We start from the raw sequence: 57,671 nt of genomic DNA on the forward strand, positions 1-57,671 counted from the left end.
TCACGACGCATGCGCCTCTGAATCGCCGTTCCACAAAAATTTTTTCGCGCCACCGGTGTCCGGATCTCAGCCCCACGGCAGCAATACCCCAAGCTCCGTCCGGCAAAGGAGTTACTTTGCTTCCTGCGCAGTTTCCCTGACGCGTGCGCCCTCATTTTTCGGGCAGATTGCAAAGCCGGCCCGCGCAGATGATCGCATTCTGCAAGCCGCGACTCAATCCGGTGCCAGCCGCAGCAGAACCAGATTCAATCCGTCGCGGTCGAACGGGTCGTCATGAATACCACTCGCACCCTCCTTCCCGTGCTGGCCGCGGCCGGCCTCCTGCTCTCCACCGGTTGCGCGTCCTTTGAGTCACGCACCGAGGAAAAGGCTTACGTCTTCAACTCCCTTCCCGTCGAAACCAAACAGCGACTGGAAGAAGGTGAGATCCATATCGGAGACACCCCCGACATGGTCTACATCGATCTGGGCGAGCCGTCTGACAAACGCTCGACCGTCACCGCCGACGGCCAGACGTCCACCTGGATTTATGCGTCCTACTCCCGTGAATACGAGGGCGAGAACTTCGTCGGTTATCGCCGCGTGGTGACCCGCGATAGCCTCATCGGCGGTTACCGCGTGGCCTACGTGCCGGTCTCCGAATCGATCTATTCCGAGAACGTCGACGAACGATTCCGGGTCACCTTCCGCGACGGCAGCGTCACCGCCATCGAGACCAACGCCTGAGGCCCGCTCTTCGTATTCTTTATTAAACTACAACCCACCCACATCATGAACCTGTCCACCAAACTGCTCCGCGGCCTTGGCGCCGCGCTCCTCGTCGGCCTCCTCAGTCTGGAAGTGCGCGCCGCCGATATCGAAGATGAACGCAACGAGATCCGCGCCATGCGCGACGAGGTCCTCGCCGACCTCTACGAACTCGCCCCGCAAGCCGAAGGCCGCATCAAGAAGGCCGAAGGTTACGCCGTGTTCTCCAACGTCGGCATCAACGTCATCTTTGCCTCCTTCGCCGGTGGTCACGGCCTCGTGGTCGATGACAGCGGCGAGGAAACCTACATGAAGATGGGCTCCGCCGGTCTCGGCCTGGGCCTCGGCGTGAAGGATTTCCGCGGCGTGTTCGTCTTCTACGACGAGAAGGCACTCAACGACTTCATCGAATACGGCTGGGACTTCACTGCCCAAGCCGACGCCGCCGCCAAGTCGGAAGACAAGGGCGGCCAATTCGGCCTCGCCGGCAACCCCAAGGGCGCCGTGGAGGTGTTCCAGTTCACCAAGAACGGCCTCGCCCTCCAAGCCACCCTCCAAGGCACCAAATACTGGCGGGACGCCGCCCTGAACTGAGCCGCCGCGCCTAACCCTTTCCCCCCTTAGTCCCAGCCCCGTCGCGACCAAAGCGACGGGGCTTTTTTAGGCCCGGTTGGGCCTAATTGCATTTCGCACGACCACGATCCCCGCCCCCATGCAAACTGCACTTTTCGGCCCCCCCTCGAGATTCGAGCAGTTTTTTATTACCCTATATTTCAGTTACTTACAAAACACCATACGAAGCGGCACGGCCCCTGATGATAGAGACATAACTTCCATCCCTTTCTAACATCATGAACATCGCCACTTCCCCCTTCTCCCTCACCAACGCCAACGACGATCGCAGCCTGGTGGCTCGCTTCCAAGGCGGCGACGAATCCGCTTTCGCCCAGATCGTCCGGACTCACCGTGACCGCATCTACGGTTACGTGCGCAACATGCTCCGCGACGAGACCGATGCCGAAGAGGTCACGCAGGACACCTTCGTCCGCGCCTACCGCGCCCTCGGTCGTTTCCGCGGCGATGCCTCCCTCACCACCTGGCTGCACCGCATCGCCACCAACCTCGCCCGCAACCGCTACTGGTATTTCTTCCGCCGCCGTCGTCAGGACACCATCTCCCTCGATTGGACGGCCCCGGATTCCGACCAGAGCCCGATCGGCGAAAGTTTCGTCTGCGACGAGCCCGACCCCTGCCAACAGTCCACCAAGGAGGAATTCCTCGGCGCCGTCCGCGAGAGTCTCGCCGAGATCGATCCCATCCTCCGCGAGCCGCTCGAGATGCGCGCCGGCAAGGGCATGAGCTACGCCGAAATCGCCAAGCTCACCGGCGTGCCCACCGGCACCGTGAAGAGCCGCATCTCCCGCGCTCGCCGCGACCTCCGCACCCACCTCGCCGAGCGCATGCCCGATGTCGAGGACACCGACTCCTTCCGCGAGGTCTTCGTCGCCGATCGTCGCTGATTCGCCGGCCCCTCCGCCTCCCCTCCCTCCCCTCTTCCCACACCATGAACATCGGACTCTTCACCAACACCTTTTTGCCGCATGTCGGAGGCGTCGCTCGCTCGACGCAGACCTTGCTCGAGGATCTGCGCCGTCTCCGTCACCGCGTGCTGGTGGTGGCACCGGAGTTCGCCGAGGGCACTGCCCCGCGTCGCATCGAGCGTTCCGTCGAGCGCGTGCCGGCCGTCAGTAATTTCAACGGCAGTGATTTCTCCGTGCGCCTGCCCCTCGGAGCCGCGCTCAACAAACGCCTCAACCACTTCGAGCTGGATCTCATCCACGCGCACCACCCTTTCCTGCTCGGCGATACTGCCCTGCGCGTGGCCGCCGAACGGGGCGTGCCCGTCGTCTTCACTCACCACACGCTCTACGAGCAATACACCCACTACGTGCCCTTCGACTCACCCGCGCTGCGCGACTACGTGATCGAACTCTCCACCCGCTTCGCCAACTGCTGTGAAGGCGTGATCGCGCCCAGCGAAAGCGTCGCCGACCTCATTCGCTCCCGCGGTGTCACGACGCCCATTCGCGTCATCCCCACCGGCATCGACACCGCCAAACTTTCCTCCGGCCGCCGCGACCGCTGGCGCAAGAAACTCAAACTGCAGGACGACGATATCCTCTTCGGCCACGTCGGTCGCCTCGCCCCCGAAAAGAATCTCGAATTTATGGCCGAGGGCCTCGCCCGTTGCCTCAGCCGCAACGACAACGCCTACGCCATCATCGTCGGCGACGGCCCGTCCCGTCCTGACATGGAACGCATCTTCGGCGAACGCCGTGTGCTGCATCGCGTCCACTTCGCCGGCCAGCAAACCGGCCGCGCCCTCCACGACGCCTACGCCGCCATGGATGCGTTTGCCTTCGCCTCTCACAGCGAAACTCAGGGCATGGTCGTCGCCGAAGCCATGGCCGCCGCCAACCCCGTGATCGCGCTCGACGCCTCCGGCGTGCGTGAAGTCGTCACCAACAACCGCAACGGTCGCCTGCTCAAAGCCGATGCCTCCACCGAGGCCTACGCCCGCGCCCTCACCCAGCTCGTGCGCAACCACGAGGCCCGCCAGCGCTGGACCGCCGAAGCCACCGTCACCGCCGCCCGCTTCGACCGCCAGCATACCGCCGCCGAAGTCGTCGACTACTATCAACAGCTGATCGAGCAACGCCGCGGTTCGCCCTCCTCCGAGCACCCCGACATCTGGGACCGCCTCCTCGACCGTATCGCCGTCGAGACGCGGCTCCTCGGCGACAAGTTGGGCGCCGCCATCAACACCGTCACCTCTCGCCTGAGCCACCATCCGTCCGAGCCGATGGCCGAGGCCTCCTGATCCGAATCCATCGGTTCGTCCCGCCTGCCACCATGCTCGCCCGCCTCAACACCTACCTCCGCTACCTCCGCCGCAAGTTCAGTCGCGCCGACTGGTTTGCACGTCGCACCGGTCTCAAGTCCACCACCGGCAGCGATCAACCCGGTCTGTTGCTCATCCAGATCGACGGTCTCTCCCGCCACGAACTCGAACGCGGCCTCGCCCAGAAAAAACTCCCCGGCCTGGCCCGTTTGCTCAAACGCCGTGGCTACAAGCTGCACGACTTTTATCCAGGCCTCCCCTCCAGCACGCCCGCCGTGCAGGGTGAGTTGCACTACGGCCAACCCGCCGCCGTGCCGACCTTCAGCTTCCTCGACGACCGCGTCGATGCCATCGAGAAGATGATGCAACCCGGCCCGGCCAAACGCATCGAGGCCGACCTCGCCGCCCAGGCCGAGGGTCTGCTCAAAGGCGGCAGCTCTTGGTCCAACATCTACACCGGCGGCGCGAGCCAGGAAGAGAGCCACTTTTGTGGCGCCAGCATCGGACTCGGCGACCTCTGGCGCACCGGCAAGCTGCGCAACATTCTCCTCTTCGCCTTTCTTCACTTTGGCTCCTTTCTGCGCCTCGTCGCCCTGTTGCCGGTGGAGATCGTGCTCGCCGTCGTGGACGCGATCCGCGGCGTCATCGCCGGCCGCCAACCGCTCGCCCGCGAGCTCGTTTTTGTCTTCGCCCGCGTCCTCGTCTGCGTCGGCCTGCGCGAACTCATCACCCTCGGTGCCAAGGTCGATATCGCCCGCGGCCTGCCCATCATCCACGTCAATTTCCTCGGCTACGATGAGCAGTCCCATCGTCGCGGACCGTCCTCCGCTTTCGCGCACTGGACCCTCAAGGGCATCGACCGCGCCATCACCCAACTGCACCGCGCCGCCCGCCGCGCCGATCAACGCGACTACGAAGTCTGGATCTTTTCCGATCACGGCCAGACCCGCGCCACCCCCTTCCGCAAAAAGGTCGACGGCGGTCTCGATGCCCTCGTGCGCAAACACCTTCGCCGTCACGGCATCGAGCCCGACGCGGACGCCAACGCCTCCGTTCCCCGCGCCGACGCCAATCAGGGCCACACCAGTGCCGCCTTCCTCTTCCGCGGCCCTCGGGCCGAACGCCGCCTCGCTCGCGACACCGAACGATCCCGACTCTCGGTCTTCGAAAAGAAGGTCTTCGCCTTGGCCGCCATGGGACCGGTCGGCCACCTATACCTCGCGCAAACCCTGCCACCCGACCACCTGCGCCGCTTCGCCGCCGATCTCGTCGCCGATGGGCTGCCCGGCATTCTCGTGCCCCATGACGACGGCGAATCCGTCACCTGGCTCACGGCCCGGGGGGAATATCAGCTTCCGCGCGACGCCGATGTGCTGCCGCACGCCAAAGCCCTGCGTCCGGTCGTCGCCCGCGACCTTGCCGCGCTCGCCCACCATCGTTTCGGCGGCCAACTCGTCGCGCTCGGTTGGACACCCCACGGCGAGTCCTACACCTTTGCCGACGAAAACGGCTCCCATGCCGGCGCGTCGCTCGATGAAACCGGCGCCTTCCTCCTGCTGCCGCACCACGTGCGGCCGACGGTCAAAGATCGTCCCATGCGTCCGCGCGAATTGCGCGCCATGGCCCTCACGCACCTCGGTCGCCTCTCCCCCGACGACGGCGGATCCCGCCCACCGTTCGCGCGCCGGACGCACGACGCGGCCGAGCCTGCCGCGCCTGCCGAGCCAGTCGAGGAGAAACCCGCCCTGCGTATCGCCACCCTGAATACGCACTCCTGCATCGGCATGGACGGACGCTGTTCGCCCAACCGCATCGCCCGGCTGATCGAAACCCTCGATGCCGATGTGATTGCGCTGCAGGAACTCGACGTCGGCCAATCCCGCTCTCGCGGCGAGGACCAGTTGCGCGAACTGTCCATTCGCACCGGCCTGCAATCGGCCTGGTGTCGCTGCCTCGATCTGGGGGACGGCGCCGCCTATGGCCACGGGTTGCTGAGCCGCTATCCGATCCTTTCCGCCCACACCATTCGTCTGCCTCATCGAGGCAGCCTCGAGCAGCGGGCTGCGCTGCACTCCATCATCGATTTCCACGGCTCCCCGGTGCACGTGCTCAGCACCCATTTCGGCCTCACTCGCTGGGAACGCATCACCCAGGCGCATGCGCTGCTCGGCGACGAGGGACTCGGTCAGGTGCCCGCCACCGAACCCGTGGTGCTTTGTGGCGACCTCAATACCGCCGGCGGCTCCCCCTCCTACCGCGCCTTGGCTCGACGTCTACGCAACGTGCAGGCTCATTGCCCGCGCCACGTCGGTCGGCCGACCTTCCCGTCCGTGCTGCCGGTGCGCCAACTGGACCACATCTTTGTCTCACGCCATTTCGCCATCGCCAGCGTCTCCATCCCCCGCAACGAGCTCGCCGCCACCGCCACCGATCACCTGCCGCTCGTGGCCGAGCTGAAACTCAAAACGCCGCCACCTTCGTCGCCGGATTCGCCAACCGTCGCGGCATTCGCGACCGCCGCCGTTTGAAACCGTCCCTCCGTGCTCCTCTCGCCCCGCGGGTAATGCAAACGTCGGCCATCTAGCCAACTTCCCCCCATTTGGTTGGACCCGATCGTGTCTCGCTCTTTCCGTCTACCGCGCATGACAGCGTTACAGAAGCTCACCACCAATCTCGCGACATGGCACCGGGGCTTTCTCTACGCCGCCAGCGGGCTGCTCATCGTCGCCCTCACCGTCGGCCTCTACACCGGCTATTCCACCAAAATCCGCATGGCGGCGGTCGCGCATACCCACGACGTCATTTCGCACATCCATGAAACCGTCGCGTTGCTGCGCAACGCTGAGAGTGAACAACGCGGTTTCCTCATCACGGGCAGCACGGGCTACGAAGATGCGGCCGAAGAATACGCCAGCGAACTGACCGAAACGCTCGACGAATTGGAGGCGCTCATCGTCGACAATGAAAGCCAGCGCGAACGCGCCGCCGAACTGCGCGAAAACATCTACGCCCGCCTGACCGAGCTGCGTAATACCGCCATGGTAAACCGCAACGCCACCTTGGCACGGCTGCGCCAGGAAATCGGCGACGAATCCGAACTGCGCCTCATGGCCGAAGTCCGCCGCTTGCACGGGGAAATGATTGCCGAGGAAGAAACCCTGCTCGAACAGCGCGAGGCCGCCATGGACAGTGAAGTCCGCTTTGCCGCCTGGACCATCGCCATCTCCGGCGGTCTCGCCCTCCTGCTTGGGCTCCAGGCTTTCTTCATCATGGGCCGCGCTCTCACCTCCCTCAACCGCGAGGCCCACCTGCTGCGCGCCAAGGAAAAGGCCGAGAACGCCGACCGCGAAAAGAGCGAGTTCCTCGCCAACATGAGCCACGAGATCCGCACCCCGATGAACTCCGTGCTCGGCTTCGCCGAACTGCTCTCCGGCATCGCCTCCACCCCCAAGCAGCGCCAATACATTGACGCCATCAATTCCAGCGGGCGCGCCATGCTGTCGCTCATCAACGACATCCTCGACCTGTCCAAAATCGAGGCCGGCAAACTCGAGCTGCACTACCAGCCTGTATCCATTATCCGATTACTGCGCGAAATTCGCGAGGTCTTCGCCCCCCAGGCCGAGGCCCGCGGCCTGGAGCTCAAAATCGAAGCCGATCCCTCGCTCCCGCCCGCCCTCATTTTTGACCAGACGCGCCTGCGCCAGATCCTGTTCAACGTGGTGGGCAACGCCCTCAAGTTCACCCCCCAGGGTTCCATAACCCTCTCTGCCGGCACCCGCCTGAGCGGCACCGACGAGACCCGTGTCACCCTGCTCATCACCGTGACCGATACCGGCATCGGCATCGCCCCGGAACATCAGACCCGCGTTTTTGAACCCTTCCGCCAGGTGGAGGACGGCCCCGCCAAAGGCCACGGCGGCACCGGCCTGGGCCTCAGCATCACCAAACGCCTCACCGACCTGCTCAACGGCCAGGTGGAACTGGAAAGTGTGCCCGGCGAAGGCACCACTTTCCGCTTCGGCTTCCCCCACGTGGAAATCTCCTCCGCCACCGTCGACCCCAACCCGACGGAAGACGCGCAGACTAATTTTAACCACCTGCGCCCCAGCGTCATTCTGGTGGCCGACGATGTGCCGCTCAACCTCGAGCTGATCGAGGGCATCTTCGAAGACACCCACCACCGTCTGGTCTTTGCCCGCAACGGCCACGAAGTCCTCGCCCAGGCGCAAAAGCACCATCCCGACCTCATCCTCCTCGACATTCGTATGCCCGATATGGATGGCCGCGAAGCTTTCGAAAAACTCCGCGGCATGCCCGATTTCGCCGCCGTCCCGATCGTCAGCGTCACGGCTTCCTCCATGATGGCCGAGGAGCTCAAACTGCGGGAACAGTTCAACGGTTACATCCGCAAACCCTTCTCCCGCGCCACCCTGTTTCGCGAGGTTGCCCGTTTGCTGCCGCGCCACGAGCAGTCCGCCATCGACGAAGCGGCCGACGACGATGCCAGCGATGCCCCGCCCGCCCCGCCGCCGGAGATCGGCCCGGAATGGCCGGCTTTGCTCACCGAACTGCGCCGTCTTGAAGCCGAGGAATGGCCGGCGCTGAGCCAGACAGCGACCACTCGCGAGACCGCCGCCTTTGCGCAGGACCTGATCGAGCGTGGCGAAGCCGCCAAGTGTGCGACCGTGGTCGACTACGGCAAAAAACTCTCCGAACAGGTTGAACGCTTCCAGATCTCTGCGGTCGAAAACACCCTGCGTAGTTTTCCACAGCTCGTCAGTGGCGTCGCCAGTTTGATGGGCGAGTCCCACTGAGTTTCCGCTCCTCTCCTTTCCCCGCATATCCATTCGTATTCAGAATACCATGACTCGTGCTCCCTTCCTCAACGCCAGTGGCCGTGATGGCATCGTGTTGGTGGTCGACGACGTCGAACGCAACCTGCAGATCGTCGGCGAACTGCTCACCCAACAACGCTACGAGGTCATGTTCGCCACCTCCGGCGAAGCCGCCCTCGAACGCGTGCAGGCCCGCAAACCCGATCTCATCCTGCTGGATGTGATGATGCCCGGCATCGACGGCATCGAGGTGTGCCGGCGCCTGCAGGCCGACCCGGCCACCCAGGATATCCCCATCATTTTTGTCACCGCCGCCCACGACTCCGAGCTGGCCGTGAAGGGTCTCAACGAAGGTGGCGTCGACTACGTCACCAAACCCTTTCACGCCCCCGAGCTGCTCGCGCGCGTCGCCACCCACGTCGACCTCAAACAGGCCCGCGACCTCCGTCGCCAAATCATCGCGGAAAAGAACGACCTCATGGCCGCGGTCGCGCACGACTTGAAGAACCCCCTGTCCTCCGTGCGCATTGCTGGCCGCACCCTGCTGAAGGGTCTCGAGGGCGATCCGCGCAAGGAGTTGGCCGACATCATCGTGGAGTCCTGTGAGGAGTTACTCTCCCTCATCGAGGAGCGCCTCTCCCGCAACGCCCGCGAAGCGGCGATCTCGAAACTGAACCTCAGCCCTCTCGACCTGCGCGACACGATCAACACGGTGGTGAAGCAGAACCGCCCGAGTGCCCACGCCAAGGACATCGACCTCGACATGAACTGGCCCGGCGAAACGGAGGTCCGCGTCATGGCCGACTTCCATGCCCTGGCTCAGGTCCTCGACAACCTCGTTTCCAACGCGATCAAGTTTTCCCCCCCGGGTAAAAAGGTGCGCGTGGAACTCGGCGGCGCCACGCACCCCGGCATGGTGCGCGTCAAAGTGATCGACCAGGGCCCCGGCTGTTCGCAGGAGGACCGGGAGAATCTCTTCAAACCTTACCAGCGCCTCAGCGCCGTGCCCACGGCCGGCGAATCCAGCACCGGTCTCGGCCTCAGCATCGCCAAGGACATGGTCACCAAAATGGCCGGCCGCATCGACTGTGAAGACACCCCCAACGGCGGCGCCACCTTCTGGTTCGACCTCCCCCAAGCCTAAGGGGTCAATCTTATATTCTTGAATCGCGTCCCCTCGCACGCGATCCCGCCTCGTCGGCTCAGTCCTTCACCTTGGCATCGAGGCGTTGGTAGGTCGCCAGCGCCTCTTCGCGATCGCCCCGCAGCGCCTCCACCACGTAGCGACTTACGCCACTCTCGTGGCCCATGCCCAGCCGTCGCGCCAGCCATCCGTTGGGCGCCATCTTGCGTTGCTTGAGCAGGGCCGCGATGCCAACTTTCCAATCGGCGGCCTTGGGTGTGGTCGCGATCTGCGTCTCCTTCTTTCGCAACACGCGCATGCACTTCACCAGCGTGGCTTCCCACACCTCGGCCCGCGCTTCCTTGGCCTCCTGATAGCTGAGCTCGGCGATCGCTCGCCGGGACTCCGCCTGCCCCGCCACCTGCTGCCGAAACTCCGCCCCGCCGATTACCCAGCCTTTGCTCATCTTCTCAAAGAGCATGTCTTTGCGCGCCGGTTCGTCGGTCTGCAACCAACGCAGGTAGTCGAGATAGGAGCGACGGTCCGCCGGCCGATCCCGCAGGTTACCCGCCCCGCGCAACGCGACATCCACACGCAGCGCGGCAGGTCGATTGCGCGGCTGATCGAGATACCACAGACTGGACCACCGGTATTCCGCCAGCCGTGCCGCAGTGCACAATCCCGCCCGGAGCGGATTCAGATGAATGTAGTGACACAGCCAACTCAGGTGGTCCTCGTCTTCCACCGCCAAGCTCTTGAAGCGCCCCTGAAACAGGTGACCCGACTCTTTCCGAAAGCGGTTGAACCGAGCCGCAAACACACTCTGCAGCCACCGCATGCCTTCGCTCAGATTTCCATCCGGCGTTTCCAGCGCCAGGTGGTAGTGGTTGCTCATGATGCAGTAGGCGTGCAACACCCAGCCGGCTCGTTCGCAGGCCTCGAAGAGCGTGCGCTCGAAGGCTTCCTTGGCGCCTTCGGTCTCGAAGATCCATTCCTTGTAGTTGCCGCGGTTGAGGACGTGGTAAAGGCCGCCGGCCTGATCGATACGCAAGGGTCTGGGCATGGCGATGAGTGAGGCGAAAGCACGATCTGACCGCAAGGATATAGGATTGACCCCTTTGGCTTGGGGACGCTGCAGATCGCAAGATCGGGCGGTTTGGCTCCATTGCAGTGTGCATCATTGGCCTGGAGGAGAAAATTCTCATAATTCCGCTTGGCACTGATTTTAAGCATCTTACGAGACACACCGGAGGGGTTGGCATGGGCTAAGTTACTGGAGGTGGCATCACTTCAGTCACCAACCATCAAACGGAGTAAATTAACATGCTATCCTGGTCTCTTACCTTCCTCGTCATCGCCCTCATCGCCGGCTTGCTCGGCTTCACGGGTGTCGCCGGCGCCGCCGCCGGCATCGCGAAGATCCTCTTCTTCGTCTTCCTCGTCCTCCTCATCGTTTCCGCCATCGCCGGTGCGGTGCGAGGCAAGCCGCCGGTCTCGTAAACCCGATCACCGCTCTCTTCCCGGGGCTGGCTGACCAGCCCCACTCCCATTTCCCACCTTTTCCGTAAACTCATCCCCCTACATCACCATGAATAAAGCCAAACGCATCACCACTCTGCTCACCCTGAGTTCCGCCGCCCTGCTCTTCACCGCCTGCTCCGAAAAGCAGGAAGCCAACATGGAAGACGCCGTCGCAGACGCCAAGGCCGCCACCTCAGAAGCGTGGGAAGACACCAAGGACGTCTCCGCCGAAGCTTGGTCCGAAACCAAGGAAGCGTGGAATGACCTCGCCGACGCCACCTTCGACGAACGCAACGCCTTCGAGGAAGGCATGCACAACATGGCCGAGTCCATCGACGAGAAGACCGATGCTCTCGCCGCCAAGTCCGAGGACATCTCCGACGAGATGGCCGACGAATGGGACGACGGTATGGATAACCTCCGCGAGGCCCGTTCCGAACTCGCCGATTCGCTCGACGACTTGGGCGACGCCACCGCCGACACCTGGGACGAAGCCAAGGACCGCGTGGCTTCCGCGTGGGAGAACGTGTCCGAGGCCTATGAGGACCTCGTCGACGACCTCCAGAGCTAATCGATTTACGCCCGCTCCACCACGATCACAGAGCCCGTCCCCTAGCCGGTCGGGCTCTGTGCTCCTTTTTCCCGCAGCCGGGCGACTCCATCGAGTCGACCCGGCTCCGTTTTGCCCGCTTTCGCCCCCGCACCGCCCCGATCTTAAACACCACCGCACGGTGGGCTAACCGGCAGACCAATCCGTGCATTAGCCCGCAATCGACTCACTCAACCCACTTTTCGCTCACATGACTTCCTGGCTCCCTTGGCGCTTCCTGATCAGCCGCATTGCCCGCCGTCGCGGCTTCCTCGACCCGGTCACGGTGCTGGCCCGCCTGCGCCAGTTCTCCCAACCATCGGAGGTCCAGGAACCCATTGAGCTGATCCGCGCCGGCGTTGCCTTTCACGCCCGCGGCCTCGTCAACACCAAGGTCCTCCAAAACAACCTCGACTGGGTTTGGCCCTACTGGGCCAGCCGGCAGTTCGACCCCACCGACCCCGCTTTTCTGCCCCGGGCTTTTTCCTTCACCCACGTCAATCTGACTCACCGCAACTGGACCGCGCTCGGGCTCCCGGGCATGGACGCCTACCCGATCGTCGATCCCCGCGGCCTCGTCACCCCCTTGCTCGATGGCTGGTCCATTGACTGGTGGTTCCTCCCCCGCGCCCACGATGAAGACGTCCCCGCGCTCTTCCCCTCACGCTGTCGCGAAGCCGACCAACAGTTGCACCTTGAGCCGGAACTCGAGGTGCGCACCACCACCGCCGACGCCACCGGCACCCAACTCGTGACCCGCGCCCGCGTGCGCCCGTCCGCGCTCAATTCCCGCGTGCCCGAGCTCGTGCTCGACGCCGCCCTCACCGCCGCGCACGACGGTTACCTCGCTTGCGCCATTCGCCCGGCCAATCCGGAGGGCGTGAGCTTTATCGACGAACTTAAACTGGTTGAAGACACGCTGCACGTGAACGGCACCGAAGCCCTCCAATGGTCGCAACCGCCCCGTTGGGTCACCTCCAACTACGAACGCGGCGACATCGCCGGCATCGCCCATCACGAGGGCATCCCCGAGCGCACGCCCCCGACCGTCTCCTGCCCTGCCGGCCTCGCCACCGGGGCCGCCCTCTTCCCGGTGCAAGCCGGCACACCGATTTCCATCGAGGCGCGCATGCCGCTGCCGGAGACCGAACTCAAACGCCAGCCCACCACGCCCGAGCTGACCTGGAGCGAAGCCCTCGCCGCCGCCCCCCGTATCAAATCTCCCGATACGCACTGGAACTTTCTGCACGACGCCGCGCTGCACACCCTGCACCTGCTGTCGCCGCACGACATCTACCCGGGTCCCTACACCTATCGCCGATTCTGGTTCCGCGATGCCTGCCTCATCCTCAACGCCCTGCTCGCGGCCAACGAAATCGACCGCGCCCGTGCCTTGCTCGAAACCTTCCCCGAGCGCCAAAAGAGCGACGGCTACTTTCACTCCCAGGAAGGTGAATGGGACGCCAACGGTCAGGTGCTCTGGATTGCCGACCGCGTCGAACAAGCCGGCGGCCACCTGCTCCCGCAAAAACTCTGGCGCGACCTCGCCCGCGGCGCCGACTGGTTCCGCCTCAAGCGACTCCATGCCGACGGCAAACCCCACGACGGCCTGCTGCCGCCGGGCTTCAGTGCCGAGCACCTCGGCCCCAACGATTATTATTACTGGGACGACCTTTGGGCCCTTGCCGGCCTCCGCGCCGCTGCCCAGATGGCGACCCGCCGCGGCGAGACTCAAGCTGCCCAGACCTGGACCAACGAAGCTGACAATCTCGCTCACGCGCTCCAACGCAGCTTTGCCAAAATCCCCGCCGATGTTACCCGCCACGGTGTGCCCGCCTCCCCCTATCGCCGCATGGATTCCGGCGCCATCGGCACCATGGTGGGCGATTACCCGCTGCAGCTCGACGAGCTCGGGCCGGAACACTTTACCCGCACGGCCGATTGGCTCAGCGAGCATTGCCTTCACCGCGACGGCTTTTTTCAGGACATGATCCACTCCGGCGTGAACGCCTACCTCACGCTCGACCTTGCCCAGACCCTACTCCGGCACGATGACCCGCGTTACCTGCGCTTGGTGCAGGCCGTGGCCGACGCCGCCTCGCCCACCGGCCAATGGCCGGAAGCGATTCACCCGCACACCGGCGGGGGCTGCATGGGCGATGGACAACACGCCTGGGCCGCCGCGGAGTGGATGCTCATGATGCGCGCACTCTTCGTGCGCGAGGAACGCGACCACCTCGTCATCGGCGCCGGCCTGCCGGCAGCTTGGTTCGACCAACGCGAAACCAACGAACTGCACTACGGTCCGACCGCCACCAAATGGGGACCGGTCACGGTGAGTCTGCAGCGCAGCGAATCGGGCAGCACCTGGCGCGTGAAGGTGACCGGCGATTGGCACGGTGAAGCGCCGCGCATGGAGGTCACGATCCCCTGCTTCCAAACCTTCGCGCTCGCCAAGGAACAAAACCCCGTCGCGCTGGAGCGCGCCTGAACAAGTCTGGGCGCATTGCGCAACGCGCACGAGCTGACGCACGCCACCGCTCGGCAGCTGAAGCCGCCACTACAACCGAGAGGCGACCTCTCCCGCAAGTTGTAGCCACCGGCGTGTCGCCCGTGCCGCGCCTGCCCCCCTGCCTCACCGCGCCGTTTTCAGCGCATCACCGAGCGGAAGGCGCTGAAACCGACGCGCCACCAGCGCGGCAGGAACGGCCCCACCCAGTGGTCGATCTGATGCACCCAATGCAACAGGTTGGAGGAGCGGGTGCGACGCCGCGCCCGCATGCGCTTCACCTTCCAATGCATGCGATCGCAGGTGCATTCTAGCACGAGCCAACGCTTCTTTTCGGCTAAAGTCATCGGGGCGGATTCAGGGAGCGCTTTCATCGAGGTAGTCTTTCGTTTGGTAAAGTGAATGGCGTAGCGGGACGACGTCCGGCAGCGCTAGAGATCGGCGCTTTCCATCGAGGCCTGAGTCGCATCGGATGCAGGGGACGGCCCCGCGCTCCGCGAGCCACGAAACTGGCTCATCTCATCCTTCAACGCGTCCAGATCCTGCAGGATCTGCCGCCGCGTTTCGGCAAACGGTTCCCAATTCGCCAGAGTATTCCACACACGCCAGCCGAGTCCGATTGCGAAAAGGATGACCACCCCACCGGCAATGGCCGGCGCGATCACGCGCCATTCGGTGTCCCAAGTCGACGCCACCAGAACCAGGAGCAAGGCCCCCATCGCGGTTTGCACCATAGCGCCAAACAGCAGCGCCGCAAACACCGCCGTGCGGGCTTCTTGCCGGGCTTCGGTCGCTTCCACCGCCGCCAAATCCCAACGGTTGCGCAACGCCCGGCCCATCGTGCGTTCGTTTTCTTCCGGGATCGAGGTGTGGTTGGTTTCCATGACGTTTGTTGGCTGGGGTTTCCCTCACCCGCCTGACGCACGCGAAACCGCACCCGTGCGGGGTGCGGCTCGCGCAACATCAACTACTACTAACTAGTTCGTGAAGCTGGACGAAGTTCACGATCGTGAGCGCCGCGCTCAGGCGGCTTTGCGGGAAGAGCTGGCGAGCACACCGATCAGCGCGCCGATGCCGGCTGCGATACCGACGGCATGATAAGGATGGGTGCGCACGTAGTCGTCGCACTGCGTGAGCTGTTCCTGCGCGCTTTCCTTGGCCTTGAGCGTGGCCTCACGCGCCTTCTGGGTGACCTTCTCGGCGCGGTCGCGGCCGACGGAAATCAATTCGTTGAGACGGTCGGTGAGGTGGCTGGCCTTTTCGTCGGCCTCGCCGCCCTTTTCGGCGAGCAGCACTTCGGCTTCACGCATGAGGGAACGCAGTTCGTTGGTGGCGGATTCGATATCAGGTTTCTTAGCTTTCATGGTATTTGTGGTTTGGATACTTGGGTTGAGCTTAACCCCTGTCCCGTAGCGGGGAACGCCCGGGGCAAGGGCGGTAAAGCGGTGTCTGAATGGTCAGGCGTTGGTGCGACCGCCGGATCGCAGGAGGCCGATGCCTCCGCCCACCGCGGCGATGGCGCCAAGCGTGGTGAGGGCGATGCTCTTGTTGGAGGGCGCGTCATTGACGACCTCCGAGACCGCGGAGCCGATTGAGTCGGAGGCCTCCAAGCCGAAGTAGACCAGGATCAGGCCGACAATGAGAATGAGGAGCGGGAAGAGTTTGTTCATGACGAGATTTGGTTAACGCCCTTCCTAGTGCTTCGCCCATGCCAGCCTATACCCCCAATCCCGTTTCCCACTCGCTTCCTGTGCTTTATGTAATTTACAACTAATTCCCCAAAAACAGATTCGGGTATTTTGCATGACCCTCCAGCCGTGCGATCGTGCATTACGCACGCACCATTTCCGCCAGCAGCTCAGTCCTCGTCGTCGACAAGGCGCCGACGCGTGAGCGCGAAATCAAAACTGCGTTGCAGGAGCATGGTCACCGCCAACAGCAGCGCTCCCCAACGCATCTCGGTCTTCATCAGGTGATCGCCCTCCAGTGCGAAAACTGCGAGGGCCAAGCCAAACACTTCCAACATGCTCCAACGCCGGAGCCCGGCCGCCCACACGTTGAGCTCGTCGTTGTCGTCACCTCCGCGCAACCGCCACCACGACGCAAAACTCAACATCCAGGCCGCCACCGGAGTGCCGACCAAAAACAGTCCGGCGAGCACCGCCGCCAGCCAGGCCCCTTCGGTCCACAATACCGGCACAAGACCAACGATGCTGTAATCCCGATCCACCAGTCGCCAGTCCGCCACCCCCAGAAACGGCAGGCTCAGCGTGGCGCCCAAGGCGAAGCCGGAGCACAACAGCCACGACCCGCGCGGCGGAATCGGCGGACGATCATTCTCGCCTCGGCTGGGTCGCAACGCGGCCGACAAAACCTCCCCCGCCGCCATGCTCAAAAGTATCGCCGTAATGAAGAGCGGAATACCCATGAGCGGCGTCGCCCCCACAAACACTTGGTCGGAAGTCAGCACCAGAATCAGGCACACCAAAAATACATCCAGCATCGACCACTTGGCCAGACGCTCCGCCCAGTGCAGCCACTCCCGCAGACGCGCATCCGGCTTACCCGCCAGCGTTACCGCCGCCAGCACGGCCAGTTTGGCAAAGGGAAACACGACCGAGAACGCGACCACCAGAATCGCGAGCACGTAGAGCCCGCTGCTCCAAAACATCTGCACCGAACGGAAAAGCGAATACGGCTCCGTCATCACGCCCCGGCGCAGGTCCATGAACGGCACGAAGAGCACCGCCAGGTTGCACAGAAACGACACCAGCAACACCACCGCGACGCTCCAACGCAGACCGCGGTCGAGTTCCTCCCCCTTAGCCATCGCCGCCCTCCTCATTCTTGCGCGGCGCCTGCATGGCCGACTTCGCCTCCTCCGGTTCCGCCGCCTCGTCATCATCGCGGTCGCCATCGCCCTCCTTCGACGCCTGCGGGTCCACCGCCTGCCGCGAGCGGCGGGTCAGCTCGATCTGCAACGGCGCATCGGAGTCGAAATGCAGGTCACGCTGCGGGAAGGCGATCACGATGCCTTCCGCGGCAAACGCCTCGGCGATCGTGTGGCGCACTTCGTTGAGCGCCTTCAGTCGGTCGTCCAAGCGCGTGTGCAGGATCGCCAGAAAGTTGAGCGAGTTGTCGCCGAACGCATCAAACAGCACGATCGGCTCCGGGTCATCCAGCACCACATCGAGGTCGTCCAATACCTTGTGCAGGAGCTTCTCCACCTTGCGTGTGTCGGTCCCGTAGGCCACGCCCACCGCCACCTTCTGGCGCACCACATCATCGGACAGCGTCCAATTGGTGACCGACTGTTCAATCAATCGTGAGTTCGGCACCACGATGTGCGTGTTGTCGAAAGAGCGCACCACCGTGCTGCGCATGCCGATGCGCTCCACCCAATACTGCTCGTCGTCGAACTCGATCAACGCTCCCTCCGTGATCGGGCGTTCGACCAGCAGGATGATACCGCTGATGAAGTTATTGAGCAGGTTCTGGGAGCCAAAACCCAGCCCCACCGCCAGCGCACCGCTCACCACCGAAAACTGGGTGAGCGAAAGGTGAAAGAGGCTGAAAATGCTCAGCACGATGAAACACAGGAAACCGTAGTAGAGCAGCGTGCGCCACGCCGCCGCGCGCCCCCGACTCCACTTAAAACGACTCACCGCCACGTCACTGGCCAACGAACTGATCCGTCGCGCCGTCAGCGCGCCCAGCATGACGAGCAGGCCGACCGCCAGCAGGGTGCGCACGCGGAACGGCTGATCATCGACTGTGAACAGCTCCCACATCCAGATTGTGGATACAGTGCGTTTGATCGACGGCCAGGCATCCTCCCAGGTCGGCCACACCGTCACGCCCAGACGACCCAATTCCTCCTGCAGACGCTCGCGCACCGCGATGAGGTCCTGCAGCTCGGAGTGCTCGATCTCGCCTACTTCGACCCAAGCTTTCGCGGCCGCCAAGCTACGTTGACGCGCCTCACTCTCCGCCCCAGCTCCCCGCTCCACCACGCGGCGGGTGCGGATGAGTTCAAACAAATGCTGACGACGCGCGTTGCGCAGCCTCTCCAGCTCAGCGTCGTTTCGCTCCGCCAGCTGTTCCGCAGTGTCCTCGTCCATCTCGCCAAAAAGAACGTCGAGTCGCTGCGCTTCGACCGCCGCCATGGTTTCCAGTCGCGCCAACTGCCGACCGAGCAAAGCCAGGCGACCACTCTCCAAACGACGCGTTTGCCGCCACGCCTCCAACTCGCCATTCTCCTCCACCGCGGCATCACCGCTGTCCACCTCCGACTCCAGACGCGCCAAGGTGCTCGACGCTCGAGCAGCCGTCTCACGCGCATCCGTGTGGGCCTCGCGCAAGCGCTCTTCGCGCGCGGCCCGGTCGCGTTGACGCGCCGCCTGCCCGGCACTGTCTCGCACCAGGTGCGATACAACCCACTCGATTCGCGGTTGAACCAATTCGAGCCGCGGACCAATCAAATCCTCCTGCAACTGCAGCGTCGCCAATTCAAAATCGCGCAAGCGCAAGGTCTGCTCCGCGACCGTGCTTTGCAGACGAGCGAGATGCTGCCCGGCCAGATGCTCGCCCGGATTGTCCTCCGCCTCCTCCTCTTTAAGGCGGCGTTGTTTTTCCGCTTCATCAAACGCATCCTGCGCCGCCTCCCGGCCATCTTCGGCGTTTTCGAAATCACGTTCCAACCAGCGCCGCGTGCGCTCCAACTCGTCGCGTTGGTCATAGAGGGACTCGAGGGCTGCAAAGGTCGGACGCACCGCGATGCCGTCGCCCAATTCCCCCTCGTCTTCCCGCTGTCGCTGGAGCTCCGCTTGCTCCGCCTGCAGGTCTTCCCGCTCGCCCACTGCGCGCAATTGATCCCCGTAGATCCGCTCCAGCTCCTCCAGCAGGCGAATTTCCTCCGCCAGCGTCTTCGCCTCCCCACTGCCCGCCTCGATGTCAGCAGACTCGAGCGCATCTCGCCGCTCCTGCAGATTCGCCCGTGCCGCCGCCCGCTTCCGCTCAATGGTCTCCGCCTGCAGCGTGGGTTGCTCCTCTTCTCCGTCCGCATTTTTACCGTCGGCTTGGCCTGAGCCATCCGCGGACGATTCATCGGCCGCGGCGCTGGCCGCGGGCCCCATCACCTCTTCGACCAAGGCGTTGGACTGCGCCCACACGCCAACCACTCCCCACCCCAAGCAGAGGGGAAGCAGGGACCGGAAGATCAACCGAAGGCGTGAGCTGGAAGGCGGACAGGCCATCGCCGACACGGACCGTCAATCCGACGAACGGTTCTCGCCGGTCGCCCTCTGGCGAGTTGCAGGCACAAAAAAACCGCCCGGCGAAACGGGCGGTTTGGGCAAAGCGATTGGGTTCGTCGACCTTAGCGACTCCAGGGCGGCACCACCGCGTTGGAGCGCGCGTAGGCAATCATCTGACCCAAATGCTCGTGGCCATGGTCGGCGATGATCAGCGCCAGCTGCGCCCGCGGCGCTTTCATCCCGAAGAACTCGATCTCCTCGGCCATCGCCTCCGCCGAAGCCCCGGCGATGGCGTGTTTGGCAAATTCCACCGACGCTGCGTAAGCCGCAATGAGTTCGGCTTTGCTCGCGCCCTCGCCGATCTTACGCGGGTCGACGCCTTCCGGGATCTTCGCGCCGAGCATGCTGCCGATGAAGTAGTTGGCCCCGGAAACATGGGTGAGCACGCCGCGGACGGATGCCACGCCCTCCGCCGGCGACCAGTCGTATTTGTCCTCCGGGATGGCGTTGGCCAACTGGTTCATCTTATCGGCCGCGGCCGACAGGCTGCCGACGATAATCTGATTGGTAAGCGGCAAAGCGGGATTCGCGCTTTCATGGTGATCCGCGAAAGCGGCGAACGGCGCACTCAGAGCTACGGCGGCCGCGACGAGTTGTTTGGTAAAGGTTTTCACAGCAATCTTAGGTTGGGAGTGTAAGGGTAACCAGCGTTGGGGTGTGGGGAAGGAAACCTCCATGGCAGCAAGCGTCAACGCCCCCATCGCAAAACCATGGCGAGAACCGGTTTCACATCACCTCCACAACGGACACAAAAAAGCCACCGCGCGGGGCGGTGGCTCGACTCAAATGGTCGCGTCCGCGCCCGCGGCGTTTAGCGATTCGGGAGAGCGCGCATGGGCACTTGATCGGCGGCGGCAGCCTCGCCCCCCACGACCGACTTCACGGCGCGCAGGAAGGAATCGCTGAGCAGGTTCACCGTCATGTCCTGCGGCAGGTAACCATCGATGTTCTTGAACGCGTCACTCATCGACTTCGCCACCTCGATGCGCACGAAGGCTTCCGAACCCTCGGCCGAGTAAGCGCTCAGCTTCAGACGAGTAGCTTCGGCTTCGGCCTCACCGAGGGCCTTGATGGCCTGGGCGCGGAGTAGCGCGGCTTCCTGTTCACCTTGGGCAGCGAGCACGTTGCGGTTCTTGTCGGCCTCGGCGGCGAGTTCCACGCGCTTGGCGGCGGCTTCGGCGTCGAGCACCTGCTGCTCGGCCATCTTCTGCGCAGACAACACGCCAACTTCCTTGTCGCGGCGGGCATCCACCACCGCCCGTTCGTAAGCGGCCTGCGCTTCGGCCTTGGCCTGTTCGGCTTTGGCTTCGGCGGCCTTGGTCTCTTCGATGGCGCGCAGGCGGGACTGCACGGCGACCTGGCGGGCTTTGATCTGTTCAACGTAGGACGGATCGAGACCGATGTGCTCGATGACAAAGTTCTCCACGATCACACCGCGCTTGCGCAGCTCGGCGTCGGGCGCCATGAGCGCGGCGGAGATGTCGCTCTGCAGCGAGACGAGGCCCTCACCGGAATAGGCGTCGAGCGCCGACCGGGTGGTCGCCTGGTCCTTCACCACGCGCATGAGCTCGGGGCGCAGGATCTTCTCCTCCACGTTTTCACGCACGGTTTTGTGCAGCTCGACCACAAAGGACGGATCACGGCGCCAGCGGATGTTGAGCGAGATGCGCATGTCCTGACCTTCCGAGGACTGCACGAGGTAGCTATCGCGGCGACGGCCAGCACCGTAGGTGTCGTTGGACTGGTCGTTCATGACGAAGACCTGCGAGGACATGTCATATTTGAAGACCTTTTGGGTGAAGCCGGGGAACAGCACGTAGGTTTTCGGCTGTAGGGGATCGGGCAATACACCGCCCGACCATGTCTCTTTCACGCCAAGTTGATTACCCTCCACCGTCTCGATATCGACGATGAAGATGCTGGCGAGGATGAGGACCACGACGATGACGCCGGTGGCGATGAGTGACAGGGTTTGTTTCATAGCAGGAAGCGGGAGCTTAGCGTTTGCGGTTCTTCAGAAAGATGAGCGTGCAGACGCCGATATAGATTACGAAGAGGGTCGCGATGAGCGGCAGGAGCAGGCGCACCATGGCGCTTTTCATCAACACGGCGGCACCGAGCACGACCAACCAGCCAACCACAAACGCCATCACCACCCGCCAGGAGAACGGCGTGCGGGGTTCGAGTTCGATCACGGGTTCGGGTCGCGACATGGCACCGACCCTAAGCAGGCGGACCTACGCACGGCCAGAGGAATGCACCCGCATTCGAAACATCAACCGGATCTGTAACGCCCTACACCATGCTGGCTTGCCGGACTCGCTGCGGTCGCGGATCCGCCGCGCCCAGACTTAAATTCTCATCCAACCACTGATCGTGCCGCAGCACTGCCAAACGACGCCGCGCATCGCGCCGTCCTGCCCGCCATTGCGCGATGGCCAGGCTCCCCCGCAACAACCAGCCGGTCCCGCCATAAAGCGCGCCCCATCGCCGCCACCACCCCGGCATAAAGTGGCGCAGGATCTCATCCGCCCAACTCGCCAACGGCTCCACTTCCCCTGGCTGCCCTTGTCGCGCGCAACGGCCAAATAACTGCCGGTCGACTCGACTCGAGCCGTGTCGCTCCGTGGCGATCACGCGCAAGCCCCCCGCCTCCAGCACCTCGTCCCGCGGCACAATGTCCGTGCCCCGCCCCGCCATGTTAGTCGCGATGGTGATCTGTCCGCGTTGTCCCGCCGCCGCGATGATCTCCGCTTCATGCGCACTGCGCACCGCATTGAGCAGCGTGAAGGTCACGCCGGCCGACCGCAGCTCCGCTGCCAACGCCTCACTCGCCGCCACCGTGCGCGTGCCGATCAACACCGCCTGGCCCGTGGCCCGACAGGCCTGCACCCGCGCCAACACATGCGCCCACTTGCCCGCTTCGTCGCGAAAGCCGCGCAACCGCAACACGCGCCGTTGCACCGCCCGGTGCGGTGGAATCGCCACCACCGGCAGTCGGTAAAGATGCCAAAACTCCGCCGCCGCATCTGTCGCCGTGCCCGTCACTCCCGCCAAGCGCGGCACCTGCCGAAAGAAACGCTGAAAACTTAAACTCGCCATCGTTTCAGTCGGCGCACTCACCGGGACGCCCTCCTTGGCTTCCAAAAGCGCGTGCATGCCTTCACCCAAGCTGCGGTCCGGCATGGTGCGTCCGGTGGATTCGTCGACCAATACGATCTTGTTTTCCGCCACCACGTAATGCTTGCCGGCTTCGTAAGCGTGCAACGCGACCAGAGCCTTGCCCAGCCACTCCTCCCGCCAGCGCGGCACCCGCAACAGCGCGTGCGTGCCCCCGGCGGCCGCCGTCACCGTTACGCGGCGATCCACCTTGGCTTCGCGCCGCCCCACATCCACGACGAAGTCCCGCCCTGACTCCAGCCCCCGAGCTTCCCGCAGAGCTTCTGCACACAAGTCCGCCAAATAATCATTCTCGCGCTGCGCGCTGATGATAAGCGGTGTCACCGCCTCGTCCACCAGCACTTGGTCCGCTTCATCCACCAACACCGTCTGTATCCGCGGCAGCACGACAACAGGATTCGCCCCGCCCCGCCGCCGCACCCACGGTCGCCACGCTTCCGCCGTCACCCGCCGCCCCAGGCGCAAACGGTCACGCAGGAAATCGCCCACCAGTTCCCGGCTGGTCGTGTAAACCACCTGCGCGCGGTAGCGCTCCCGCCGGGTCGCCGGACGATCCTCCCCGGTCACTGCCGCCACCGTCACCCCGCAACGCGCATAAAACCGCGCCAGCGCCCGCGCATCCCGCGCCGCCAGATAATCATTGGCGGTGAGCACCTGCACGGCCTGCCCGGTCCACGCCGCCAACACCGCCGCCATGGCCAGTGTGAGCGTCTTGCCCTCGCCCGTGGCCATTTCGACCAGCCAACCGCGCTGCAGCCCCAGCACCCCCATCAGCTGTTCGCGATGCGGCACCAGTCCGAGCTCCCGCACCGCCACCGCGCCGATGGCCGCCAAGGCGTCTCCGCGCACCTTCGCCGTGCGTTGGCGGCGATGCGCCCAGTTTGCCCGAACCTGCCGCAGCCCGTTGTCGAGCGCGGCGTTGCGCTCGCCCTCCCATTGCAAAGTCGCCTCCCGCACCCGCGTCGCTTCCCCAGCCAGATCAACCCGCCGCGCGCGCCATCGTATCCATTTTCCGGCGACGTCCTCCAGGCCGGCCTCCAGTCCCCGCGGCACGGGCCGCGGGCGCCGCAGTCGCGGGAGTTCGATTTCAGCGGCCATAACGCTCCTGCACAAACTGGCGCAACCGTCGCCACCCTTGCACGCCCCAGGGTTGCCAATCCAGGCCCACGCGCACGACCCCGGTGCGCATGAAAAGCGCCGGCGCCGTGTCATCGGGCAACGCCACGCGCAGCCGGAAAAAGGGTTCGGCCGCCCGCAGGCCTTCCGCGTCTTCGGGGTCCGTTGGCACCACGCCACCGGCCCGCCAGCCCAGCGCCGCCGACGGCAGACGTCGACTCTCTGCCGGCCGCAGCGTTCCCGGTGCGGTGGGCAGCGCCTCCGCAGCGTTCCCCCAAAGCCGCACCTCAGTGGACTGGGTCGTGCTCCGGGTCAGGCGATCCACATCCCGCTGCGCCACCACCGCATCAAAAACCAATGTATCCGCCGACCGGATGCGCCCCAGCATCGTGCCCCGCGGCACCCGTGCTCCCACCCGCCACACCAGTTGCGGGGCCGACCACAGGCCGTCCTGCGGCGCCCGCACGGTCAAGGCCTCCAGTTGCGCGGCGATCTCCACCTCCTGTTTCCGAATCGCCTGCAGTCGCTCGTCGAGTGGCGCCAGCACCGCCGGAGCCTGCGACCACGCCAGCGCGCGCCGTGCCTCCACTTCCTGCCGCACCGCGGCGAGTTCGCGTTGCAGATCGAGCAGCTCTGGGTTCGCCAGTTGCAGCAATACCTGCCCCGTCATCACCCGTTCGCCGCTGGCCACGACCACAGATTTAATTTCTCCCTCCACCCCGGCAAACACGTCACTGACCTGCTCGGCGCTCACCACGCCGGGAGCCCGCACCGCGTGCGGCATCGGCACGGCCGCGAGGAACCCGACCACCACCACCGGCAGCGCAACCGCCCAACCGGTGGCTCGCTTGCGTTGCCGCTCCGTCGATGGGGAGGTAACGAGGTATTGGAAAAACTTCCACAGCGGGCCGCCCAACCAGACCACCAACCCGGCGATCGCGATGACAAAGCCCACTCCAAACAACTGCCCCGCGATGAAGCCACAGATCACCAGGAGCACAAACACACGGTAGCCCGCGCACGCGGCTCCGAACGTGCCCAAGGCCGCCGCTCCGCCGCGCGATCGCGCCACCGGGGCGGGTCCATCGAGGCCGAGCCCTTTGCGCTCAAACCACCGCCGCCACTGCAACAGCGCCTGCCGCTGCAGGTTCGGCACGCCGACCGCGTCGGCCAACATGTAATAACCGTCGAAGCGCAGCAGCGGATTGGCGTTGAAGAGGATCGTCGAGACCGACGCCAGGAAGACAATGTTGTAGGCCAAGTGGCCCAAGGTGCCTTCGCCGCCCGCCCGGGCCCAAACCAGCGCCGCGATGGCCGCAATGAAGAGCTCAAACAACATGCCGCCGCCGCCCACCAACAAGCGTTGCCACCGCTGCCGAAACGCCCACGCCGCACTCGTGTCGACAAAGGGCACCGGCGTGAAGACGAGCAACATGATGCCGCAGGAACGCACCTCGCCGCCGTAGCGTTTGGTCACCATGCCGTGGCCAAACTCGTGGATGATCTTCACCAGCGCCCACACCACGTAGAGCCAGGCGAGGTTACCCGGCGCCAACACGCCCTGCGTGTGCTCCCGAAACAGCGCCCAGTTGTCCACCACCGCCTTGGTGCCCAAGCCCACCACCACCAGCCACAGGATCGCGCCCACCGGACTGATCAGAACACGCCCCACCGACCGTAGCTTCTCCAACAACGCATCGGGATCGAAGAGCGGGATGCGCAGAAACAGAAAGTTCATCCACTGCTGCCGCGCCATGCGCCGCCGTTCGCGCTGCCGCCGTTCGACCATCGACCACGTCTCGGGTGCGACATCGGCGACCAACAGATTCGCGCCGTGCAACTGCGTGAGCACATCGATCACTTCGCGTTGCCCCGGCGCCGCCTCGGGATCGTGGGCCAGGACCTCCTGCCACACGGCATCGACCGACCGCGCCCGCTCCAACCGTGCGAGAAAGCGCCACGCCGCCGGGCGCACACGGTAGTGGCGATTGGAAAACGGATCCGACACCACCATCCAGGCCTGCCCGCGAAAGGTCTGCCGCCGCACCACACAGTCCGGCCGCAGCGCCACCCGCAACCCCGCCACGAGGTGCCACCGATCACTCAACAACCCAGCCGCGCTAGCCATTACAAGACCTCCTAGGCCAAGGATTCTGGGCCACAAAAAGGCACGAAAAAGCACAATAACCCAGATGCATTCTTTGTGATTTTTTGTGCCTTTTTGTGGCCATTACATTCTTGAGGATAACCTCACCACCAGAGTTGGAGGCGGAGCCAGTCGCGGAGGCGGCGGGTGAAGATGTCAGCCAGGCTGCGCTTTTCCGTAATGAGTTTTCCGATACCGGTCATGCCTGGGCGCCACCAATCGGGCAGTGCGCCATCCGGGGCGGCACGCACGATGAAGACCGCGCCTTCCGCCTGCACCACCGCCTCCGGTTCGATGCGCGTCACCGTCGCCGTGATGGTTTCATCGGGTCGACTGCGAAAGGCGATCTCGACCGGTGTGCCGTCCGCGATCAACGGCGCATCCGCCTCCGGCACCGCCAACTCAAAATAGAGCCCATCCAGCTGCGCAAAACGCAGCAGGGAATCGCCCTGCCGCACCGGCGCGCCCAAACGCTCGCGCAGGTTGCCATCGTCCAACACAAAACCGGCAAAGGGTGCCTGCGCCGCCGTCTGCGCGATGCGTCGCCGCAGTCGCGCCAAACGCGCCTGCACCTGATCCCGCTGCGCTTCGGCCACCCGCATGGCGGCCAGATCACGTTTGGCCTCCGCCTGCTCCCGCTCGCGCACATAGCGACTCAGGTCGGCCAACATCTCGGCCTCCTCCAGCCGCAGCGCCGTGCCGTCGAGCGCATAGAGCGGTTGCCCGGCCGCCACAAAGTCGCCCGGCTCCACCGCCACGCTCTCGACAAACCCATCGAACGGCGCGCTGAACACCATCTGGCGCTCCGGCCGCAGTGTGAACTCCGCCTCCACGCGCAGGGGCACGTGCACCAACAACAGGACCGCGAGAGTGATCGCCGCCGCCACCGCGCCGAGCTTGGGCCACGGGTGCTGCAGGTTCCAATGGCGACGCAGTGACTCCTCCGCCGCTCGTTTGAGCCGCCGCCCCCACCAGCCTTCGGCGCGCTCCTTTTCGACCAGTAACGGGGTCAGCCCATCGAGCACCAACGCAAATGCCGCCGCATCGTCGGCCGTGAACGCGCCCTCCTGCCGGTGCCAGGTGACGGCCCCCACCACCCGCTCGCCATCTCGCAGCGGCAGCGTGCAAAGGTGCGCAAATCCTTGGTCGCGCCCGAGCGCGGCGTGTTGTGCCACAATCTCCGTCGCCACCGACTCCCCTTCCGCGGCCGGCGGCACCGGCCAGAGCAATGCGGCGTCCTGTTCGATCGTCTCCTCCATGGCGGCCTCCACCGCCCCCACCGCCGCCATGCGGTCCTCCACCTGATTCATCTGGCTGACCGCCGCGACCTTCACGTAGGGCTCGTGCCACCAACCGAGCACCACCCGGTCGGCGGCGTGGCGGTCGGCGAGCTGATTGCAGACCTCCAAAGCGGCCGCCTTGAAGCCACGTTGCGCCCGCACCAACACCGCCAGCTCCAGCGCATGCGCCAGTTCATCGGCCCGACGGCGGGTTGTGCCCACTTCACGGATACGGCGACGCCGTCCCACCGCGGCGCCCCACAACAACACCCGGTCCTGCCAAGCCGCATCCGGGCCATCGGTGCCCCACGTGGCCGGTCGCACTTCGCCCACCGCCACCAGCGGATCGTCACTCAGCTCGTCCCAGGGCAAACGCAGCGCGAAGGTGCCGCCGCCCAGCTCAGCCGAGGCCAATTGCAGCGGTCCATGCGCCATAGCTTTGGCGATCAAGCGCGTGGGGATGTCGCGAGTCTGCTCGCCGGCCCGCAGCAAGGTTCGCGGGCCCTGGCCGTCGGCCTGCGCCGGGCGCAGCAGCATGACACAACTCGCGTCCAGCGCGGGGGCGGCCTGCCGCAGCCACTCACGCCAAAACTGCGGTTCGTCGCGCTGCGAGCTGGGTTGCAGCCAGTCGGAGACCTGCAGCGGTTTCAGGGCCACTGGGCGGGCTCCTCCTCGGCCAGACTCACCCACCCGCGCAGTCCGGGCTTAAAACGTCCGGCGGTATTGTCGACCCGGGCTCGTGCGCGCATGAGCCCGCTGGAGGGATCCACCAAGGGATCCACAAACACGATGCGACAGGGCAACACCACATCGACCAGCGGCACCCGCACCCAAACGGTGTCCCCCACCTGTAGGGTGAGACCCTCTTCCGGATGAACATAAAAACGAGCGTCGAGCTGCGACTGATCCACCAACGCCAGCAAAGGTTCACCGCGTTCGACGTATTCGCCGGCCTCGTGATGGCGCACCGTGACGACACCGTCATGCACCGCACGCACCAGCCGGCGACTGAGTTGATCGAGGGCTTCGGCGAGTTCGATCTCGGCCACGCGTTGTTCGATCTCCTTTTCCAGCTTCTCCGTCTCACTGGTCATGTCGTCGGCAAAGAGTTGGGCGGTGCCCTTGGCATCAAACTCACGCTTGCGCAGAACCTCCTGCGCACGTTCCACCCGCAAATCTTCCTGCGCATGGACAAAGGTCACCAAGAGCGCGTCGGCTTTCACCGTATCGCCCTCGTCGACCGCGATGGATTCGATCACGCCGTCGACCGGTGCGCTCACCACCATCGAACGCACGGGCTCGAGCACGATCTCGATCGGCGGCGCCGCGACGGCGCCAGCCGCGATTCCTATCCCGGCCAACAGGAGGGATTTTTTACAGAAGGAAACGAAGGTAAGGAAGGAAGACTCTGGTAGCCCTCTTTGCTTTCTTTGCGGCCTTGGTGTGAAGACCAGCGTCGGTGTGGCTCTACTGGCCTTCGTTTCCTTTGGTGAAAAAAAATCCATCGGTTGGCCTCTCACTGCATCAGGGCGTCGAAGGGCGCCATGATGTTGAGTCCGCGGTGGGTCGCGGCCGAGTCATCGCGGGTCACCTCGATGCCATGGTGGGCGAGCAGGCGGCCGCTCACGGAGTGCAGCTCGGTCACGGCCTTGGTGAGGTCGACGCGGGCGGCGAGTTCGCGGGTGCGGGAGTCGGCCAGGCGTCGTTGCAATTCGGATACCGCAAAACCGGAAGTCTGTCCGTTCTCAAGACGGGCGCGCTCGAGGTTGAGGCCCTCCTCGGCAAAACGCACCGACTCGCGGGCCGTGGCGAGGCGTTGCCCGAGGACTTCGAGACGACTCACCGCGTTTTCGATCTCGATCGAAATACGTTCTTCCAACTGATCCACGCGCAGCTCGGCCTGGCGCAGGCGCAGGGCGGCGGCTTGGGACTTGGCGCGGCCGTCGCGACGGCTGAGAGGAACCGTCACGCTGAGTCCGCCGCTCCACTGCGGTTCATCGGCCGAGTAGGCGCGGTCGATGGCATCACCGTAATCGCCCGCAAGACCGTAAAGGCCGTAGGAAAAATGTAGGTCGAGCTGCGGCAGCGCCTCGTTGCGGGCGGCCGCCTGGCGAATCGACTCCTGCCCTACCCGCTCGCGAGCGAGCTGAAAGTCCGGCCGCGCTTCGAGCGCAGCGGGGAAAAACTCGGCCTTGCTGAAGACCGGCGCGGATTCGAGCAGCACGGCGTCGACCGTGGGCAACGAGGTCACACCGCTGGCCGAGGTCGGCAACGCGAGCAGGCGCACCATCTCGAGCTGACGCTCGCGCAGGAAGTCGCGGGCTTGGATGAGTTCCTCGTTGGCCTCGGACACGCGCACGTTGGCTTCGGACACATCCACCGGACTCAACATGCCGAGTTCGCGACGACGGTTGGTTTCGTTGAGAAACTGATCGGCCACGCCAACGGCGCTTTGCTTCACCGCCACGTTGGCTTCGGCGTAGGCGAGATCGTAGAAGGCATTAAGGACCTCGACACACTTGTTGTTCACCATGATCTCGCGAGTGCGTTCGGTGATGAGCAACTGGGCGCGTGCGACGCGCAGGTTGGCGAGGTTGGCGGCTTTGCCGAATCCGCGCAGCAGAGGCTGGCGCAGGGTGATCCCGCCGAAGGCATCAAACTCCGGCGAGAAGAGTGCATTGGGCAGGCCGGAGCGGTTCACGGAGTTGTCCAGTTCGCGCATCTGCAGCGACACCTCGTAGGTCGTGCCCCACGGGAGTTTGCCGCCCACGCCTCCCCGCATCACCACGTTCTCTTCTTCAAACAGGCGCTGCTGGAGCGCGGCAAAATCGATCGAGTTCTGGGACTTGCGGTTGTCCTCGTAGTTGGCCTCGGCGAAGGCGGACGGCAGGAACGCGGCTTCTTCCACGAGGATCTCCTGCGCCGCGATCTGCGGCGTGAGGGCTTCGACCTGGAGGTCAAAATTGGCGGAGAGCGCGCGCTCCAAAGCGGAGCGTTCGGTCAGGGGAACCTGCGCCAGGACGGAGGCGGTGAGAGCAGTCGCCAATCCGCTGGCGACAGCGTGTTTAAGTGTCATGGGGGAGCTGGGTTAGATACTGGAAGCAGCGTTGCCCGGTATAAGGACAAGCCTCGACCTTAGCAGCCCGAATGCGATCGCACGACCCCCTCCATGGGGGGGCCTTAGGAAGATCACCTACGTCGCGCGACGCAGCGGATTAGAGACCGCGCAGGGCGCGGGGCTGCTCGAGGGCCTTGAGGCCGGTCGCGGCGGCCAAATCGGTCGCAGCGGCGGCGTGCACCACCCCGGTGGCGGCGCCGTGACCCGTGGTGAGCAAGATCGGTTCGCTCCCGGCCGTCGCATCGATCAGTGCGCTCCACCATGCACCGTCTTCCGCCTCCCCGGCCTCGGCCGCGATCACGAAGTCGTAGGCGGCGGCGAAGTCGAAGGTGAGGCTCATGCGGCGTTGCAGGTCGAGCAGCTCCACCGGGTTGCGGTTGTTGAGGTCGATCGCGAAGGAGCCGCTCGCCCACGCCCCGGTGAGGCCGAAGTTGAGTTCGCTCACGCGCACGTCGCCGAGACCGCTGGTGGCGAGATCGAAGGAAAGCGTTTTGCTGGTTTCGCCAGCCGCAAAGGTGAGTCGTCCACCGAGCGGGTTGGCCGCACTCGATTCGTTGGCTGTGAGGCGGTAGTTGAGCGCGAGCGACTGGGTGGCGGGATTGGAGAGGGTCACATCAATCTCGATACGCCCGTCCGTCGTGTAGCGCACTTCATCGGCCACCGTGATGGTCGGGTAGGACACCACCGAGAAGCGGGTGGTCGCGCTGCCGTGAGCGTCGCTGCCGACCAAATCAAAGACGGCGAGACCACTCAAATCGGTGCGGGCGGTCAGCACGAGTTGGCCATCGCGGATGACCGCATCGACGGTGGGATTGGCGCCCAGCGCGGTGATCGCGTAAGCGGCGTCGCCGTTGGGATCGTCGAAGATCTCGGCCAGGTCGAAGGAGACCGACTGCCCGGCGGTGAGCACCTGGTTGGGCACGGGTTGGGCGACTTGGACAACCGGATTGATGCCATCGAGGGACAGCACGAAAGCCTGTGTCGTGGACGCTTCGCCGTCGCTCACCGTCACGGTGAGGGTGGTCTCTCCGTTGTCAGCGAGTCCGGTGGGAACGACCAGCGTCCACTCGCCGTTGTTATGCTCAAAGCTCACGGCGTCGGCAGCGACGATGCTCTCATCGCTGGAGGTGACGGTGAAGCTGAGATCGGACGCGCGGCTATCCTCGTCGGTGAGGGTCAGCGCGATGTGCGCCTCGTGGGCGCCAAGGGTGATCTGATCGGCGATGGCGGCCAACTCCGGCCCCACGGACGGGGTGAGCTGCACTTGGCTGCGCAGGTCGTCGAGCGCGTCGTCGCTGAATTGGTCGGTCACATCGTCGGCGGTGCTGCTGCCATTGCCGAGGGATTCGAGCGAGGTGTTCACGGCATCGAGGAAGACGGCCTTGTTGGCGGCGAGGGCACGATCGACATCACCGCCGGCGGCGACCGTCTCGGAGATGTCCTGCGCGACGTTGCTCAAGACCGTGGCAGCGGCGGTGGCGACGGTTTCATCGAGGTCGCGGCCGGTGCGATTGCTCGCGCCGACGAGCACGGTGGCGACGGTCTGCGCGTCGGTGAGGTCGAGGTCGACGATTCCGTCGCCGTCGTTGGCATCGGCGATGAGCACCGAGGCGAGATGATCGATCACGGCGTCCTGCAGCCCGGCGTCGCCGTTGTTGCCGAGCAAGCCCGCACCACCGGTGACGAGACTGGAAAGCATGGCGCCGGCGCCCAGAGTGGCGCTTTCGGTGGCGGCCCCCGCTCCGGTGTCGGCGAGCGGGTTGAAGCTGTCGACATCCACATCGTCGGGCAGGTTGAAGGCATCGGCGATGAGGCCGGAGGCGTCGTCTTCGGACAGGCCTTGATCGACCAGCGAAACCTGCAGGGAAGTGAGCGGATTGATATTACCCTCGATGCCGCTGCCGTAATTGGTGGCGAGGCCGGCGGCGGCGACCGGGTTGGTGAGACCGTTGTCGTTATCGGTGCCACCGGTGATGACAAAGACGCCCTCGGACGGGTCGATGCGGCCATTGCCGTTGGTGTCAAACGGCGCGAGTCGGCCGAGGCGGGCGGCGGCATCGATGTCGAGTGGATCGGCAAAGGTGAAGATGCCCATGTCGTCCGGCGTCACCCGCACCTCGCCGGCATCGTAAACGCCGTTGCCGTTGGCGTCGGCAAAGACGAACTCCGCATCCACCACCGGCAGGCTGCCCTCCACGGCGGTATCGATGCGGGTGAGCGGCGCGCGGGCCCCGTAGAGTGCAAGTTCGAGTCCGAGAGCCTCAACACCGTCGAGCAAGCCATCGCCGTCGTCGTCGAAGACCGCGAAGGCCGTGCCCTCCACCAGCGGGTTATCGGTATCAAACGACGTTACTTCGTCAAAGCTCGCCACGACGTTGAGCTCACCGTCATCGAAGACGCCGTTCCCGTTGGCATCACGGTAGAGCAAGCGATCGTCGGCGGTTTGGTCGACCACCATGCCATTGACCGCGTAGAGGCTGATTTCATCGGCGCTGAGCACGCCATCGCCATTCGTATCAAACGGCGTCAGCTGACCCAGCGGACGATAGGCCACCGTGACCTCCCCCTCGAGGACTTCATTGCCCTCGGCGTCAGGATCAAACGCGGTGGCAAAATCGAAGTTGCCCTCCTCGTCGGCCAGCGTGAACGGCTCACCCTCGTCGAGCACGCCGTTGCGATTCACGTCGAGGAAGACGGTCGAGCCGCCCACATCGGACAGCCAGACACGGAAGCCGCCCTTGAGGCGCACATGCACCGTGAAGTTAAACTTCCAGATGCGGATGCTCACATCCATGCGGCCGCTGTTCAGATCAATGGAAGCGCGGTAACTGGTCGAGGCGCTGTAGGTTTTCTTCCACCACAACACTTTGAAGGTCTTGCGCGCCCAGGCGCTGCCGCTGGCCGTCGCCCGCGCCCGGTCGTGCCCCACGTCGAAGTAAATGTCGCCCCGCGCGCCGATATCGCCGCCGAAGTAGAAACCGATGTGGCCATCAACGCGCCAATGGCCGTTGCTGCTGTTGAAGTAACCGCTCACCGAACCGTTCAGCCCCCACATGCTGACCTTCGACTGCGGCACCGAGATGTAGATGCCGCCATCGATGGAGCGGATGTTCAGCGCACCATCGATAAGCAGCGTGCCGCCCAGCACCACGAAGCGCACGCGATCGATGCTCAGCGACCACCCGTCGGCATTGGCGGAGAAGTGACCGCTGATGCCGGCGTAGTCACCCGGAACATACACCGTGCCACGCAGCGAGCCGCGAATGCCTTCGTGGTCGACGGTGATGGAAATATTGCCGACCGCGCCGATCGTGCGATTGCCCACATCCATCCGCGCGGTGCCGGTGAGGCTGAAGGTGCCGTCGGAGTGGATGTAACCGTCGAGGGTGAAGTTGGAATTGAGCCCCGGAATGCGGCTCTCGGCCGACATGCGATTGATCGCGATCTCCAAGACCCCGTTGCGTTGGCGCACGTTGAGGTCGCCGTCGAGCAGCATCAGACCGCCGAGCAGGACGAAGCGCGACGAGCCTTCCAAATCGAAGCCCGAAGAGTCGGCCGTGAGCGAACCGGTGAAGCTCGCATAATCTCCCGGCACGTAGAGCTGGCCGCTGAACGATCCGGCAAAACCGTCCTGCGTGATGTGCACCGTGATGTCGATTTCCGCACCGACGGTGCGGTTGCCCACCGTCAACGAGGTCGTGCCGGTGAGGGAGAACTGCCCGTTGGAGCGGATGTAGCCACTCACGGCGATGTGCGAGCCCAGTCCAGGCACACGAGACTCCAGGTCGATGTCATCGAAGGTGAAGCTCAGCGTGTTGTTGCGGTAGGAAATGCCCAGGTCGCCATCGAGCACCACCAGCGCGCCCAGCAGGGCAAAGCGGGAGCTCACCGCCAGATCGAAGCCATCGCAGTCGGCGGCGAAGGTGCCGGAGAAGCTGGCGTAGTCGCCCGGCACGGTGAGACGACCGCTGACATCGGCGGAAACACCCTCGTCACGAATCACCAGATCGAGCGTGGCCGTGGCGCCCAAGGTATCGTTGCCCACGGCGAGCGAACTCTGGCCGGTCAGATAAAAGTCACCGTCAGCGTGAATGTAACCATCGATGCGGAAGGTGGTGTCCCAGCCCGGGATGCGCGACGTCACGTGAATGTTGTCGAGTGCGACCGAGAGTTCGCTGTTGCGCAGCGTCATGGCGAAGCCGCCGTCGAGGATGAACGCTCCGCCGAGCAAACCGAAGCGCGCTTGAATATCCAAGTCGAAGCCGGCGCTGTTGGCCGAGAAGCTGCCGCTGAAATCGTTGTAGTCGCCCGGCACATACAGGGTGCCGTCGATCGCGCCGGAAATGCCGGAGTCCCGCACGCGCAGGTCGACGGTGCCACTGACGCCCAACGTGGAGTTGCCGACACCGACATCGGCGCTGCCGCTGAGATCGAAGGTCCCGTCGGAGTTCACGTAGCCATCGAGCGTGAAGCTGGAGTCCCAACCCGGGATCCGGCTCTCCGCGCTCATGCGATTGATCGCAATCTCCAGCACGCCGTTGTGCTGGCGCACGTTGATGCCGCCATCGAGCAGGACCAGACCACCGAGCAGCACGAAGCGCGCATTGCCTTCGAGATCGAAGCCGCTGGTGTCGGCGGAAAGACTGCCCGTAAAGCTGCCGTAGTCGCCCGGCACATACACGCTGCCGCTGAAGTCACCGGCAAAACCGTCCGGCGTGAGGCTCACATCGATATCGACTTCGGCGCCGACCGTGTTGGTCCCGACGTCAAACGAGGTGGTGCCGAGGATCTCGAAGTCCCCGCTGCCGTCGATGTAACCGCTCACGGTGAACGAGCCATCCAGCCCCGGCACCCGCGACTGCGCGGTCATTTCCGCGATGGTGAAGCGACTGCGCTCGGTGGTCTGCACCAGCGTGAACGAACCGTCCAGGAGCACGATGCCGCCGAGCAGCACAAAGCGGGTGGAGGCCGAGATCTGGTAACCCGTAGCATCGGCCGCGAAGGTGCCGCTGTAGCTGCCATAGTCGCCCGGCACGTAGAGTGAACCGGAGACCGCGCCGGCGATGCCGTCGTTGTTCACGCGCAACTCCACGGTGCCGTCGGCCCCCAGCGTCGTGTCGCCGACGTCGAGCGTCATGGAGCCCTGCAGATCGAAGACGCCGATCGAATTGATGTGACCGCTTACGGTGGCGGTCTGCTCAATACCCGGGACGCGCAAGGTCAGCTGCACCTCGTCCAGCGCGAGACTGAAGATGCCCTCGGACAAGGTGGCTTCGAACCCACCGTCGATGCGCACGATGCCACCGAGCAGCACGAAGGCGGTTTCATCGACGGTCAGACGCGCCTCATCGGCGGTCATGGCAAAGGTGCCACTGAGGTGACCGTAGTCACCGCCCGGCACGTAAAGATCGCCGCTGACGGTTCCGGTGAGGCCAGTCTCGTTGTTCAGGTTCGCCTGCAAGGTGCCGAAGGCCCCGGCGAGGTCGCGGTCGCCCATGGCGAGGGTGAAGCTGCCGTTCAGGTCGAAGTCGCCGGTGGAGCTGATGAAGCCGTCGAAGTGACCGTCCATGCCCGGCAAGAGCGTCGCATCCATGTCGGCCCAGAGTTGCGCTTCGCCGTCGGTCCATTGGAAGGCCGCCTCGCCCGTGAGCTCAGTGAAGCCGAGGCGCAGGGTGGCGTCGACGAGGCCAACTTCGTAAGTGGACGGCGCCACCTCTTCCCAAACGCCGTCCCACGTGTTGATGCGGAGGTAGGCCGAGCCCTCGAGCGTCATGAAGGCGTTGTCGATGCCACCCCACTCGAGCGCGAGATTGGCCACAAACCCACGGTCCGGGTGAATGAACATGCGCCCATCCAGGCTCGCGGTGGCGCCAAAGAAATCGACCGTGCCCTGGGCGCTCATCGCAAACTCCACACTGTTGGCGGAGAGATCAAATTCGCCCTGCACGCTGAGGCCGCCGCTCACGTTGATCGCGCCGCTCATGTGCGTGCGCAGCATATTACCGGCTTCGATGGTGATCTCCGGCACGTCGATGCCCGAGGCACTGAAGGCCGCCACCGTCACCGCGTCGCTCATCGTGCTGGCCCGCAACGTCCACGTGCCGTCGAAGTCGATCCCCGGCACGCCGTCGCCGCCCGTGAGCGAGAGGTCGAGGTTGGTCACCACCCCGTCTTCGCCGATGAGAATGAAGCCCGACGCGTCATAGGCGAAGGGGCGCCAGTCGCCGATCCCGATCGAGGCACTGCCATCGAAGGCGATCGCGCCGTAACCCTGCTCCCAGTCAACCGTGAGAATCGATTGGCCGGAAAGCTGGGCACCGAGCACATCGAAGCTCATCACCCCGGCGATACGCAGCGAATTGGCCGCAATGGTCAGACCACCCGCCTCCTGTTCGGTGTCGGTCGTATTGAGCGTCATGGTGACGCCTGCATCGTAATCCGGCGTCAGCTTCATGCCCGCGACGGAGAGCGAATCGGTGGAGCGCGTCAGGCTGTAGGCCCCCCAGACGCCGTCGCCGGTGATGATCATGTCCGCGACGACGTTGGCCTCAAAGAGCGTGAGTCCGTCAAAGTCGCCACTCGCCGGCAGGCCGACCGAGACGGTGCCGCTGTTTTCAAACGCCACGCCGCCGTCGCCCGCGTAGAAACGCTGGTTGCCCGTCAGCGAAGCGACCCCCACGCCGATCGCACCGGAGCGAAGAATCTCGATGTAGGACCCGGCGGCTAGCGCAACGTCGCCCGCCTGCTGGGCCGCGCCGGTGGTGTTGAGCAGGAGTTGAATCGATTCCTCGGCGCCGATCGTGCCGAAGTCGATGCCGAGCGCCGCGGCGGCATCGGTGCCGACCTGGCGATCCATGTCGATGGCCGCCCAGACGCCGTCGCCACCGACATGCAACGCACCGACCATGGTCGCGTTGTAGAGCGCCAGCTCGGTGCCCGGGATGCCGACCCACACCTCTTGGTCGAAGGTGATGTCGAGGTTTTGATCTTCCACGATCAGCGACATCGGACCACCGGAGCGCGCGATGCCGAAGTCGATCTCACCCACCGTATCGATGGCAAAGTAGTTGCCCGCCTCCAGCGCCACGCCAGCGATCTCACGCGCTTCGCCCGTGGTGTTGAGACGGAGCAAGAAGGATTGTTCGGCCTTAAACGGCAGCGTTACACCACCGAGTTCGATGCGATCCGAGGCCAAACTCTGCTCCAGATCGATCGCGGCGATCGCGCCAGTTGAGTCGAAGCGGAAGCCGCCCGATTGGGCGAAACGCGCCAACTCGCCGAGCCCCGGAATCGTGAGCTCCAACTCGGCCACACTCTGCATCTCAAACACACCGGCCGTATCGGCCTCGAAGCGGAACAGGCCCGTCATCGTAGCAATGCCGTAAGACATGCTGCCGCTCACTTCGAAGCGCGCGTAAACTCCGGCCTCCAGCTCGACATCGCCGAAGGTGTAGCTGTTACCGGTGGTATTAACCGCCAGGCGATACGACGCATCGGGTCCGACCTCCATGCCGAAGGCGTCGAGCTGGGCAAAGGTCGGCACCACCTCCAGCGCCGTCGCGATGCCGTCACGGTTGATGACCAAACCGCCGTCCACCGCGAAGTTGAAGAGCTGCAGGTCATCGCCGCCCGCGAAGCCCGGAATGCTGATGTCGACCTCGCTCTCCATCTCCAACAACAACCCCGTGCCATCGACGCGGAAGATGTAATCACCACTCGAGGTGAAGCCGCCGAGATCGATGTCACCGTGCGCCTCCACTTGATAGAGCGGACCCGCCGGCAACGTGAGATCGAAGAGCTGGTATTCGCTGCCCGTGGTGTTGATCACGAGCTGGTAGGTGAGGTCGGTGCCGAGATACTCGCGGATGGCCGCGTCGCCGGCAGCGAGCTCCAGATCGAATATACCCGCCACGCCGTCGAGACCGAGGTTAAACGCCCCCGTCGCACTGAAGCTCAGCAGCGGGTCGCCTTCCGGACCGAGGTCGTAAGTGAACGATGTGAGCATGCGCGTGCGGTTGAGCGATCCCTCAATCGCGAAGCGTCCCGACAGGTCGATCGCGCCCACCGTCGCGGTGCCTTCCACCGCCAACTGCAGGATCGGCCCGGCCGGAATATCGCCCTGCTCCACCCCGGTGGTGTTGATCACGATCGAAGCCGAACCGGCAAAATCGAGCCCCGGAATATCCAGTCCCAGATCCTCCGCCGCGACATCGAGAGCGATGTCTTCCACGATGCCCGGGATGTCGAGGTTGATGCTGAAGTCGATCGGCACCTCCAACAACACGGTGTCTTCGGCCCGCAAGACCAACGCCGCCGAAGCGGCAAACCCGATGCCGGTGGTCGAGGCGGTGAGGTCGTAAACGCCGCTCATCGACACATCGCCGATCTCCAGGTTGCCCTCCACCCGCACACGAGCGCCCAGGCCCGGCGGCACGCCATCCCGTTCGGTATGGGTGGTGTTGATACCGAGCGTGTAGGTGGCGTCGGCACTGAAACCGAAACCGTATTGGTCGCGATTGTTGGAGCCCTCGGTCAGCGAGAGACTCGCGTAAAGGCCGGAGCCATCGAGGGCGAAGCTGCCATCGTAATCGAAGCTGTAGAACGTGATACCCGCGACCCCCAGCGAGACACTGCCGGTCGAGTCGATGAGGATGCTCCCCACGCCGACCGAGAAGCCGTAGGTGCCGCTCAGGCGCAGCGCGCCGATCACCATGTCGCCCGAAGCCTCGACCCGGGCATACGGACCGGCCGGCAGGTCCAGTTCCCCCACCGTCTGCGCCGCGCCCGTTGTATTGATTTCCAAGCGGTAGCTGGCCTCCAACGAGAACCCGAGCGCGCCCGTATCCAGCCCCGCGGTCGGCAGGTTGATGGCGAAGCCGCCCCAGATGCCGTTCACGCTCGCGCTCAGCCCACCCACCACGTCGAAGGTCAGCAAGTTCAGGTCACCCACCGCGAGGTGGAGCGAAGCATCAAACGCGATGGTGAGACTCGTATCGAACAGACCCGCCCCATCGGACACCTCCAGGAAATAGCTGCCGTCAAACTCCAGTCCGCCAACCTCGATCTGACCGTTCATCGCCACGCGGAAGGAGCCGCCCTCATCCAGCGTGAGCCCGGGCACCTCGATGCCCCCCACGGTGTAGCTCGCAATGGTCGTCGCTTCGGTAAAGGTGCTGACCCGTAGGTGGTAGTCGCCGTTCAGCGTGAGCCCGGGGATGCCGGCGCCGCCGACTAATTCGAGATCGAGATCAAACCCGACGCCCGCATCGGCGATGAACACAAAGCCGGTCGCTTCGTAACTGAACGGCGTCCAGTCTCCGAGCGTCATGTCGTAGGTGCCACGCACGAGGCCACCGATCACGCGGTTGGTGCTGTCGATGGTGAAGAGCACGTTGCTCTCGATCGTCTGCCCCAGGACCCCAAACGAAAGCAGCGCGCCCATACTGAAGGAGCCCGCGCGCAGCGTCTCCTCTCCCACCATCTGGTCGTCGCTGGTGGTGTTGATGGTGAGCGTCCAACGGTTCTCGTAGTCGGGCGTGAGATCGACTCCAGCGACGGTGATCGGATTCACCACATCGGCCAGCGTGCCCAGCCCATAGACCCCACCCGGGGTGAGGTTGAGTTCGATCGAGGCTTCGCCGTTGTAGAGGGCGATCTCATCACTCACGCCGGCAATCGCCGGCAGGCCGAAGAAGATGTCCAGGTCGCCGCCGAGCAACAGTCCGTGCTCATCGACACGGAAGATCATCGCGCCGGTCACACTCGCCACCCCGATCGAGAGCGAATCTTCGCTATAAACCTCGAGGTAGTGACCCGCCTCCAAGACCACCTCGCCGAGCACCACTTCCTCACCGGTGGTGTTGATGCGCAGCATGCGCACCTGGTCGAGGCCGATCGTGTCGACTTGCAGACCCAGCGTATCCAAACCGCTGAGACCGACCGGTGCGTTGAGAATGACCGCGCCCGCGATACCGTTGGCCTTGATGGAGAGGCCACCCTGCGTCTGGTAGCGTAGCAGGCTGATATCCGTGCCCGGCAACCCGAGGACGAAATCTGCACTGGTCACCAACTCGATACCGGTCTCGCCCACCTCGAGCACGTAGTATCCTTCGAACCAACCCGGACCGAGATAGATCGCGCCCTCGGTGGCGATGCGCAGGTAGCGACCGGCGTCCAAGGTGACACCGTTGATGGTCTGCTCAGCGCCCGTGGTATTGAAGAGAATCGTCGCGGCTTGTTCGGCCCCCATCGGCAACTCGATTTCGAACAGCGAAAGGGATTCCTGTGCCCCCATATCCACGTCGATGGCGGCTACCACCCCGTCCGGTCCGATCCGCATCCCGCCGGTCGCTCCCACCCGGAAGAGCTCCACCGGATCGCCACCGATCACCGCGGGGAATTCCGCGATCATATCCGTGGCAAGGAGCAGTTCGGCGGTTTCGTTTTCCACCGACAGGCTGAAGTCACCTTCGAAGCGCGTGACGCCGTAAGTCAGGCTCGAGCTGAACAGCACGCGGGCGTAGTGCCCGGCCTCGAGATCGATGCCCTCGATGGTTTGCGCCGCGCCCGTGGTGTTGATGCGCAACGCAAAGTTGGTCTCGGTGTCGAGGTTCAGACCGACCGATTCGAAGTTAATGTCGTTGGGCACCACATCGAGCGCGGCCACCAGACCATCGAGCCCAAGGTGCATGCCGCCGACGGCCGTGAGGTTCATCAGCGTCAGCTCGCCGACCGCAATCTCGGCCGAAGCGTCCATAGTCAGCGCCACGCCTTCGCCACTGGCCACAAGGGTGAAGGTGCCCACCAGCGAAAGCCCGGCGGCGTGGAACGTGCCAATCGCGCCAATTCCCACGGTCGGCCCCGCCGGCAACTCGCGATCGCCGAGCGTGTAGGGCACGGGGCGCGTGTTGACTTCGACGAAGAAGTAGAAGTCGGCCGAGAAGTAGTCTTGGAAAACCGGAACGCCTCCGGTCAGGGCGAGGTTCAGGTAACCCGCCGCGCCGAGCAGCGTGAGTTCGATTTCGCCCGTTCCAGTAAAACTCAACACCGGCTCGTTCGCTGGCCCCAGATTGACCGCAAAGTCACTGATCATCGTCACACTGCCCAAGGTGCTCTCGAAGCCGAAGGTGCCATCGAGCGCGAGCCCACCGATCACCGCCTGGCCTTCGATGTTGAAGCGCAGGATCGGGCCGGGCGGGATCTCACCCTGTTGCTCGGCCGTGGTGTTGATCATGATCTGCGCCGCACCACTCAGCTCGAGTCCGGGCACATTGATACCGAGGTCAGCCAGGGAGAGTTCGAGGTCGATCTGCTCGATGATGCCCGGGATATCCAACTCGATCTCAAACTCGAGTGGCACCCGGAAGAGTTCGTCGCCCCCCGCGCGGAAAATCAGCGCGGCCGAAGCAGCGAAACCGATGCCCGTCGTGGAGGCATTGAGCGTATACACGCCGTCGATCTCCCAGTTACCGATGACCAGCGCACCCGTCGCGATGATGCGCGCCCCCAGACCCGCCGCCACCCCGTTGATCTCCTCTTGAGTGGTGTTGAGCGATAGCTCGTAACTGGTCGCCGCACTGAAGCCAAAACCGTAAACCGTCGGCGCGCTGCGCGACTGCGCCAACGCCAGCTGGGCAAAGATCCCGTCGTCGCGAATGAGCAAGGTGCCGGCGAAGTCAAAGGAAGCGAACTCGATGTCGCCGATGCCGAGACTCACGGAACCCGTGGCCACGGCCGACACGCCGTCGACGGCGGCGGACAAGTCGTAGGTGCCCACGAAGCGCCATGCGCCCACGATGAGCGCCCCTGCTGCCCGCACATGGGCATATCGACCGGCGTCGAGCGTCACGTCGCCCAGCGTTTGGTCGGCGTTGGTGGTGTTGACCTGGAGTTGGTTGGTGGCGTCGAAGGAGAAGCCCAGCCCGAGCGAGGGCAGGCCCACACTGGTGTCGATCACCAGGTCGGCCCAACCGTAGAGTCCACTGGCATCGATGCGGAAGATGCCCTGCGCGTCGTATTGATAGAAAGTGATGTCGGCCACCGCGAGGCGCACCTTGGCTTCGTAGTCGAGCTGCACCTGACCATCGGCCACCTGGAAGTCGAACACGCCTTCGAGGTCGACGAGATCCAGCAACTTGAGTGTGCCCTCGGCGCGCACGATGAGATACGGCCCGGCCGCACCGATGGATTCACCATCCGCCGACGGAGGACCGCGCGGCAGGTGGATGCGTGTAACCGTGGAACTGGCGGCCAACTGCGACGGCAGGGAGAAGTCCACGTCCTCGCCGGTCGTATTCATGATAAACTCGTAGTGGCCGTCCAACTCCACCCCGATGGCCGCCAACACGTCGTCGTCCGGATCGAGATCGAGGGTAAATTGAGCCGCCATGCCCGGCGCGATGCCGTTCAGCTCCAGATGGAGATAACCTTGCGAATTGAAGCGTAACAACGGCGTGGATACCGGCCCCGCCAGCAGCGTGCCGCTGGTGAGCACATCGAAGCCGTTGGCCGACCACGTCATGCTGGCCAGCCCCTGCAAGCGGAAGAGCTCGGTGCCACCCGGCGCAAACGAAAGCAGGCCCTCGACCAAAATGCTGGCTTCGCCCGGACCGACCGTGAAGGTGCGCGGTTCCTCCTGGCCCGCCAGGGTGAGCGAGTAGTCGATCGCCTCGCTGGTGGTATTGAAGCGCAGCAGCGCGAACGCCTCGATATCGAGGCCGATGCTCTCGAGTTGGGTGAAGTCGGCCGGCGCCAGCGCGAGCATGCCAGCCAGTTCGATGGTTTCGTCTTCGCCGAAGAAGACGCTGAAGTCGCCCGCCATACCCACCACGTCGCCGAGATACGGCACGGCCGCGCGACCATCGACCGTGATGTGCAGACTCGGGGCGTTAAGCGCGACCTCGAAGGACACGCCGCCTCCCAGCACGAAGCCCGGAATGCCCGCGATCTCCAGCTGCGCCCCACCCTCCAAACGAATGATGAACTGCTCGAACGGAGCCGCCGGCGGATTGTCCGGATCGACCGTCTCGCCGAAGTCGAAGGACAGCAGGCCGTAAATCGTCGCCACCGGCACCTCGCTCGGCAGCTCGGCAAGGAAGATCACCGTGCCGTCGCCTTCAGTGATGAAGGCGCTCATGTCGATGTAGAGATTGGCCGTGAAGCTGAAGGAGCCGCCGAGCTGGAACGCACCGCGCGCCAGGAACCGCCCGCGCGAATCCATCTTGAAGTCGGCCTGAATGTTGAAGGTCGCCGTGCTCGCGTAGATCGAGAAGATGGTGACGCCGCCCTCGATGGTGAAGGGACTGAGCAGCAGGCCGAAGTTGCCCGATTCCGCGTGCGCCGCGATTTGCGTGGCGAGCGAACCTTCGAGGATCTCACGCCATTCGTTGAAGCCCAGGTCGCCGGACGGAGTGAACTCCGGATGGTCCCGCAAGGCCAGCGGATCGTCGACCGAGGGCAGTTCGGAATTGAAAGTGATGCCGCCGCGGAAATCCGTGAACGCGATGCCGACGTAGGGAATCGTGAGCGGCACGGTCGCCTTGATGTAACCCTGCAGCGGACCAAATTGCGAGAGACCGAGGTAGACCTCCAACCCGCCATAACCGGCGACATTGATCGAGCCACGCACCGCCCCCCACAACACGCCGTCGGCCACCGTCGTGGTGGTGTCGTCATCGGCGATCTGGTTGCCGGCCGCATCGAGGCGCACCATGCCGAGCACGAGACCCGCCGACACTTCAGCGGAAGCGATTTTGCCGCCCACCGACAACGCGACTTCCCCCAGACCGATGATCGGGAAGGCACCCGATTTGAGCGCGCCCACATCGATGACCAACCCTTCGATGCTGCCGTAGAGCGTCAGCTGACTGCCCGCGAGATTGTCGATGCCTACCGAGGCGCTCAGCCGCAGCGTAAAGTCGAGTGGATCCGCCGCGAGGTCCGGCCAGGCGAGTTCAAAGACCGACACCTCGATCGGCATCCACTCCGGCCACTTGATCAACCCGCTGGCGCTCGCCCCAAACTCGAAGGACACCGCAAAATCTTCGGCCGGAATCAGGGCACCGTTAGCCGCGACCGCGAAGTTGCGCGCGCTACCACTCAGTCCGACGCCGGGAATGCTCGCCGTAAGCGAACCGACCGACAACAGGACCTCATCTCCCGTGGCGTCGAAATCAAAGGTCGCCGCCGTCGCCTCCAGCTCAAGCAAACTGCCGAGCGTGACCGACAGGCTGTCCACCGATGCCGACCGCAGGTCCAAAACCGGATCGGCAAACGTGATGCCGCCCGTGTCCTGATCAACCGTCGTGATGGTGAGACTGAGACCGACCGCGGCGTTGGTCACCTGCACATAGTTGCCCAGCGTGAAACTCACCGCGAAGTCCGCATCCACCGCGAGCACGCCCGTCGTCACATCCAGCGATCCCGCGATGGTAGCCGAAACCGCGCCCGACACGTTGCCCGTGCTCGATCCCGCCGCGAGCGACAACGAACCACCGAAGTCCGGCACCCACGCACCCTCGGCGTAACCACCCAGCATGATGCTGCCCGAGAAACTGAAGGACTCGCCCACGTTCAAATCGCTGACGCCGATCTCGATCGGTCCCAAATCCCACGGGGTAATCACGCCGTCGACCACCCGCACGGTGAAGGATACCGTATCCGTGCCATCGTCCGCCGTCGTATCGCCGATGCGCAGGATCGGCGTGAACGGCAGCGCACTCAGTTTCGAGAAGTCGAAAACGCCGTCCACCGACAGATCAAAGGCATCGAGGCGGAACACTTCGCCCTCATCGCGTTGGCCGTTGCCGTTCGTATCGCCGAGGAAGCGCGCGCCCACGCCATTGAGGTTGAAGGGCAACACACCGGCCAACGCCAGGCTGTCCGCGAGGCCCGAGGTATCGAGGCTCATCGCCACCGCACTGGGCGCGCCACCCGACGTGAGTTCGAAGCCTGTCACCGTGCCGCCCACGCCAAGTCCCGGCAACTCCACCGCGATTTCTCCGAGCGAGAGCACCACGTCACTCGCCGGGCGGATGCTGACCGCCGTCGCGTTAAAGCTCACCAAGCCCGGCACGACAAACGCCACACTCGCCGCCTCCAAAATGAAGGGATCCGATTCCGCCGTAAAATCGTAGCTGCCGTTAAAGCCGGTCACACTCGCCGTGAAACCGGTGCTGTCCGGGAACAACGCCGCGGCGCCCGCAGACAGGTTGACCGAATCGAGCGAGATCCCCGCACCGGTGATGCTGAAACCACTGAAGCCCACCGCGACCTCCGACGCACTCAGGATCGAGCCGACCGTCATCTCTCCCGCCGTAGCCTGCACCGACAGATCCAGCAACTCCAGCGCCCCCGACTCCCAAGTGCGCACCGTAAAGTCCACCGCGATGCCCGCGTCGACAAAGTCGATGCTGTTGCCCAAGCCAAAGGTGATCGCCGTCGACAGGCTGAGCTGCAGCGTGCCCGCCGCCACGTCGTGGGCGCCACTCACGTCGACGGTGGTCGAGGTCGGTGCGCTGGCGGCGTTGTTTGCCGGGGGCCGCAATGAGGTCAACGTGAGCGCTCCGCCCAAGGTGCCCGACCAAACGCCCGCCGAATAGCCGCCCAGAGTGACACTGCCGTCGATCTGCAGCAGACTGCCAATCCGCAGCTCCTCGATGCCCAAGGTGATCGTGGGCGACTCGATGATATGCAGGACGCCCTCTTCCACCTGCACCGTGAAGGCAAACTCGACCGGCGTCGCATCATCGCTGCGCGAGGTCTGATCCCCGATGACGATGTAGGGGGTGAACGGCAGGGCCGAGAACAGCCCGAAGTTCAGGGTGCCCGCCACCGAGAGGTTGAAGTCCTCGAAGGTGATCCGCTCCCCTTCCCCGAGCCCGGCCAATGCGACGCGCGTGATGTTCAGCGGCAACAGTCCGGCCAGCTGGAGGTCTTCCGCGAAACCCGAGGTGTCTAGCGTGATGCTGGTCGCACTCGGCGTGCCGTTGGCGGCGAGTTCAAACCCCGTGACCGAACCATTCACGCCGAGGCTAGGCAGATTGGCTTCAACCGAAGCCAGCGACATGATCACCGCATCGTTGGGCGTGAGACTCACGCCGGTCGCGCTGAAGGTAACCTTACCCGCGAGCGCGAAGTCCACCGTTGCGGCGGTCAGCTCAAAGGTGTCCGGATCGGTGCTGAAGTCGTAGCTGCCCGAGAAGCCCGTGGTCGTCGCGGTGATGCCCAGGCTGTTGCCCGGCAGCAGCGTCGCGCTACCCGCGCTCAGGCTGATCGAACCCAGCCCCACCCGACTGCCGCTCACGGTCAGGCCGGTAAGTCCCGCAGTCACGTTGCTCGCACTGAAGAGCGACCCTACCGTCAACGTGCCGATGGCGAGGTTGGCTTCGGCGATTCTGAACACCACGCCGTCGGTCTCATCGTCGCGGATCGTGAAGTTCGTCGTGGCGACCGCCCCACCCAGCGTGATCGTAGTGCCGATGCCGAGGTCGAGCGTCGCGGCGGTGTTCACCGTGATGGTGCCCGTGCTCACGTCGACCGAGCCGGTCACTGCAGCCGAGGCGCTACCGGTCACCGTGCCGTTCAACGACGTTACCGTGAGCGCACCCGCGAAGGTTCCGCCCCACACGCCGTCGGTGTAACCGCCCAACGTCACGCTGCCGTCGATCTCCAGCAGGCTGCCGATCTGCAGTCCCTCGATGCCCAGGCTGATGGTGGGCGTATCCCAAATCTGGATATCGCCGCTATCAAGTCGCACCGTGAAGCTGAACTCCGCCGCCGTCTCGTCATCGCTACGCGAGGTCTGCCCATCAATCGTGATACTCGGCGTGAACGGCAGGCCGCCCAAGCCACTGAAGTCGATCGTGCCGGTGACCGTGAGGTCAAAGTTGTCGAAGCCGACTCGTTCGCCCTCCGCCGGCGGCGTCAGCGCGATGGTCGCGATGTTAAACGGCAACACGCCACCCAACCCCAGGTTGTCCGCCAGGCCGGACGTATTCAATGTGATGCTGGTCGCCGTCGGCGTGCCGTCGGCAGCAAGTTCAAAACCGGTGATCGATCCACTCACCCCAAGACCCGGTAGGCTCGCTTCAACCGAAGCCACCGCCATGATCACCGCATCGTTGGGCGTAAGGCTCACGCCGGTCGCGCTGAAGGTCACTTTACCCGCGAGCGCAAAGTCCACCGTAGCCGCAGTCAGCTCAAAGGTGTCCGGTTCGGTGCTGAAGTCGTAGCTGCCCGAGAAGCCCGTGGTCGTCGCGGTGATGCCCAGGCTGTTACCCGGCAGCAGCGTCGCCGCACCCGCACTCAGGCTGATCGAGCCCAGCCCCACCCCACTGCCGCTCACCGTCAGGCCGGTCAGCCCCGCCGACACGTTGCTGGCACTGAAGAGTGACCCGACCGTCAGCGTGCCGATGGCGAGGTTGGCTTCGACGATGCTGAACACCACGCCGTCGGTCTCGTCGTCGCGGATCGTGAAGTTCGTCGTGGCGACCGCCCCACCAAGCGTGATCGTGGTGCCGATGCCGAGGTCGAGCGTCGCGGCGGTGTTCACCGTGATGGTGCCCGTGCTCACCTCGACCGATCCGGTCACTGCGGCCGAGGCGCTGCCGGTCACCGTGCCGTTCAGCGACGTGACCGTGAGCGCACCAGCGAAGGTTCCGCCCCACACACCGTCGGTGTAACCGCCCAACGTCACACTGCCATCGATCTCCAACAGGCTGCCAATCTGCAGGCCCTCGATACCCAGGCTGATGGTGGGTGTATCCCAAATCTGGATATCGCCACTATCGAGCCGCACCGTGAAGCTAAACTCCGCCGCCGTCTCGTCATCACTGCGCGAGGTCTGCCCATCAATCGTGATGCTCGGCGTGAACGGCAGGCCGCTCAATCCACTGAAGTCGATCGTGCCCGTGACCGTGAGGTCAAAGTTGTCGAAGCCGACCCGTTCCCCTTCCGCCGGCGGCGTCAGCGCGATGGTCGCGATGTTGAACGGCAACACGCCGCCCAGCCCGAGGCTGTCCGCCAAACCAGACGTATCCAATGTGATGCTGGTCGCCGTCGGTGTGCCGTCGGCCGCGAGCTCAAAGCCGGTGATCGATCCACTCACGCCGAGACCCGGCAGGCTCGCGTCAACCGACGCGACCGCCATGATCACTGCATCGTTGGGCGTGAGGCTCACACCCGTCGCACTGAAGGTAACTTTGCCCGCGAGCGCGAAGTCCACCGTCGCCGCAGTCAGCTCAAAGGTATCCGGATCGGTGCTGAAGTCATAGCTGCCCGAGAAGCCGGTGGTTGTCGCGGTGATGCCCAGACTGTTGCCCGGCAGCAGCGTCGCCGCACCCGCGCTCAGGCTGATCGAACCGAGCCCCACCCCACTGCCGCTCACCGTCAGGCCGGTGAGTCCCGCGGTCACGTTGCTGGCAGTGAAGAGTGACCCTACCGTCAGCGTGCCAATCGAGGCCGTGGTGGTGCTAAAGCTGAGGGCGATGCCATCGCTCTCCGTCGGGGCGATGGTGAAGTTGGCAGTGAGCGCGGTGTCGGTGAACGCGATGGTCGAGCCGATGCCGAGGTCAAGCGTCGCGCCGGTGTTGACCGTGAGGGTGCCCGTCTCGGCATCAAGCGATCCGGTGACCGTCGCGCTCGCCGAGCCAGTGACGGTCTCATTGAGGGACGCCACCGTGAGCGTGCCGCCGAAGTCACCGACCCAAACGCCGTCGGTGTAACCGCCCAGCGTGATCTGGCCATCGATGGAAACCAGGTCGCCGATCTGCAGATCGCCCACGCCGAGCGTGATGCTCTCCGTTTGCCAAATTTGGAATGAGCCCTCAACGACCCGCAGGGTGACGGCAAAGGCGTCGGTGCCGTCATCGAAGGTCTCCGCCCCCACCTCCACGATCGGAGTGAAGGGCAGCGCACTCAGCACGCTGAAGTCGAAGGTTCCGGTGACGGTGAGGTCGAAGGAGTCGAGCCGGAAGGTCTCGCCCACGTCGCGCACGCCATTGCCATTGGTGTCGCCGAGGAAGTCGACCGCGATGCCCGTGATGCCGAGCGGCAACAGTCCGCCCAGCTCGAGTCGCTCGGTGAGGCCGACGGTGTCCAACGTGAAGCCCACCGCCGAAGGCGTGCCATCGCTGGCGATCTCGAGCCCGGTGATTTCGCCGGTGATGCCAAAGGCCGGCAGGTTGGCGGTCAGGTTGGCCGCAGCAAAAACGGTATCACCCTCGGGACGGATCGAGATGCCGGAGGCTTGGAAATCAACCAAACCGTCGATCGCGAAAGCGAAGGTGTCGGCGGTCAGCGCCAAGCGATCATTCGCCACGCTGAAGTCGTAGGTGCCACTCAGGTTGGTGGCCGAGGCGGTGAAGATCTCGCCGTCCGGGAAAAGCACGGCAGCGTCGGCCGCGAGCGTTACGCTATCGGCGGAGACCGCACCATCGAGGAAGGAGAAGCTGTTGAAGCTCAGCGACACTCCACTGAGGGAGAGGGTCGAGCCGATGGAAACACTGTCCAGGTTCAGGCTGCCGGATCCGATCGTCAGGCCATTGGTGCGCAGCGACAGGTTGGCAGCCGTCAGACTCGGAGGGCCGGTGCTCGGGGCGCTGGTCAGGAAAAGAAGTTCCACCGTAACGTTCTCGATCGAGACGAGCTCCTGCTCGTCGGTCACGTTGCGTTCGTGCCGCAACACGACACCGGCGGCGGCCACCCGCACGATATTCTCCGCGACGACCTCAAACTGGTCGGCGGTGGTGGAGAATTCCTGAGTGGCAAAATTGAAGCTGCCGGCGACCGCGATCGAGTCGGCATCGTCACCATCGGTGATGCTGGCGGTGAAGGGCGCCCCGTCCGGACCAAAGGTGCTGTCGCCGCCGCTGAAGGTCAGCGCGCCCGACCACGTGCCGGCGTTGAGGTCGCTGATCGCCGAAATGCTGGCGCTGAAATCGGCGATGCTCAGATAGGTGCCTCCGGCGGGATTGGTGATCGCGACGAGGTCGTTGGAATACGTGCCGGTGAAGGCGAGTTGGTCCTGATCGAAGGTCGCGCCCAGACTCACCGTCGGCGCGATCCCGACATGACTGAGCACGTCGAGTGCGGTGTCGAAACTGCCGCTGCCGTTAAACGTGGCGGAACTCAGATCGACCGCGAAGCTCCAACTCGCGACATCGAAGCCGAGCCAGGAGGTCGCACTGCCGCTGCCGGCCAAGGTCCAACTCAGACCGTCGCCCGCCCGCGTGCCGGTGAGGTTGAGGTCGCCCCCGGCCACCTCCGGCAAACTCAGTTGCGCGCTCAAACCGGGCGTGCCGCCCACGATCGTGACCAGCGTGCCCGAATCGCGCGAGAGCGCATAGGCGTTGGTATAGGCCAGCTGCAGCGGACCGGAGGTCACCGCGAACTGCGTGTCGACCGTGCCTGCAGCGGTCGCCGTCGTGCCGCCGCTATCGTAATGCAAGCGCACCTCCGTGCCCACCGTGGTCGTGCCGGTGACATTCACGGTGCGTCCGCCTTGGCGCAAAGAACCCGACAGCGTCGCGCCGCCGGCCAAGGCCAACGCCAGGTAGGTATCGGACAACAGATTGAAGGCACCGTCGCGCAGCTCGAAGACGACGTGCTGCACCAGGGTGGCCACCAGATCGAGCACCGCGGTCAAACTCGCCTCGTCGGCAAAGCCCGCGAAGAGATCACTCGGCTCCACCCAGGCGTTGGCAAATCCCGCCGCGAGCGACCGATCCGTCGCCACGGTGCGGTCAAGGGTGGCGACGAAGTCCACGCCCGGCGCGCTGGTATCGACCGAATAGCCGGCGTTTTCCAAGGCCGTGATCGTCGAAGCCAGGTCGGTGGCTCCGCTGATAGTCGGCAGCGCCAGCGATCCCGCGAGCGCGCTAAGATCAAAGAGGTCGTCCAGCTCCGCCGGCAGCGTGGGCACGGTGAAGGTGGCCCCGGTGAGATCGAAGTCGTTCAACATCGTCTGCAGCGTGGTGCTCGCCGCCCCCAGACCGTCGCCGACCACGGTCGCGGTAGTGTCGGCCGGCTGTCCACCCACCGTGACTACGTTGAAGGTCGTCCCCTGCCACGCCGCCTCGACGCTGAATTCGGCACCTACGATCACCTGAATATCTGCCGGATCGCCGATGAGGGATCCATTGATGACCACCATGCCGACAATCGCAGTGCCTTCGCTCGTGTCGCTGAAGTCGGCATCATTGGCGTTCAGCGTGATGCCGCCGGAACTACCGAACGTGACTGCCCCGGTGAGCGACAGGGCGTCAAAGGTGTCGACCGCCAGCACGTCGAGCTCGATGCCCCATGTGCCGGTGAAGGTGATCGCCTGACCGCCATCGATGGTCAGGGCCCCGGTCGGCGCGATGAGGCCGCCGATCCCAATGCCGCCGTTGGCCGTGAGTCGGCCTTGGCCCGTGAGCGTGCCGGCACTAAAGTCGATCGCCGCGGCCGCACGCAGGTGTGAGGCCGTATCGCGCAGATTCAAGACGCCACCGCTGATCATCAGGGCCGCCGTGCCAAAGAGCTCGGCACTGGCAGTGCCCGCCAAACGGAATTCACCGCCGCTCAGCGTCCAAATCGCCGCATCCTCGATCCGCAGCACCGAGGCGTCGTTGGCCGCGAAGAGCCCGTCAATTTGCTCGAAGCTGGCATCGTTGGTGAGCTGCATGAACGCCTCGTCGTTGAAACGCCACGTCCCCTCCGTCTGATACAACCGGGCCGAATCCCGCACCAAAATCTGCGAGTGCGTCGCGGCGGTGAAATCACCCGCGATGGCAGCCACGGCATTCTCACTCAGGTTAAGGAAAGACCCAGTGAGGCTCAGCCCCTGAAGCGAGAGCATGCCACCGGCGCCCATATTCAAGGTCGCACCGTTGACCAAGGCCAGGGTGCCCGCATCAAGCGCCAGCGCGGTCAAATCCAAGGTAAGGTTATCGACCGTGATGACCGCATCGGCGGCGAGACCGGTGATTATGACCTCATCACCCGCCGTCGGCAGATGACCATTGGCCCAGTTGGCCAGGTCACTCCAATCGCCGCCGGCAGGACTGATCCACGTCGCGGTGAGCGGCAGGTAAGTCAGCACGGTCAGCGCACCGGACTCCCAGGTCGCCGTCACCGTTTGGTTGGTCCCAGGCAGGATAGCGAACGACGGTGCGCCGACGGGGAGCTCTCCGGTGATGGTGAGCAGATTGCCCAAGAACGTCTCGTGCAGCGTGTCCCCAAAGTCGGCCGCGGACGCGTCGAGCGTAACCACACCACCGGCGTCGGTCTCAACATTCACCGTGCCCGCGATGGAGACCTGGTCAAAATCACCGGTGCCAAACACCTCGAGTTCGATGCTCCAGGCACCGATGAGATCCAGCACTCCGGGCACTTCGTCTTCACCGTAAACGATGTCGATTGTGCCCGCCGTATCCACTCCACCGGGACGCAGGATGGAGTCGGCGAACTCGAGCCGTTGGTTGAGTCGGTAGGTGCCCTCGCCCCGCAGAACACTGTTGTTGAAGGTGACGACGGACTCGTTGAACGCCGCCAGAGTAGCGTTGCTCAAAGTCACCACCGCATCGGTCACATCGAGCGTGGAATCGTGGTAGAGATTCACCTCGCCGGTCTGCACCACCAACTCTCCGCCGCTCATGACATAGGCACCGCTGATCGCAAACTGCTCGACCAAACTCGTCGTGAGCACGCCGGTCGTCTGGGTGAAGGTCGTGCCAGTATTCACGTGGGCAAATCCGCCTTGGCTCCAGGTAGCTCCGGACCACGTCAGACTCGCGCCCTCTTCCAGCAGCTCAAACCGCGTGTCGCTGTCAAAATGCACATCACCGGTGATCGTGCTGTCCCCGGAGGTCAGCACGAGCTGGCTACCGGTATTGACGGTAAGCTCCACCGTATTGAGCGCGCCGTTTATCACCAGAATCGTGCCGTTTTCTAGCGTGAGACTCGCGAGGGCGGCCGTGTTGCCGTTGAGCGTGACACTCGCCTCCGGTCCCACACCGGTGATGACCACATCGTCACCTGCCACCGGCACGAGGCCGTTCTCCCAATTTGACGGATCGTTCCAATCACCGCCCGCCGGGTTGACCCAGACGCCCCCCGCCGGCGCGACCACCAACGGGATCGCCTCAGCGGTATCCCCAAAATCATCGCCATGCTCACCTGTCAGGGCGGCCATGAGATCGCCGGAAAAATCATCCGGCTGCGCCAGCACCTCCACCCGCGCACCGGCATCGGCGCCATCGAGCAGCGCCGCCGCAGCGCCGCCGCCGAAGCCATCGGCGGAGAGCATGATCCGCGGCTCCAAAGCCTGGACCTCAAACGCTTGCTCAAACTCCGCGCGACGGATCGACATGATCAAAAAGCGACACGTCCGCGCCGAACACAGCGTTCGGCCGGAGCAAGCGAGGATAGAAGTGGAGAGAAGCGGGGCAGCACTTGGCAGAGCCTATACTACAAACTGAGGGCAAAGAGACCACCCCTCCTTGGGGGGATCACTCCCGCCCCTCCCCGGAACTCCGCGTCAACCGCGCCCTCAGGACGCCGATTGCGTGATCACCGGCACCGTCACAAACGGCGATGTCGAGCCCATACCACGCGTCTCATCCTGGCGACAGATCCGCAACGCCCACAGCGCCGCCGCCAGCCGGTTGGGCGCGCCGATCTTCTGGAAGATCGTCTTCACGTAACCCTTCACGGTGTAGAGCTGCAGGCGGAGCAGGATGGCGATCTCTTCGTTGGTTTTCCCTTCCGCCAACCATGCCAGCACCTCGGCCTCGCGAACCGTCAAGCCGGCTCGGTGCAGCGGCTCTGGCGACGCGCCGCGTTGCAGCACGGCGTCGCGCGACTTGGCCAGTTCCCGGGCATTGCCCAGGTGATCCTGCGCCAAAGCCAACAGGTCCCGATCCTCGCTGGAAAAGTCCGCGCCTTTGTGCCGCTCGATGCCGAAAAAACACACCTCACCGGACGTGCCCGGCACAAACACCGCGCAGTGATCATCGATCCCAAGCATGCGGTAAACCTCCGCAAAAATATCGAGCTGCTTAAACTCCCGCCGGGAGAAAAAGTCGCTGCGCGTGAAAGGCTTTCCGTCGTTGATCGAAAAGTCCCAGCAGTAGAGCGGATATTTTTTCATCAACGCCCCAAAGGCCTCCATCGCCCGATCGAGCTGCGGCACCGTGTGGTTAAAGCCGATATCGAGTTTCGCCGCCGCCGTATTGAGCGAACCAAACGCGATCAAATCGGAGGCCACCAGTTTCTCCAAAAAGGCAAAGGACCTTTCGGCATAGTTACCTTTGCCCAAGCCAGGTCGGTAGAGTTCCACGCACGCAGTGCTGAAACGCTTGATGTCGGAGTCGGAAAGCAAGACTCGCCTAGGGAAATACCTCTATTGCAAACCTTGCACGCCAAAAGTCCCCGCTTCGTCCCCCGGTTGACCCCATCGGCGCACTTGCAATCGAACGCGGGGGCCGCACAGTGATCGATCCGTTCTTTGATTGAGCGAGCTCTCAATCGAACACGTGGTTCCGCGAAACCTCTCCAGGTGATGCGCGAATCACACCCAGATTTCTGGGGGTGTTCTGGATTCGACCTTTGGTTGGATTGTCTCGCTGCCGGCCGAGCATGAAGGTCTCTCGTTAAACCTCCTTCGAACCATAATAAATGGCACCTACGAAGAAATGCCCCTCGCTGCTTAATTAACGTAGCGACGATCGCCCAGTGACGCCTGATAGCTGACGTGATCGCCGACATCAGGTATAGCGCATTCTGCGGCCCGCGGAGTTTGCGTCGTATCTTCGACCCGGGGGTTGGCTGACGTTTTGGCTGGGTTCACTGCCTGACGTCAGCGAGATCAAACTGAACCTATGCCGGTAGATGCGGGCCGAGAAGGCCAGAGGGACGCGGGTTCAATTCCCGCCACCTCCACCAATTTTTGGCCCAGCCAAAAATTGCCCGCCATAGCCTCGTGCGAAGGCGGGCTTTTTATTTAACGCCCCTCGTGCCCCTCGCGACGGCGAGAATCGAGCCGCGTCCCGGGCGCTCCGCGCCCACGCGGGTGTCAAGCTTAGCCCGGCTGCCGCCGGGCTGGACAATTCCCGCCACCTCCATCCGCCTTCGCCACGGCTTCGGCCGACTCCACCAATTTTTGGCTAAGCCAAAAATTGCCCGCCATAGCCTCGTGCGAAGGCGGGCTTTTTTCACGCCCTTCCTGCCCGCCGGGGCCCCGAGTTGGAGTCCGTTTGAAGCATGGACCTACAAACTACAAAGCCTGACCCCTTTCCGGCTCCCCAGGCCTCCCACCGGCACAGACGCTTTTTAGGCTTTCTCCGGTTTCGATGGCAAAAATCCGTGTTTTATCGGTGTGATCCGTGGCCCGTATTTCATCTAACTAAGTAGAACTAAGGTCCGTAGTCCGGCGATGCTCATGGGGAAGCCGCGCCATGCATCGAACCAAACCACCTTGAGGGAATTTCAAGACCACGGGGGTGAACCCCGGTCACGCCGCTGCAGACCGGGGCCCTTTCCGAGCCCCGAGTTGGAGTCCGTTTGAAGCATGGACCTACAAACTACAAAGCCTGACCCCTTTCCTGACCCCTTTCCGGCCCCCTATTTCATCTAACTAAGTAGAACTAAGGTCCGTAGTCCGGCGATGCTCATGGGGAAGCCGCGCCATGCATCGAACCAAACCACCTTGAGGGAATTTCAAGACCAGGAGGGTGAACCCCGGTCACGCCGCTGCAGACCAGAGCCCTTCCAAGCCCCGAGTTGGAGTCCGTTTGAAGCATGGACCTACAAACTACAAAGCCTGACCCCATGCCGGCCCCGTTTGAAGCATGGACCTACAAACTACAAAGCCTGACCCTTTACGCGGCTTGACCCCTTACGCGGCTCCAAAGTCTACCAACTGATGACCAAACCACGGCGTCAAATGCGCGTATCCATATCTCGGCGACAGAAATAGACGACCACCCCCTCTAACTAAGCGCCATTCAGGCCTGACCCCTTATCCGGCGCAGGGACGACCGCCAAAGTGGATATTCTTCCCAATCGCTGGTATCGCGTTGTTCTATTTCTACCAGACCCTTCGGTCCGGAGTCACTTGTTGACCAACGACGACATGACACCGCTTCTGCCGTCTTTGGCCTGCCTTTAAATAAAAAAGCGCCACTCAGCCGCCAACCATCGTGTGTGGGATTGCTCCCCCAACCGATTCTGAAGCGGTTAAGCATCGTCCTCTGAAGAAAAATAACGTCGGAAGCCGAGTGGCTGAAACTACTCGTATGCGAGGATGTATTCTCTTTTCAAGAGATTATTCTCTAACCAACTACGATCGTTCCAATCGACGGTAATACCCCTGCCACTGAACTCATTTATCAGGCGAGCTGCTGTAGTGCTCAGATTCTCTTTACTAATAATTTTTTCCGCGAGACGAACCCGGTCAGGCTCAGGGACCAGAGGGCAGGAAATGTAGTCAAGAAAGAACAGAAGCGTCTCTGTCGACCGTAGCCCAATTGGGCAATGACCAACGATTTTTGATCCTATATCCACAAGATCGCCCCGTAGCTGATCGTAGCTAACCTGGCTTTCAATGTATAATACAATGGTTACCCAAAGAAAGTAATAGCCCCCGTTGGAATCATAGCTTTCAATATTAGTGTAGTCAAAGCGGCGAATATGAGCAACAAAATGCTCTTCAAGAAAGCTGGGAGGTAGCCTATGCCGTTCATCCAACGCGGAGAGGATTAGGAGGATGTTCAAAATCTCCACCGAGAAATCAAGATTATTTCCATCGTCGAAAATCTCAATAGATTTTCTTCCGAGATCAAAAATCTTCTTCTGAATAGTTTCCTCGCCATCAGAAAAGTGGACTGCAGATGAATCAACTACCGCTTTAACAATTTTCGCTACCTTGTCAGTTGGAACAACGCGCGGGTCCATCGCGTGTATAAAGAAAATCAAATCAAGATCGACGAGTAACCACATGAAGCTATCCCGAGTTGGCTCACCTCGTTCATTTGCCTTGGCGACAACTCGAATAAACTGCGCAATCTTTTTCTGAATTACCGAAAGCAAATAGTTTGAGACGCTTGCATACTGGACATCATGCTTCCTAAGAGCACCTTTAATGTCTGAAATTGCACGGTTGGCTGCACGCGAGGGGTTTCCGACCCTAGTTGGCAGGTTATCGCCATTTACGCGCCTAGAGTAGAATTTGTCCAAATGCGAAGAAACCTCGTGCTTGAACATAGAGATGTTAGTAATGAACGGGCGCCCAATTTGATTAGTTTTCG

At 63.8% G+C, this 57,671-nt stretch carries 28 protein-coding genes and 1 other RNA gene (1 of these 29 cut by a window edge); 11 read left to right on the forward strand and 18 right to left on the reverse strand.

Annotation, left to right across the window (positions count from 1 at the left end; all coding sequences use genetic code 11):
* Positions 1-273: 273 nt before the first annotated feature.
* The 7 genes from K1X11_RS11145 to K1X11_RS11175 all read left to right on the forward strand — a co-directional run bounded on the left by K1X11_RS11145 (position 274) and on the right by K1X11_RS11175 (position 9,631).
* Positions 274-726 (forward strand): hypothetical protein, encoded by a 453-nt coding sequence (locus K1X11_RS11145; protein WP_221032111.1) that lies wholly within the window; start codon positions 274-276, stop codon positions 724-726.
* Positions 727-771: 45 nt separating this feature from the next.
* Positions 772-1,341 carry a lipid-binding SYLF domain-containing protein gene (locus tag K1X11_RS11150; protein WP_221032110.1) on the forward strand — a complete coding sequence of 190 codons (570 nt, stop codon included), beginning with the start codon at positions 772-774 and terminating at the stop codon, positions 1,339-1,341.
* 257 nt (positions 1,342-1,598) lie between these two features.
* Positions 1,599-2,267, forward strand: coding sequence for an RNA polymerase sigma factor (locus K1X11_RS11155; protein ID WP_221032109.1), 669 nt, complete (start codon positions 1,599-1,601; stop codon positions 2,265-2,267).
* Between the two features lie 44 nt (positions 2,268-2,311).
* Positions 2,312-3,628 (forward strand): glycosyltransferase, encoded by a 1,317-nt coding sequence (locus tag K1X11_RS11160; protein ID WP_221032108.1) that lies wholly within the window; start codon positions 2,312-2,314, stop codon positions 3,626-3,628.
* A gap of 32 nt (positions 3,629-3,660) precedes the next feature.
* Complete coding sequence (locus tag K1X11_RS11165; RefSeq protein WP_221032107.1) at positions 3,661-6,177, forward strand: endonuclease/exonuclease/phosphatase family protein; 2,517 nt, start codon at positions 3,661-3,663, stop codon at positions 6,175-6,177.
* Between the two features lie 114 nt (positions 6,178-6,291).
* Positions 6,292-8,466: an ATP-binding protein gene (locus K1X11_RS11170; protein ID WP_221032106.1), complete on the forward strand. Its 2,175-nt coding sequence runs from the start codon at positions 6,292-6,294 to the stop codon at positions 8,464-8,466.
* Positions 8,467-8,515: 49 nt separating this feature from the next.
* Entirely contained in the window at positions 8,516-9,631 is a 1,116-nt protein-coding gene (locus tag K1X11_RS11175) for a hybrid sensor histidine kinase/response regulator (protein WP_221032105.1), read from the forward strand.
* Between the two features lie 58 nt (positions 9,632-9,689).
* On the opposite strand, the gene K1X11_RS11180 is transcribed toward K1X11_RS11175, so the two are convergent.
* A complete protein-coding gene (locus tag K1X11_RS11180; RefSeq protein ID WP_221032104.1) occupies positions 9,690-10,673 on the reverse strand; it encodes a transposase in 984 nt (327 codons plus the stop codon).
* Positions 10,674-10,933: 260 nt separating this feature from the next.
* On the opposite strand from K1X11_RS11180, the gene K1X11_RS11185 reads away from it, so the two are divergent.
* The 3 genes from K1X11_RS11185 to K1X11_RS11195 all read left to right on the forward strand — a co-directional run bounded on the left by K1X11_RS11185 (position 10,934) and on the right by K1X11_RS11195 (position 14,211).
* Positions 10,934-11,110 carry a DUF1328 domain-containing protein gene (locus tag K1X11_RS11185; protein WP_221032103.1) on the forward strand — a complete coding sequence of 59 codons (177 nt, stop codon included), beginning with the start codon at positions 10,934-10,936 and terminating at the stop codon, positions 11,108-11,110.
* An 88-nt stretch (positions 11,111-11,198) separates the two neighbouring features.
* Entirely contained in the window at positions 11,199-11,702 is a 504-nt protein-coding gene (locus K1X11_RS11190; RefSeq protein ID WP_221032102.1) for an apolipoprotein A1/A4/E family protein, read from the forward strand.
* A gap of 229 nt (positions 11,703-11,931) precedes the next feature.
* On the forward strand, positions 11,932-14,211 hold the full coding sequence (locus tag K1X11_RS11195) for a glucosidase family protein (protein ID WP_221032101.1): 2,280 nt from the start codon (positions 11,932-11,934) through the stop codon (positions 14,209-14,211).
* Positions 14,212-14,369: 158 nt separating this feature from the next.
* On the opposite strand, the gene K1X11_RS11200 is transcribed toward K1X11_RS11195, so the two are convergent.
* The 16 genes from K1X11_RS11200 to K1X11_RS11275 form a co-directional block, all read right to left on the reverse strand.
* Complete coding sequence (locus K1X11_RS11200; RefSeq protein WP_221032100.1) at positions 14,370-14,576, reverse strand: hypothetical protein; 207 nt, start codon at positions 14,574-14,576, stop codon at positions 14,370-14,372.
* A gap of 84 nt (positions 14,577-14,660) precedes the next feature.
* The gene (locus K1X11_RS11205) at positions 14,661-15,113 is read right to left on the reverse strand and encodes a phage holin family protein (protein WP_221032099.1); all 453 of its coding nucleotides are present in this window, start codon (positions 15,111-15,113) and stop codon (positions 14,661-14,663) included.
* Between the two features lie 138 nt (positions 15,114-15,251).
* Positions 15,252-15,593, reverse strand: a complete 342-nt coding sequence (locus K1X11_RS11210) for an ElaB/YgaM/YqjD family protein (protein ID WP_221032098.1) — start codon at positions 15,591-15,593, stop codon at positions 15,252-15,254.
* Positions 15,594-15,686: 93 nt separating this feature from the next.
* Positions 15,687-15,899, reverse strand: a complete 213-nt coding sequence (locus K1X11_RS11215) for a DUF3185 family protein (protein WP_221032097.1) — start codon at positions 15,897-15,899, stop codon at positions 15,687-15,689.
* A 188-nt stretch (positions 15,900-16,087) separates the two neighbouring features.
* Positions 16,088-17,059: a paraquat-inducible protein A gene (locus tag K1X11_RS11220; protein WP_221032096.1), complete on the reverse strand. Its 972-nt coding sequence runs from the start codon at positions 17,057-17,059 to the stop codon at positions 16,088-16,090.
* Entirely contained in the window at positions 17,052-19,451 is a 2,400-nt protein-coding gene (locus K1X11_RS11225; RefSeq protein WP_324726163.1) for a mechanosensitive ion channel domain-containing protein, read from the reverse strand. The genes K1X11_RS11220 and K1X11_RS11225 overlap by 8 nt, the downstream gene beginning before the upstream one ends.
* A 155-nt stretch (positions 19,452-19,606) precedes the next feature.
* A complete protein-coding gene (locus tag K1X11_RS11230; protein ID WP_221032094.1) occupies positions 19,607-20,158 on the reverse strand; it encodes a DinB family protein in 552 nt (183 codons plus the stop codon).
* 197 nt (positions 20,159-20,355) lie between these two features.
* On the reverse strand, positions 20,356-21,525 hold the full coding sequence (locus K1X11_RS11235) for an SPFH domain-containing protein (protein ID WP_221032093.1): 1,170 nt from the start codon (positions 21,523-21,525) through the stop codon (positions 20,356-20,358).
* Positions 21,526-21,541: 16 nt separating this feature from the next.
* Entirely contained in the window at positions 21,542-21,757 is a 216-nt protein-coding gene (locus K1X11_RS11240; RefSeq protein ID WP_221032092.1) for a hypothetical protein, read from the reverse strand.
* An 82-nt stretch (positions 21,758-21,839) separates the two neighbouring features.
* Positions 21,840-23,822, reverse strand: a complete 1,983-nt coding sequence (locus tag K1X11_RS11245; RefSeq protein ID WP_221032091.1) for a preprotein translocase subunit SecA — start codon at positions 23,820-23,822, stop codon at positions 21,840-21,842.
* Positions 23,812-25,968: an efflux RND transporter periplasmic adaptor subunit gene (locus K1X11_RS11250; RefSeq protein WP_221032090.1), complete on the reverse strand. Its 2,157-nt coding sequence runs from the start codon at positions 25,966-25,968 to the stop codon at positions 23,812-23,814. The genes K1X11_RS11245 and K1X11_RS11250 overlap by 11 nt, the downstream gene beginning before the upstream one ends.
* A 122-nt stretch (positions 25,969-26,090) precedes the next feature.
* Entirely contained in the window at positions 26,091-27,923 is a 1,833-nt protein-coding gene (locus tag K1X11_RS11255; protein WP_221032089.1) for an efflux RND transporter periplasmic adaptor subunit, read from the reverse strand.
* Positions 27,914-28,627, reverse strand: a complete 714-nt coding sequence (locus K1X11_RS11260; RefSeq protein WP_221032088.1) for an efflux RND transporter periplasmic adaptor subunit — start codon at positions 28,625-28,627, stop codon at positions 27,914-27,916. The genes K1X11_RS11255 and K1X11_RS11260 overlap by 10 nt, the downstream gene beginning before the upstream one ends.
* Before the next feature lie 155 nt (positions 28,628-28,782).
* On the reverse strand, positions 28,783-30,342 hold the full coding sequence (locus K1X11_RS11265; RefSeq protein ID WP_221032087.1) for a TolC family protein: 1,560 nt from the start codon (positions 30,340-30,342) through the stop codon (positions 28,783-28,785).
* A gap of 139 nt (positions 30,343-30,481) precedes the next feature.
* Positions 30,482-53,734, reverse strand: a complete 23,253-nt coding sequence (locus K1X11_RS11270; RefSeq protein ID WP_221032086.1) for an LEPR-XLL domain-containing protein — start codon at positions 53,732-53,734, stop codon at positions 30,482-30,484.
* Between the two features lie 180 nt (positions 53,735-53,914).
* Entirely contained in the window at positions 53,915-54,745 is an 831-nt protein-coding gene (locus tag K1X11_RS11275) for a helix-turn-helix transcriptional regulator (RefSeq protein ID WP_221032085.1), read from the reverse strand.
* A gap of 205 nt (positions 54,746-54,950) precedes the next feature.
* Here K1X11_RS11275 and ssrA point away from each other — a divergent pair.
* Positions 54,951-55,308: a transfer-messenger RNA gene (gene ssrA, locus K1X11_RS11280) on the forward strand.
* 1,344 nt (positions 55,309-56,652) lie between these two features.
* Here the strand turns inward: ssrA and drt3b are convergent.
* Positions 56,653-57,671: the 3' portion of an antiviral reverse transcriptase Drt3b gene (gene drt3b, locus K1X11_RS11285; RefSeq protein ID WP_305082556.1), read on the reverse strand. Its footprint extends 913 nt past the window's final position; only the last 1,019 of its 1,932 coding nucleotides appear in the window; its start codon lies off the right edge, out of view; it ends in the stop codon at positions 56,653-56,655.

This window comes from Actomonas aquatica, from assembly GCF_019679435.2.
GTDB lineage: Bacteria > Verrucomicrobiota > Verrucomicrobiia > Opitutales > Opitutaceae > Actomonas > Actomonas aquatica.

Excerpts from the sequence above, each read along its gene's own strand:
- K1X11_RS11145 (WP_221032111.1), top strand. The coding sequence starts at position 274 with ATGAATACCACTCGCACCCTCCTTCCCGTGCTGGCCGCGGCCGGCCTC.
- K1X11_RS11150 (WP_221032110.1), top strand. The coding sequence starts at position 772 with ATGAACCTGTCCACCAAACTGCTCCGCGGCCTTGGCGCCGCGCTCCTC.
- K1X11_RS11155 (WP_221032109.1), top strand. The coding sequence starts at position 1,599 with ATGAACATCGCCACTTCCCCCTTCTCCCTCACCAACGCCAACGACGAT.
- K1X11_RS11160 (WP_221032108.1), top strand. The coding sequence starts at position 2,312 with ATGAACATCGGACTCTTCACCAACACCTTTTTGCCGCATGTCGGAGGC.
- K1X11_RS11165 (WP_221032107.1), top strand. The coding sequence starts at position 3,661 with ATGCTCGCCCGCCTCAACACCTACCTCCGCTACCTCCGCCGCAAGTTC.
- K1X11_RS11170 (WP_221032106.1), top strand. The coding sequence starts at position 6,292 with ATGACAGCGTTACAGAAGCTCACCACCAATCTCGCGACATGGCACCGG.
- K1X11_RS11175 (WP_221032105.1), top strand. The coding sequence starts at position 8,516 with ATGACTCGTGCTCCCTTCCTCAACGCCAGTGGCCGTGATGGCATCGTG.
- K1X11_RS11180 (WP_221032104.1), bottom strand. The coding sequence starts at position 10,673 with ATGCCCAGACCCTTGCGTATCGATCAGGCCGGCGGCCTTTACCACGTC.
- K1X11_RS11185 (WP_221032103.1), top strand. The coding sequence starts at position 10,934 with ATGCTATCCTGGTCTCTTACCTTCCTCGTCATCGCCCTCATCGCCGGC.
- K1X11_RS11190 (WP_221032102.1), top strand. The coding sequence starts at position 11,199 with ATGAATAAAGCCAAACGCATCACCACTCTGCTCACCCTGAGTTCCGCC.
- K1X11_RS11195 (WP_221032101.1), top strand. The coding sequence starts at position 11,932 with ATGACTTCCTGGCTCCCTTGGCGCTTCCTGATCAGCCGCATTGCCCGC.
- K1X11_RS11200 (WP_221032100.1), bottom strand. The coding sequence starts at position 14,576 with ATGACTTTAGCCGAAAAGAAGCGTTGGCTCGTGCTAGAATGCACCTGC.
- K1X11_RS11205 (WP_221032099.1), bottom strand. The coding sequence starts at position 15,113 with ATGGAAACCAACCACACCTCGATCCCGGAAGAAAACGAACGCACGATG.
- K1X11_RS11210 (WP_221032098.1), bottom strand. The coding sequence starts at position 15,593 with ATGAAAGCTAAGAAACCTGATATCGAATCCGCCACCAACGAACTGCGT.
- K1X11_RS11215 (WP_221032097.1), bottom strand. The coding sequence starts at position 15,899 with ATGAACAAACTCTTCCCGCTCCTCATTCTCATTGTCGGCCTGATCCTG.
- K1X11_RS11220 (WP_221032096.1), bottom strand. The coding sequence starts at position 17,059 with ATGGCTAAGGGGGAGGAACTCGACCGCGGTCTGCGTTGGAGCGTCGCG.
- K1X11_RS11235 (WP_221032093.1), bottom strand. The coding sequence starts at position 21,525 with ATGAAACAAACCCTGTCACTCATCGCCACCGGCGTCATCGTCGTGGTC.
- K1X11_RS11240 (WP_221032092.1), bottom strand. The coding sequence starts at position 21,757 with ATGTCGCGACCCGAACCCGTGATCGAACTCGAACCCCGCACGCCGTTC.
- K1X11_RS11245 (WP_221032091.1), bottom strand. The coding sequence starts at position 23,822 with ATGGCCGCTGAAATCGAACTCCCGCGACTGCGGCGCCCGCGGCCCGTG.
- K1X11_RS11250 (WP_221032090.1), bottom strand. The coding sequence starts at position 25,968 with ATGGCTAGCGCGGCTGGGTTGTTGAGTGATCGGTGGCACCTCGTGGCG.
- K1X11_RS11265 (WP_221032087.1), bottom strand. The coding sequence starts at position 30,342 with ATGACACTTAAACACGCTGTCGCCAGCGGATTGGCGACTGCTCTCACC.
- K1X11_RS11270 (WP_221032086.1), bottom strand. The coding sequence starts at position 53,734 with ATGTCGATCCGTCGCGCGGAGTTTGAGCAAGCGTTTGAGGTCCAGGCT.